This is a genomic window from Gilliamella sp. wkB7, assembly GCF_001693435.1.
Taxonomy (GTDB): domain Bacteria; phylum Pseudomonadota; class Gammaproteobacteria; order Enterobacterales; family Orbaceae; genus Gilliamella; species Gilliamella apicola_N.
Genome location: NZ_CM004509.1, coordinates 1,672,473 through 1,730,143, shown reverse-complemented (window position 1 = coordinate 1,730,143; position 57,671 = coordinate 1,672,473). Strand labels below are relative to the sequence as shown.

General features: G+C 34.9%; 49 protein-coding genes, 2 tRNA genes, 3 rRNA genes and 1 pseudogene (2 of these 55 cut by a window edge). 17 read left to right on the top strand and 38 right to left on the bottom strand.

The window, feature by feature from the left end; all coding sequences use genetic code 11:
* Window positions 1-799: the start of a molecular chaperone DnaK gene (dnaK, locus tag A9G17_RS07530; RefSeq protein ID WP_065738193.1), read on the bottom strand. The gene continues 1,121 nt to the left of window position 1, outside the view; 799 of the gene's 1,920 nt are visible here — the first part of the coding sequence; its start codon is at window positions 797-799; its stop codon lies off the left edge, out of view.
* Between the two features lie 232 nt (window positions 800-1,031).
* On the opposite strand from dnaK, the gene satP reads away from it, so the two are divergent.
* Complete coding sequence (gene satP / locus A9G17_RS07525; RefSeq protein WP_065738192.1) at window positions 1,032-1,610, top strand: acetate uptake transporter; 579 nt, start codon at window positions 1,032-1,034, stop codon at window positions 1,608-1,610.
* 98 nt (window positions 1,611-1,708) lie between these two features.
* Here satP and asnB read toward each other — a convergent pair whose 3' ends face one another.
* From asnB to polA, 6 genes are all read right to left on the bottom strand, one after another.
* Window positions 1,709-3,382 (bottom strand): asparagine synthase B, encoded by a 1,674-nt coding sequence (gene asnB / locus A9G17_RS07520; protein ID WP_065738191.1) that lies wholly within the window; start codon window positions 3,380-3,382, stop codon window positions 1,709-1,711.
* Between the two features lie 219 nt (window positions 3,383-3,601).
* A complete protein-coding gene (locus A9G17_RS07515; protein ID WP_065738190.1) occupies window positions 3,602-3,946 on the bottom strand; it encodes a YdbL family probable chaperone protein in 345 nt (114 codons plus the stop codon).
* Between the two features lie 134 nt (window positions 3,947-4,080).
* A complete protein-coding gene (locus A9G17_RS07510) occupies window positions 4,081-4,266 on the bottom strand; it encodes a YnbE family lipoprotein (protein ID WP_065738189.1) in 186 nt (61 codons plus the stop codon).
* Window positions 4,267-4,277: 11 nt separating this feature from the next.
* Window positions 4,278-5,891, bottom strand: a complete 1,614-nt coding sequence (locus A9G17_RS07505) for an intermembrane phospholipid transport protein YdbH family protein (RefSeq protein ID WP_065738188.1) — start codon at window positions 5,889-5,891, stop codon at window positions 4,278-4,280.
* A 57-nt stretch (window positions 5,892-5,948) separates the two neighbouring features.
* The gene (gene gltX / locus A9G17_RS07500; protein ID WP_065738187.1) at window positions 5,949-7,379 is read right to left on the bottom strand and encodes a glutamate--tRNA ligase; all 1,431 of its coding nucleotides are present in this window, start codon (window positions 7,377-7,379) and stop codon (window positions 5,949-5,951) included.
* Between the two features lie 257 nt (window positions 7,380-7,636).
* Complete coding sequence (gene polA / locus A9G17_RS07495) at window positions 7,637-10,414, bottom strand: DNA polymerase I (protein ID WP_065738186.1); 2,778 nt, start codon at window positions 10,412-10,414, stop codon at window positions 7,637-7,639.
* 201 nt (window positions 10,415-10,615) lie between these two features.
* Between polA and folE the strand changes: the two genes are divergently transcribed.
* The 5 genes from folE to ispH all read left to right on the top strand — a co-directional run bounded on the left by folE (window position 10,616) and on the right by ispH (window position 16,888).
* A complete protein-coding gene (gene folE / locus A9G17_RS07490) occupies window positions 10,616-11,275 on the top strand; it encodes a GTP cyclohydrolase I FolE (RefSeq protein WP_025314305.1) in 660 nt (219 codons plus the stop codon).
* 299 nt (window positions 11,276-11,574) lie between these two features.
* Window positions 11,575-12,513, top strand: a complete 939-nt coding sequence (gene ribF, locus A9G17_RS07485) for a bifunctional riboflavin kinase/FAD synthetase (protein ID WP_065738185.1) — start codon at window positions 11,575-11,577, stop codon at window positions 12,511-12,513.
* 37 nt (window positions 12,514-12,550) lie between these two features.
* Window positions 12,551-15,358, top strand: coding sequence for an isoleucine--tRNA ligase (gene ileS, locus A9G17_RS07480; RefSeq protein WP_065738184.1), 2,808 nt, complete (start codon window positions 12,551-12,553; stop codon window positions 15,356-15,358).
* Window positions 15,359-15,465: 107 nt separating this feature from the next.
* On the top strand, window positions 15,466-15,939 hold the full coding sequence (gene lspA / locus A9G17_RS07475) for a signal peptidase II (RefSeq protein WP_065738183.1): 474 nt from the start codon (window positions 15,466-15,468) through the stop codon (window positions 15,937-15,939).
* A 1-nt stretch (window position 15,940) separates the two neighbouring features.
* Window positions 15,941-16,888: a 4-hydroxy-3-methylbut-2-enyl diphosphate reductase gene (ispH, locus tag A9G17_RS07470; RefSeq protein WP_065738182.1), complete on the top strand. Its 948-nt coding sequence runs from the start codon at window positions 15,941-15,943 to the stop codon at window positions 16,886-16,888.
* 1 nt (window position 16,889) lies between these two features.
* On the opposite strand, the gene A9G17_RS07465 is transcribed toward ispH, so the two are convergent.
* From A9G17_RS07465 to kdgT, 3 genes are all read right to left on the bottom strand, one after another.
* On the bottom strand, window positions 16,890-17,144 hold the full coding sequence (locus tag A9G17_RS07465) for a YfhL family 4Fe-4S dicluster ferredoxin (protein WP_065738181.1): 255 nt from the start codon (window positions 17,142-17,144) through the stop codon (window positions 16,890-16,892).
* A 318-nt stretch (window positions 17,145-17,462) separates the two neighbouring features.
* The gene (locus A9G17_RS07460; RefSeq protein ID WP_065738180.1) at window positions 17,463-17,900 is read right to left on the bottom strand and encodes a nuclear transport factor 2 family protein; all 438 of its coding nucleotides are present in this window, start codon (window positions 17,898-17,900) and stop codon (window positions 17,463-17,465) included.
* A 37-nt stretch (window positions 17,901-17,937) separates the two neighbouring features.
* Window positions 17,938-18,942: a 2-keto-3-deoxygluconate transporter gene (gene kdgT, locus A9G17_RS07455; RefSeq protein WP_065738179.1), complete on the bottom strand. Its 1,005-nt coding sequence runs from the start codon at window positions 18,940-18,942 to the stop codon at window positions 17,938-17,940.
* Window positions 18,943-19,409: 467 nt separating this feature from the next.
* Between kdgT and A9G17_RS07450 the strand changes: the two genes are divergently transcribed.
* From A9G17_RS07450 to A9G17_RS07430, 5 genes are all read left to right on the top strand, one after another.
* Window positions 19,410-20,354, top strand: a complete 945-nt coding sequence (locus tag A9G17_RS07450) for a C-terminal binding protein (RefSeq protein ID WP_065738178.1) — start codon at window positions 19,410-19,412, stop codon at window positions 20,352-20,354.
* 22 nt (window positions 20,355-20,376) lie between these two features.
* A complete protein-coding gene (locus A9G17_RS07445; RefSeq protein WP_065738177.1) occupies window positions 20,377-21,381 on the top strand; it encodes a zinc-dependent alcohol dehydrogenase in 1,005 nt (334 codons plus the stop codon).
* A 30-nt stretch (window positions 21,382-21,411) separates the two neighbouring features.
* Window positions 21,412-22,173, top strand: coding sequence for a 2-dehydro-3-deoxy-D-gluconate 5-dehydrogenase KduD (gene kduD / locus A9G17_RS07440; protein WP_065738176.1), 762 nt, complete (start codon window positions 21,412-21,414; stop codon window positions 22,171-22,173).
* 81 nt (window positions 22,174-22,254) lie between these two features.
* Window positions 22,255-22,719, top strand: a complete 465-nt coding sequence (locus tag A9G17_RS07435; protein WP_065738175.1) for a NanQ anomerase/TabA/YiaL family protein — start codon at window positions 22,255-22,257, stop codon at window positions 22,717-22,719.
* Between the two features lie 83 nt (window positions 22,720-22,802).
* Window positions 22,803-23,741: a 2-dehydro-3-deoxygluconokinase gene (locus A9G17_RS07430; protein WP_065738174.1), complete on the top strand. Its 939-nt coding sequence runs from the start codon at window positions 22,803-22,805 to the stop codon at window positions 23,739-23,741.
* A gap of 31 nt (window positions 23,742-23,772) precedes the next feature.
* Here the strand turns inward: A9G17_RS07430 and A9G17_RS07425 are convergent, their stop codons facing one another.
* Together A9G17_RS07425 and A9G17_RS07420 are read right to left on the bottom strand one after the other, a co-directional pair.
* A complete protein-coding gene (locus A9G17_RS07425) occupies window positions 23,773-24,537 on the bottom strand; it encodes an IclR family transcriptional regulator (protein ID WP_065738173.1) in 765 nt (254 codons plus the stop codon).
* A 51-nt stretch (window positions 24,538-24,588) separates the two neighbouring features.
* Window positions 24,589-25,350 (bottom strand): IclR family transcriptional regulator, encoded by a 762-nt coding sequence (locus A9G17_RS07420; protein WP_065738172.1) that lies wholly within the window; start codon window positions 25,348-25,350, stop codon window positions 24,589-24,591.
* Window positions 25,351-25,721: 371 nt separating this feature from the next.
* Here A9G17_RS07420 and A9G17_RS07415 point away from each other — a divergent pair, with 371 nt between their 5' ends.
* Both A9G17_RS07415 and A9G17_RS07410 read left to right on the top strand, forming a co-directional pair.
* Window positions 25,722-26,912, top strand: a complete 1,191-nt coding sequence (locus A9G17_RS07415) for an efflux RND transporter periplasmic adaptor subunit (protein ID WP_253248126.1) — start codon at window positions 25,722-25,724, stop codon at window positions 26,910-26,912.
* A 2-nt stretch (window positions 26,913-26,914) separates the two neighbouring features.
* Entirely contained in the window at window positions 26,915-28,885 is a 1,971-nt protein-coding gene (locus tag A9G17_RS07410; RefSeq protein WP_065738170.1) for a MacB family efflux pump subunit, read from the top strand.
* A 125-nt stretch (window positions 28,886-29,010) separates the two neighbouring features.
* On the opposite strand, the gene A9G17_RS07405 is transcribed toward A9G17_RS07410, so the two are convergent.
* Entirely contained in the window at window positions 29,011-29,724 is a 714-nt protein-coding gene (locus A9G17_RS07405) for a DsbA family protein (protein ID WP_081301714.1), read from the bottom strand.
* Between the two features lie 14 nt (window positions 29,725-29,738).
* Window positions 29,739-30,008, bottom strand: coding sequence for a YihD family protein (locus A9G17_RS07400; protein WP_065738169.1), 270 nt, complete (start codon window positions 30,006-30,008; stop codon window positions 29,739-29,741).
* 237 nt (window positions 30,009-30,245) lie between these two features.
* On the opposite strand from A9G17_RS07400, the gene mobA reads away from it, so the two are divergent.
* A complete protein-coding gene (mobA, locus tag A9G17_RS07395; protein ID WP_065738168.1) occupies window positions 30,246-30,830 on the top strand; it encodes a molybdenum cofactor guanylyltransferase MobA in 585 nt (194 codons plus the stop codon).
* Between the two features lie 211 nt (window positions 30,831-31,041).
* On the opposite strand, the gene A9G17_RS07390 is transcribed toward mobA, so the two are convergent.
* Window positions 31,042-32,076, bottom strand: coding sequence for a threonine aldolase family protein (locus A9G17_RS07390; protein ID WP_065738167.1), 1,035 nt, complete (start codon window positions 32,074-32,076; stop codon window positions 31,042-31,044).
* Window positions 32,077-32,148: 72 nt separating this feature from the next.
* Here A9G17_RS07390 and mobB point away from each other — a divergent pair, with 72 nt between their 5' ends.
* On the top strand, window positions 32,149-32,649 hold the full coding sequence (mobB, locus tag A9G17_RS07385; RefSeq protein ID WP_065738166.1) for a molybdopterin-guanine dinucleotide biosynthesis protein B: 501 nt from the start codon (window positions 32,149-32,151) through the stop codon (window positions 32,647-32,649).
* 125 nt (window positions 32,650-32,774) lie between these two features.
* On the opposite strand, the gene A9G17_RS07380 is transcribed toward mobB, so the two are convergent.
* Window positions 32,775-34,364: a phosphoethanolamine transferase gene (locus A9G17_RS07380; protein WP_081301713.1), complete on the bottom strand. Its 1,590-nt coding sequence runs from the start codon at window positions 34,362-34,364 to the stop codon at window positions 32,775-32,777.
* A 1,313-nt stretch (window positions 34,365-35,677) separates the two neighbouring features.
* Here A9G17_RS07380 and mtgA point away from each other — a divergent pair.
* Complete coding sequence (gene mtgA / locus A9G17_RS07375; RefSeq protein ID WP_065738165.1) at window positions 35,678-36,370, top strand: monofunctional biosynthetic peptidoglycan transglycosylase; 693 nt, start codon at window positions 35,678-35,680, stop codon at window positions 36,368-36,370.
* A 9-nt stretch (window positions 36,371-36,379) separates the two neighbouring features.
* Here the strand turns inward: mtgA and cobB are convergent, their stop codons facing one another.
* Both cobB and A9G17_RS07365 read right to left on the bottom strand, forming a co-directional pair.
* Complete coding sequence (cobB, locus tag A9G17_RS07370; RefSeq protein ID WP_065738164.1) at window positions 36,380-37,066, bottom strand: Sir2 family NAD+-dependent deacetylase; 687 nt, start codon at window positions 37,064-37,066, stop codon at window positions 36,380-36,382.
* Window positions 37,067-37,115: 49 nt separating this feature from the next.
* The gene (locus A9G17_RS07365) at window positions 37,116-37,931 is read right to left on the bottom strand and encodes a hypothetical protein (protein WP_065738163.1); all 816 of its coding nucleotides are present in this window, start codon (window positions 37,929-37,931) and stop codon (window positions 37,116-37,118) included.
* A 155-nt stretch (window positions 37,932-38,086) separates the two neighbouring features.
* Between A9G17_RS07365 and A9G17_RS07360 the strand changes: the two genes are divergently transcribed.
* Window positions 38,087-38,779, top strand: a complete 693-nt coding sequence (locus A9G17_RS07360; protein WP_065738162.1) for an aspartate/glutamate racemase family protein — start codon at window positions 38,087-38,089, stop codon at window positions 38,777-38,779.
* Here the strand turns inward: A9G17_RS07360 and A9G17_RS07355 are convergent.
* The 20 genes and pseudogenes from A9G17_RS07355 to mutL form a co-directional block, all read right to left on the bottom strand.
* Window positions 38,769-38,987, bottom strand: a complete 219-nt coding sequence (locus A9G17_RS07355) for a helix-turn-helix domain-containing protein (RefSeq protein ID WP_065738161.1) — start codon at window positions 38,985-38,987, stop codon at window positions 38,769-38,771. The two genes, A9G17_RS07360 and A9G17_RS07355, sit on opposite strands and share 11 nt — an antisense overlap.
* 13 nt (window positions 38,988-39,000) lie before the next feature.
* On the bottom strand, window positions 39,001-39,600 hold the full coding sequence (locus tag A9G17_RS07350; RefSeq protein ID WP_065738160.1) for a DUF2975 domain-containing protein: 600 nt from the start codon (window positions 39,598-39,600) through the stop codon (window positions 39,001-39,003).
* Between the two features lie 213 nt (window positions 39,601-39,813).
* Entirely contained in the window at window positions 39,814-40,674 is an 861-nt protein-coding gene (rpoH, locus tag A9G17_RS07345; protein ID WP_065738159.1) for an RNA polymerase sigma factor RpoH, read from the bottom strand.
* 136 nt (window positions 40,675-40,810) lie between these two features.
* On the bottom strand, window positions 40,811-41,779 hold the full coding sequence (ftsX, locus tag A9G17_RS07340) for a permease-like cell division protein FtsX (protein ID WP_081301712.1): 969 nt from the start codon (window positions 41,777-41,779) through the stop codon (window positions 40,811-40,813).
* A 2-nt stretch (window positions 41,780-41,781) separates the two neighbouring features.
* On the bottom strand, window positions 41,782-42,441 hold the full coding sequence (gene ftsE / locus A9G17_RS07335; protein WP_065738158.1) for a cell division ATP-binding protein FtsE: 660 nt from the start codon (window positions 42,439-42,441) through the stop codon (window positions 41,782-41,784).
* Between the two features lie 6 nt (window positions 42,442-42,447).
* Window positions 42,448-43,371, bottom strand: a pseudogene (gene ftsY / locus A9G17_RS07330) (signal recognition particle-docking protein FtsY); the annotation flags it as partial.
* A gap of 180 nt (window positions 43,372-43,551) precedes the next feature.
* A complete protein-coding gene (locus A9G17_RS07325; RefSeq protein ID WP_065738157.1) occupies window positions 43,552-44,112 on the bottom strand; it encodes a pseudouridine synthase in 561 nt (186 codons plus the stop codon).
* Between the two features lie 172 nt (window positions 44,113-44,284).
* Window positions 44,285-44,400 (bottom strand): 5S ribosomal RNA (gene rrf, locus A9G17_RS07320).
* 128 nt (window positions 44,401-44,528) lie between these two features.
* A 23S ribosomal RNA gene (locus tag A9G17_RS13445) occupies window positions 44,529-47,427 on the bottom strand.
* 215 nt (window positions 47,428-47,642) lie between these two features.
* A tRNA-Ala gene (locus A9G17_RS07310) sits at window positions 47,643-47,718 on the bottom strand.
* Window positions 47,719-47,775: 57 nt separating this feature from the next.
* Window positions 47,776-47,852: transfer RNA gene (locus A9G17_RS07305), tRNA-Ile, on the bottom strand.
* Between the two features lie 56 nt (window positions 47,853-47,908).
* A 16S ribosomal RNA gene (locus A9G17_RS13440) occupies window positions 47,909-49,445 on the bottom strand.
* The 16S, 23S and 5S rRNA genes sit together here with 2 tRNA genes alongside, the layout of an rRNA operon.
* A gap of 302 nt (window positions 49,446-49,747) precedes the next feature.
* The gene (purT, locus tag A9G17_RS07295) at window positions 49,748-50,929 is read right to left on the bottom strand and encodes a formate-dependent phosphoribosylglycinamide formyltransferase (protein WP_065738156.1); all 1,182 of its coding nucleotides are present in this window, start codon (window positions 50,927-50,929) and stop codon (window positions 49,748-49,750) included.
* Between the two features lie 91 nt (window positions 50,930-51,020).
* A complete protein-coding gene (locus A9G17_RS07290) occupies window positions 51,021-52,319 on the bottom strand; it encodes an adenylosuccinate synthase (RefSeq protein ID WP_065602006.1) in 1,299 nt (432 codons plus the stop codon).
* A gap of 19 nt (window positions 52,320-52,338) precedes the next feature.
* Window positions 52,339-53,301: a protease modulator HflC gene (hflC, locus tag A9G17_RS07285; protein ID WP_065739116.1), complete on the bottom strand. Its 963-nt coding sequence runs from the start codon at window positions 53,299-53,301 to the stop codon at window positions 52,339-52,341.
* Between the two features lie 17 nt (window positions 53,302-53,318).
* Window positions 53,319-54,536 carry an FtsH protease activity modulator HflK gene (gene hflK / locus A9G17_RS07280; RefSeq protein ID WP_065738155.1) on the bottom strand — a complete coding sequence of 406 codons (1,218 nt, stop codon included), beginning with the start codon at window positions 54,534-54,536 and terminating at the stop codon, window positions 53,319-53,321.
* A 23-nt stretch (window positions 54,537-54,559) separates the two neighbouring features.
* Complete coding sequence (gene hflX / locus A9G17_RS07275) at window positions 54,560-55,855, bottom strand: ribosome rescue GTPase HflX (protein ID WP_065738154.1); 1,296 nt, start codon at window positions 55,853-55,855, stop codon at window positions 54,560-54,562.
* Between the two features lie 21 nt (window positions 55,856-55,876).
* Window positions 55,877-56,122, bottom strand: coding sequence for an RNA chaperone Hfq (hfq, locus tag A9G17_RS07270; protein WP_065738153.1), 246 nt, complete (start codon window positions 56,120-56,122; stop codon window positions 55,877-55,879).
* Between the two features lie 304 nt (window positions 56,123-56,426).
* A complete protein-coding gene (miaA, locus tag A9G17_RS07265; protein ID WP_065738152.1) occupies window positions 56,427-57,338 on the bottom strand; it encodes a tRNA (adenosine(37)-N6)-dimethylallyltransferase MiaA in 912 nt (303 codons plus the stop codon).
* Window positions 57,335-57,671, bottom strand: the final stretch of a protein-coding gene (mutL, locus tag A9G17_RS07260) for a DNA mismatch repair endonuclease MutL (protein WP_065738151.1). Its footprint extends 1,523 nt past the window's final position; only the last 337 of its 1,860 coding nucleotides appear in the window; its start codon lies off the right edge, out of view; it ends in the stop codon at window positions 57,335-57,337. Before mutL ends, miaA begins: the two co-directional genes overlap by 4 nt.

Genomic DNA, 57,671 nt, shown 5'->3' with positions numbered 1-57,671 from the left:
CAGCAGCTTCTTTTAAACGTTGCATTGCAAGTGGATCGTTTTTAAGATCGAAACCTTGTTCACGTTTAAATTCATCAACTAAATAGTTAATTAAACGAGAATCAAAGTCTTCACCACCTAAGTGAGTATCACCATTTGTAGCTAATACTTCAAATGTTTTTTCACCATCAACATCATCAATTTCGATAATTGAAATATCGAATGTACCACCACCAAGGTCATATACTGCGATAGTGCGATTACCCACATCTTTATCTAAACCATAAGCAAGCGCTGCTGCTGTTGGTTCGTTGATGATACGTTTAACATCTAAACCAGCAATACGACCAGCATCTTTTGTTGCTTGACGTTGAGCATCATTAAAATAAGCTGGAACAGTGATAACGGCTTCAGTAACTGGTTCACCAAGATAATCTTCTGCTGTTTTTTTCATTTTCTTTAATACTTCAGCAGAGATTTGTGGTGGAGCAATTTTTTGACCTTTAACATCAACCCACGCATCGCCATTATCAGCTTTTACAATTTTGTATGGCATAATACCCACATCACGTTGTACTTCAGCATCTTCAAAACGACGGCCAATTAAACGTTTAATAGCAAATAATGTATTTTGTGGATTTGTTACTGCTTGGCGTTTTGCTGGTTGACCAACTAAAATTTCACCATCTTGTGTATAAGCAATAATGGAAGGGGTTGTGCGATCACCTTCTGCATTTTCTAATACTTTTGCTTGCCCATTGTCCATCACTGCAACACATGAATTTGTTGTACCTAAATCGATACCAATAATTTTACCCATAATCTTTGTCTCCTCAAAACCTGTATTTTATTTCTTGTATATAAGTCTTAAATTTTAATTTTCAAGCTTTAAATTTATACAAAGTAATATTTTTTGTTTCCACATAGATGGGAACAATATTGTTAATATCAAGGGGCAATATAAAAATTTTTTAATATATCTTGATTGCTAGGTTCTCTGCACTTATCATTGCCGCTCTTTTTTATTGTAGAACTTAATTTATAGGATCTTTATGGAACAAACAAAACTTGCAAATCCCGGCCCTCTGGGTTTAATGGGATTTGGTATGACAACAATTTTATTAAATATTCATAATGCAGGATTCTTTCCTGTTATGACTGTAATTGTCTCAATGGGTATTTTTTATGGTGGTCTTGCACAAGTTATTGCTGGTATTTTAGAATTCCGCAAAGGCAATACGTTTGGAACAACAGCATTTACCTCTTATGGTTTCTTTTGGATCGCATTAGTTGGCATTTGGTATTTACCAACTTCACCAGCAACTGCACCATCTGATGCAACCTTTGTGGGGATCTTCCTTGCTTTATGGGGAATTTTTACTGGTTTTATGTTTATTGGTACCTTGAAAGGCAATCGAGCATTACAATTTGTTTTTGCTAGCCTAACACTGTTATTTGCTCTGTTGGCAATTGGTAATATTTCAGGTAATCATGGCATTATTCATATTGCTGGTTTTGAAGGCATTATTTGTGGTGCAAGTGCAATTTATTTGGCAATGGCAGAAGTGATTAACGAACAATTTGGTCGTACTATTTTGCCTATTGGTGCACCTAAAGGCGCAGCGCATTAATAAAATTAAGCAGTCATACAATTGACTTTTTTAAGTGAGCAATGAAAACGGGGAAATATCCCCGTTTTTTTATGTCCAATAAGAGCGATTAAAGTCGATTATTTTTTATAAGCATCATTATGCACACCAACTGCCGCTCGGCCTGATGGATCGTTTAAATTTTTAAATGATTCATCCCATTCAATTGCTTTAGCCGTTGAACATGCAACCGTTGGACCGCCTGGTACACAATGGGCAGCACTTTCAACTGGGAATAATTCATCAAAAATTTCACGATACATGTATGCTTCTTTCGATGCAGGTGTATTGTAAGGGAAGCGGAATTTTGCATTTTCTAGCTGCTGATCAGTAATCTTGCTTTCAGCAATCTCTTTTAATGTATCAATCCAGCTATAACCAACGCCGTCAGAGAATTGTTCTTTTTGACGCCAAACTACCGATGCAGGTAAATAAGATTCAAATGCTTCACGAACAATGTGTTTTTCCATTTTACCGTTGCTACCACACATTTTATCTTTTGGATTAAGGCGCATCGCCACATCTAAGAATTTTTTATCTAAGAATGGTACCCGAGCCTCAACACCCCAAGCAGCCATAGCTTTATTTGCTCGCGCACAGTCGTACATATGTAAGGCAGCTAATTTACGTACAGTTTCTTCATGGAATTCTTTTGCATTTGGCGCTTTATGGAAATACAAATAACCACCAAATACTTCATCTGCACCTTCACCAGATAGAACCATTTTTATACCCATTGCTTTGATCTTACGCGCCATTAAATACATTGGCGTTGAAGCACGAATGGTTGTTACATCATAAGTTTCGATGTAATAAATGACATCACGAATCGCATCAATACCTTCTTGAATAGTAAAGTTAATTTCGTGATGAACTGTGCCTAAATGGTCAGCAACAGCCTGTGCAGCTTTCAAATCTGGCGCACCTTTTAAACCTACTGCAAATGAGTGTAACTGCGGCCACCAAGCTTCTGATTTTTCATGATCTTCAACACGGCGAGCTGAGAATTTTTTGGTAATTGCAGAGATAACTGAAGAGTCAAGACCGCCAGATAATAACACACCGTAAGGCACATCAGACATAAGATGGCTTTTAACAGACTCTTCTAAAGCAATACGTAACGCATTAATATCGGTCTTGTTATCTTTTACATTCTCGTAGTCCATCCAGTCACGTTGGTAATAAGTTTTAATTTCACCTTCAGTACTAGATAAATAACTTCCAGGAGGGAAAGCTTCAATGGTTTTACAAACGGGTACTAATGCTTTCATTTCTGAAGCAACATAAAACGTACCATTTTCATCATATCCCATATACATAGGAATAATACCTATGTGATCACGACCAATGAAATAAGTACCTTTATTGATGTCATAAAGGATAAAAGCAAACATACCTTGTAATTCATCAAGACAATGGATACCTTTTTCTTGATAAAGAGCTAAAATTACTTCACAGTCAGAGCCTGTTTGAAATTCATAACGATCTTTGTACTGATTTCGGAGTTCTTGATGATTATAAATTTCGCCATTGACTGCTAAAACTAAAGTTTTATCTTTATTATAAAGTGGCTGAGATCCTGTATTAACATCTACAATTGATAAACGTTCATGAGCTAAAATAGCTTTATCAGAAGCAAAAATACCAGACCAATCAGGACCACGGTGACGTTGTAGACTTGATAGCTCTAATGCTTTTGTTCGTAGTTGTTCTGGATCTGATTTAATATCAAGAATACCTAAAATCGAACACATTGATTTTCTCCATTTAAAATCGCCTAGGCGATACAATTTACAAGTAAAAACTAACTATCTGTATGAAAATATTCATATCATTTTGTTGTTATTGGTAATTATGCTCTTTTCAAAATAATGAATGTGAGCAAAACTCTAAATAAACAGCATACACATTATTGATACACAATTAAAGTACAATATCGTTATACTTTTCCTATCATTGCAAAAAGATCACAATTATTTTTTCTGCCATTGACCTTGTTGCTTTATATATTGACCTGCTGGCGTTTTGTCTTGTGCTTTACTACCAGCTCGATTTTCCACTTCATTTAATGGAACTTTACTTTCAGCAGAAACTTTTTGGTACTGTGCTTTGCGAGCTTGATTAATTAAATTTGCAATCTCACTGGCATTGCCTACATTTTTTACTACACCTAAGTAGCCATCTGCTTGTTCTCCTACTAATCCTTGCGCTTTGGCTTGGCTTAGTGAATCGATGGCTTGTTCTAAAGTCAGTGCTGATACAGAAAAAGATAAAACAGCAGTAAATAAAGCTATTGTCACTTTTTTATAGATACTCATAGCACACTCCTTAATCATACTTTTTATAATTAAATTTAAAAGTAGCAAAAGATTTTTTATGCATAATAATTAGTATTATCAACCATCTTTGCCATCTTCCTACCATAAATCACTCATTAATAAAATTTTACTTTTTAATATAGTCCAGATTTATTGATAATATTGTCTAATGCCTTATCCACTTTAATATTAATCTCATGATCGATTTTTACATTTAAATTAATATTAATAGGTTCGCTTGGCGTTTGTACTTTAACCGTTGGCGAACATCCCATTAACGCACTACCTAATATCATTATTGCAATAACTCGTCGTATCATAAAATGACCTCTTATTTTGCAGATTCCTTTTTTAAATGCGCTTCAATACGTTTACGAATTGGTTCACTAATTTGATCTGATAATTGTAAACTCATGAGCAGCTTGGCGATATTTTCTTCTAATGTTACATTTAAATTGACGGCTTTGCCATCTTCAACATCCAAATTATGTCCTTGGATATGAAGCCCTAATTTAGCAACATCATCAGCATAATCAACCGTTCCATCTAGTTTAGTATAATGAAAATTTTTAATAATATCTGTGAGTATTTTCATATTAGGATTACTTTTAGCATAATTTTTTAGAGCTGAATTTTCAAACTGTAAATAGCCTTGATTGGTTGTGGTTAACTGTCCTTTTTTAATTATGGGCTCAAAAGTTACACCTTCTTTTTTATTCACAGATAATAATGTAATAGGTAATAACCCATCAATAGCACCATCACCAGCCAGTCCTTCAGCAGGATATGCGGCGAAAATATCTTTTAATTGTATCTGCTTTAATCTTAAATTAAATTGTTGGGGTAATTTAGCTAAATTCAATTTACTGGCTTCAAGAAAGATAGAGCCTGAAAAAATAGCCGCTTGTGCCTTTTTCCAAATAATCGTACCTTTGCTTGGTGTATTAAACGATGCGGTATAACTACCAGACAATTTTACCTGTTGCAAAGCGATCCCCATATTTATCTCTTGTATATTGAGTGTTGGCACTGAAACAGTAAATTGCTTATTTTTGATATCAACATTAATATTACCCGTAGCAGATTTTATTTCACTATTTTTGTAAATCCCACTGAACTTATTAAGAGTTAATTTAGCTGTAGCTAATATTCTTTTAGGCTCAACCGGAATGGGAGATTGTACTTTAAAGGTTAACGCTCCATTTAATCGGCTAAATATAGAATCGTCAGATAAATTCGCTTTCTCTATATTTACAGAAGCATTACCAGAATTAGTGAATTCAAATCGATTATTGGTAATCCAACCCGTGAATGGCAATAATATTTTGCCGTTTTCTATACCAAACTGATTTAAAGTAGTGGTTAAAACACCATTTTGGATATCAATACGCAAATCATTTTGATTGAATAATAATGTGGCCGAAAGATTGGCAACATATTGTTTATTTGCCGATACATCCAAATGAATAGCTTGTTGCTGTTTCGTTGCTTTAACTTTCACATCAAACAACTCATGATTTTGTTCATAAAATCGCAATGAGTCAATATCGATCGTCGATGGTAGCCAGTAAACAATGGTTGGTATGGATGAATAATCAAACCCCGATTGATTTTGCTTTTCAGATGCCGTTTCAATGATATTTTTGGTATTATCTGTGACGATTTTGCTATCACTTGATTGCCAATTAATATTAAGATTTTGCGCTGATAGTTTTGACAAGGAGATAAATACATCTTTAGCCGTAACCGTAAATTGCGCCTCTTTATTAACCGTTAATTGATCAAATGAAAGACCGGATAGGTTAATATGGGCACCCTGCCAGTTTATTGAGAATCCATACTCGTGTTTAAATTCTTGCCAATAACGCCAACCAAATAGACCAAGTACCGTGATAAATACTAAAATACTGAGTGAAATCCAATAGCGTTTTTTTAAACGAGCCATATTCGTTCTCGACTTAGCTAAAATTATTGCCGGAATCATCCGGCAATAATAGGATGATTATGCGGATGTTTGCTCTCGCTGGTTAATATATGCTAGTGCTTTATCGATTCTTGCTAGCGTGCGTTTTTTACCAATAGCAAATACCGTTGCATCAACAGATGGGGATTGACCAATACCTGTTACCGCAACACGAAGTGGCATACCTACTTTACCCATGCCTATTTCAAGCTCAGCAGCCGTCGCTTCAATAACTTCATGGATTTTATGAATTTCCCAATCAAAATCAGCAATAGCTTCAATTTTTGCTCGGATGTTTTCTAGTGGCTCTTTGGCAACTGGGCGTAGGTGTTTTTTTGCTGCATCAGCATCAAAATCAGAAAAATCTTGATAACAATAAGCACATGATTGAGCCATCTCTTTTAGTGTTTTGCAACGTTCACCAAATAACTTAATAATTGTAATCAGATCTGGCCCTTGTGATAAATCATAGCCATGTTGATTCATATGCCAAACTAAATGCTGAGCAACATAATCAGCATCTAAATGATTAATATAATGGTGATTTAACCAAAGTAATTTTTCAGTATTAAATGCACTTGCAGACTTACTCACTGCATCTAGTGAGAAGAAATCAATCATTTCTGGCACTGAAAATATCTCTTGATCACCATGGGACCAACCAAGACGAACTAAATAGTTCAGTAATGCCTCTGGCAAATAACCATCATCACGGTATTGCATCACGCTCACTGCACCATGACGTTTAGATAATTTTTGTCCATCATCACCTAAAATCATTGATACGTGCCCATATTCAGGCAGTGGTGCTCCCAATGCTTTTAAAATATTAATTTGGCGAGGCGTATTATTGATATGATCTTCACCACGAATAACATGGGTGATTTCCATATCCCAGTCATCAACAACAACACAAAAGTTATAAGTTGGAGAACCATCAGTACGACGAATAATTAGATCATCAAGCTCTTTATTAGCAATTTCAATTGGACCACGGATCAAATCATTAAAAACAACTACGCCATCTACTGGATTAGCAAAACGGACAACATGCGGTTCAGTATGTGAGTGCTGTTTTTGTACTTCATCACAACGACAATGACCGTCATAGCGCGCTTTTTCACCTTTCGCCATTTGCTCTTCACGTAATTTTTCAAGACGTTCTTTCGAACAGTAACAACGATAAGCGGTACCTTTAGCTAACATTTCATCAATAACTTGATTGTAGCGATCAAAACGTTTAGTTTGATAGTAAGGGCCTTCATCCCATGACAATTTTAACCAATTCATACCTTCCATAATCGCTTCAATCGCTTCTGGTGTTGAACGCTCGAGATCAGTATCTTCAATGCGCAATACAAACGCACCTTTTGCATGACGAGTATAGAGCCAAGAGTAAAGCGCTGTACGTGCACCACCTACATGTAAATAGCCTGTTGGGCTAGGTGCAAAACGGGTTTTAATTTTCATGAAATAATCCTAATAATAACAGAAATGAGCGCGATACTATAAGGTTATCATTTGCGCTCTTTTTATTTTGATAATATCAATTAATAGAATAACTTTTTGATATAAATTCATTTTAGTTGCTTATTCTAACATGCTAAAAGGTTTCGGCAATAGTCATGTTAATGTTAGAAAATTAATAACGAACTTGTAAAAAAGTTTGAGGTTAAGCATACGTTTGAGTATAAAACATTGATACTTAACCTTTGTATTTTGAATAATTAATGCGCCTCATCCCAATTATTGCCGATACCGACATCAACTTTTAAAGGTACAGATAACTGATAACAATTTTCCATAATCTTTTTAATTTCTGTACAATATTGCTCAACAAACGCATCTTTTACTTCAAATACTAATTCATCGTGTACTTGCATCACCATTTTAATATTATCTGCGGATTGATTTTTTATCCACTCACTCATTTTTATCATGGCGGTTTTGATAATATCGGCCGCGGTACCTTGCATTGGTGCATTAATTGCTGCTCGTTCTGCTCCACGCTTTTCAATACCGTTAGTTGATCTAATTTTAGGTAGATACAAACGGCGACCAGATAAGGTTTCAACATAACCTTGCTCAGCAGCAAGTTGGCGAGTTTGTTCCATATATTGCTGAACACCTGGATAGCGTTCAAAATAACGATCGATGTAAAACTGCGCTTCTTTACGAGGGATATTAATCTGTTTAGATAACCCAAAAGCACTCATACCATAAATTAAACCAAAATTAACCGCTTTAGCGCGTCTTCGTTCTTCATTGGTAACTTCCGATTCAGCTTTACCTAATATTTCACCAGCGGTTACTCGGTGAATATCTTTATCATGAGCAAAAGCATTAAGTAAACTTTTATCTTGCGACAAATGCGCCATGATACGTAACTCAATTTGTGAATAGTCAGCAGAAATGATTTTACAACCTTTCGGCGCAATAAATGCTTGTCGAATACGGCGACCTTCTTCATTACGTACCGGAATATTTTGTAAATTTGGATCGTTGGATGATAATCGACCCGTGATAGTACCGATTTGATTATAGTTAGTATGAATACGCTGATCGATTGGACTAATCATCAATGGTAATTTGTCGGTATAAGTATTTTTCAATTTAGCTAATCCACGATAGAACAAAATCATTCGCGGTAATTCGTATTCGTTAGCCAGTTCACTTAATACTTCTTCGCTGGTTGATGGATCACCTTTTGGCGTCTTTTTTAAAACAGGTAAATTATGCTTATCAAATAAAATCGCTTGAATCTGTTTTGGTGAGGCTGGATTAAATTTTTCGCCAGCGAGTGATTGCAGTTGCGCTTCAATTTCAATTAACTGTTTAGCTAATTCAATAGAATAGTCATTTAATTGTTTAGCATCAACTAATACACCGGTTCTTTCCATTTCAGCTAATACAATAGCCAGTGGCATCTCAATATCTGTAAATAGTTTTGTTAATTTTTGGTCTTTTTCAAGTTCTGGCCACAATTTTTCATGCAGTTGCAATGTAATATCGGCATCTTCAGCCGCATATTGAGTCGTTTTTTCTACTTCAATAGCATCAATGGTAACTTTCTTTTTATCTACTTTAGTTAGCTCATCATAAGTGATGGTTTTATGATTGAGATAACGATTTGCCATACTATCCATATCATGACGTTCAGTACTATTTAATACATAAGATTCAAGCATGGTATCAAAGGCAATACCACACACCTTAATGCCATAATTAGCTAATATGCTGTAATCAAATTTAGCATTTTGCGCAATTTTTTTAATCTCTGGATTTTCAAGTACAGGTTTTAATTTGGCTAATACCTCGGTTAAAGGTAATTGCTCTGGTACCCCTAAATACTGATGAGCCAGTGGAATGTAGGCCGCTTGATAAGGTTCAACACTTAGCGATATACCCACTAATTTAGCATGTACATGATCAACATTATCGGTTTCAGTATCAAAAGCAAATTGCTTGCTATTGGTTAACTTGATAACCCAGTCATCAAGCTGTTCATGCGTTAATATACACTGATAATCGGTCTCTTTCTTTTGTGCAGTAACTGAATGTTGTTGATGATCTGCCAATAACGATAAACTTTCACCTACGATGCCATTTTTTTGCTGTTTTAGGAACGTACCTGCAATTAACTCTTTTTGCCAACGATGAAAACCATAATAAGCAAACAATTCAACCAATTTATTGACATCAATATCGGTAATTAGCAGTTGCTCATTAGTAAAATCTAATTTGACATCGGTTTTGATGGTAGCAAGCAAATAAGAAAGTTCAGCTTCATTTTGATTATCAATTAATTTTTGTTTTAAGGATTTTGCACCACGGATCGATAATTTTTCAATATCATCTAAGCGTGCATAAATATCTTTAACACTGGTAAATTCAGTCAATAAGCCTTGTGCCGTTTTTTCACCCACACCAGGCACACCCGGTATATTATCGGAGGAATCGCCTCTTAACGCTAAATAATCAATAATTTTTTCGGGCGGAACACCAAATTTATCCATCACACCTTTTGGATCAAGCACAGCATTATTCATTGTATTAATTAGAGTGATTTTATCACTCACCAACTGCGCCATATCTTTATCGCCAGTACTAATTAGCACGTCCAGATTTTCGCGTTCAGCTTGTCTGGCTAAGGTACCAATAACGTCATCAGCCTCAACACCTTCAATACATAGTAATGGCAACCCCATTGCTTTCAAAATAGTATGAATCGGTTCAATTTGGGGGCGAAGATTTTCAGGCATCGCTTCACGCGTAGCTTTATATTCGCTATAGATCTCATTACGAAATGAGCCCCCTTTCGCATCAAAGACCACCGCAATATGAGTAGGGTTATATTGATTAATCAAACTGCGAATCATATTAATCACACCAAAAATAGCACCAGTTGGCTCACCTTTGGCGTTAGTTAATGGAGGGCATGCAAAAAAAGCACGGTAAAGATATGAAGATCCATCAATTAAAATAATTGGTGTGTTATTTGGCATTTCTATTACCCAAATGTTATTCAAGTCAATGGCTGATAGTATAACCTAATTAACCTTAATATTCTTATTCATGACCATAATATAATGTAAAAAAGTTTCAGGTTAAGTATACGTTTCAGTATAAAAAACCAGTAAACAACTGTATATTGTTTAATAAGTGTTATATAATACTGCTTTTGTTTTCGCCTGAGTATGTAATAGATGACAGAATTAAGTCTTGCTGCGCAAAAAGTCAAAGAAGCTCTCGCCGCTAAAAATCTTGAAACCCCATCAAGTCGTTTAGATATGGATAGTAGTGAACGGAAAGCTAAAATTGAAGCACACTTTCGAGAAATTATGAAGCTTATGGAACTTGATTTGAGTGACGATAGCCTCGCTGAAACTCCGCACCGCGTTGCAAAGATGTATGTTGACGAAATCTTTTCTGGACTTAACTATCATAACTTCCCAAAAATCACCCTAATTGAAAATAAAATGCAGGTTGATGAAATGATAACCGTTCGGGATATTACTTTAACGAGTGTGTGTGAACACCATTTTGTCACTATCGATGGCAAAGCTACAGTTTCTTATATCCCAAAAGATAAAGTGATCGGTCTATCAAAAATTAATAGGATTGTTGAGTTTTTTTCACAACGTCCACAAGTACAAGAAAGATTAACCCAACAAATTTTGGTTGCACTGCAAACTCTGTTAGGAACGGTTAATGTTGCTGTTTCAATTGATGCCACACACTATTGCGTAAAAGCTCGCGGAATTAAAGATTCGAACAGTCTAACGACAACAACCGCCTTAGGTGGAGGATTTAAAACCAATCCAAGCACTCGGCAAGAATTTTTAAGGGCATTAAAACACTATTAATAAAATTATAGATATATACCAATACGATGTGTTATTTATCAGTAAAGTAATAAAAGTATACATAACAAGCTAATGAGCTATTTTGTTGTGAAATTTTATCTAATAATCAATATTAATTTACGCAAACCTAAAATATGCGTTAAGACTTGATATCACAATCAAGTCTTATTTATTCAATAAGCATAATATTCCATATATAACCATAAAAAGCACAGTTGTTATTGCGTGCATCTTCAAGAAAGATTGGTATAATTGGCAACTATTTTAGTTAAAACATAACAATTAATTAACACGCTTTAATGAAGATAATCCGCGGTATTGGCAATTTAAACAATGAATTTACTCAATGTGTACTAACATTGGGCAATTTTGATGGTGTGCATTTAGGACACCAACAATTAATTAACCATTTAATAGAACAAGGTAAAAAATTAAATTTACCCACAGTGGTTATGTTATTTGAACCTCAACCATTAGAGTTTTTTTGCAAGCAACAAGCCCCAGCAAGATTAACTTCATTTAAAGAAAAAGTGATGTTAATTGAAAAGCTCGGTATCGACTATATTATTGCGGTTCCATTCACCCAAACCTTTGCCAATATGTCAGCCAATACTTTTATTCAAGATTGGTTAATTAACAAATTAAAAGCTAAATATATTGCTATTGGTGATGATTTTCGATTTGGTCATGAGCGTAAAGGCGATATTCATCTTTTACAAAATTATGCTCACAACCATCACTTTGTCGTTCAAAGTATGCCAACATTGGTTTGGAATAACTTAAGAATCAGTAGCACTGCGGTGCGAGAAGCGTTATTAAATAGCGACTTTAAATTAGCACATTCCCTTTTAGGACGTGATTATACTATTGAAGGGCGTGTAATACATGGCAATGCTTTAGCTAGACAATTAGGGTTTCCCACAGCCAATATTCATCTACATCGCAAAAAACCAGCGCTACAAGGTGTTTATCTGGTTAAAGTCAAAAACTGCTGTAGTAATCAAGATTATCAGGGTATTGCCAACATAGGGATAAGACCCACAATTCAAGGCAAAAAAGCAATATTAGAGGTGAATCTGTTTGACTTTTCAGGTGATATTTATGGACAATATTTAGACGTTACCTTTGTTTATAAATTACGTGATGAGAAAAAATTTGATTCATTGTCAGACTTAAAAGAACAAATAACACAAGATATTTGCACTGCGAAAGAGATCAGTGCAAAATTAACCAATTAAAAAGTAGTATCAACAAAATTAACTGGAATAAATCAGCATGACAGATTATAAAAATACATTGAATTTACCGGAAACTGGGTTTCCAATGCGAGGCGATCTTGCTAAACGTGAACCTGCGATGTTGCAAAATTGGTATGATAAAGAGCTTTATCGTAAAATCCGCCAAGTAAAAAAAGGTAAAAAAGCCTTTATTTTGCATGATGGCCCTCCTTATGCAAACGGTAAACTTCATATTGGTCATGCTGTCAATAAAATTATTAAAGACATTATCATCAAATCAAAAGGGTTAAGTGGTTATGACTCCCCGTATATTCCAGGATGGGATTGTCATGGTTTACCCATTGAGCAAAAGGTTGAAGAACAAGTCGGGAAACCAGGCGTAAAAGTAACGCCAGCTGAATTTCGTCAAATTTGTCGTGATTATGCCGCTTCGCAAGTTGAACTACAAAAAGCCGACTTTATCCGAATGGGCGTATTAGGTGACTGGCAAAACCCTTATCGCACAATGAATTACGATACTGAAGCAAATATTATTCGTGCATTAGGTAAAGTAATAAAAAATGGGCATTTAGTAAAGGGTGCTAAACCTGTTTATTGGTGTACTGACTGTATGTCTGCATTAGCGGAAGCGGAAGTAGAATATTACGATAAATCATCACCTGCAATTGATGTAAAATTCAAAGCAACTGATAATCAAACGGTGGCGAATAAATTTGGTATTAATACTGATTTAACGATTAATGCCGTTATCTGGACAACAACACCTTGGACTCTTCCTGCTAGCCGAGGAATCGCACTTAATGAAACGGTAGAATATCAACTAGTACAGATCAACGATAAAGAATGCTTAATTTTGGCAGCAGAATTAGTTGAATCAGTAATGAAACGTGCCGATATCACTGATTGGGCAATCTTAGGTTCTTGCCATGGTAAGGATCTTGAATTACTACGTTTCAAACACCCTTTCCTTGATTTTGATGAACCAATTGTTCTTGGTGAACATGTTACGGTTGATGCAGGTACAGGCGCTGTACATACCGCACCTGGACACGGTGCTGAAGACTTTATTGTCGGTCAAAAATATGGTCTTGAAGTGGCCAATCCTGTTGGAGGAAATGGTTGTTACTTGCCGGGAACTGGCGCTGGTTTAGATGGTTTATTTGTTTTTAAAGCCAATAAAGTAGTAGTTGAACTATTAAAAGAACGCAATGCGTTACTACACTTTGAAAATATTGAACATAGCTACCCATGCTGTTGGCGACATAAAACCCCTGTTATCTACCGTGCAACACCACAATGGTTTATCAGCATGGATAAACAAGGTTTACGTGCTCAATCATTAAAAGAGATTAAACAAGTCCGTTGGATCCCAGATTGGGGACAAGCACGTATTGAAACCATGGTAGCAAATCGCCCTGACTGGTGTATTTCTCGCCAACGTACATGGGGCGTACCGATGACGCTATTCGTACATAAAGAAACGGAAGAACTGCATCCAGATACTTTAGAACTTGTTGAAAAAGTAGCTAAATTAGTTGAACAAAATGGGATTCAAGCTTGGTGGGATGCCGATATTAAAGATCTACTTGGCCCTGATGCCGATGATTACCGTAAAGTACCCGACACATTAGATGTATGGTTTGATTCAGGATCAACTTTCTATTCAGTGGTTGGTGTTCGTCCTGAATTTGCAGGACACGAAGCCGATATGTATTTAGAGGGATCCGATCAGCATCGTGGTTGGTTTATGTCATCATTAATGTTATCAACAGCTATTGATAATAAAGCACCTTACAAACAAGTTTTAACTCACGGTTTTGTGGTTGATGGACAAGGTCGTAAGATGTCTAAATCACTCGGTAACATTGTGACTCCTCAAGAAGTTATGAATAAATTAGGTGCCGATATTTTACGTTTATGGATCGCCTCTACCGATTATTCAGGCGAAATGAGCTATTCAGATGAAATCATCAAGCGCGCTGCGGACAGCTATCGTCGTATCCGTAATACTGCACGTTTCTTACTGGCAAACTTAAATGGTTTCGATCCAGTCAAAGATATGATAAAACCTGAAGATATGGTTGTACTTGATCGTTGGGCAGTGAGTATGGCTAAAGAAGCCCAAGAGCAAATCATTCAGGCTTATGAAAACTATGATTTCCACAAAGTGGTACAACGTATTATGCAATTTTGCTCAATCGAAATGGGCTCTTTCTATTTAGATATCATCAAAGATCGTCAATATACGGCTAAAAGTGATAGTGTTGCTCGTCATAGTTGTCAAACTGCGCTATATCATATTGCACAAGCGATGGTACGTTGGATTGCCCCAATTTTATCTTTCACTGCAGATGAAATTTGGCAATATATACCAGCAGCAGAAAAACAGGAATTTGTTTTTGAAGATGAGTGGTATACAAAACTATTTACATTATCAGAAAGTGAAACATTAAATAGTGAATATTGGGCACAAATTTTAGCGATTCGTAGTGAAGTAAATAAAGTGCTTGAGCAAGGTCGTAATGATAAAGTGATAGGTGGGGCTCTTGAAGCTGCGGTAACCCTTTATGCTAATGAAGATATCATGGCAACTTTAGCTAAACTAGAAAACGAATTACGCTTTGTATTACTCACCTCACAAGCGAGTGTTAAGCCATTACAAGCGGCACCAGCAGATGCAGTACAAAGTGATATTGATGGATTAAAAATTGAACTAGCTAAAGCACAAGGCGATAAATGTCCTCGTTGCTGGCACTATACTATCGATAACGAACCAACCACGCATTTATGTAAACGCTGTGAAGAAAATATTAATGGTAAGGGTGAAGTTAGACATTTCGCCTAGTCATTAATAATTCGACATTTAAAAAACGCTATAGAATAAAATCTATAGCAATTCAATATTTTTACCGCCGACACCTGTCGGCGGAAATATAATAATGAGCATACTATATGAAAAAAGATAATGGACTTTACTGGTTACTCGTTACAATTGTGATTTTTGTAATTGATATCGCAAGTAAGTTTTTTATTATTGATAAATTTTCTCTGTTTGAATCAGTAAATCTTTTACCGTTCTTCTCTATTACTTATGTACGTAATATCGGCGCAGCGTTTAGTTTTTTCGAGGGACAACGTGAAATGCTAGTTGCTATTGCCTTGATTATCAGCGTTGTCATTATGTATATGCTTTATCGTAATTCACGCCAAAAAAAATTAGAGAATTTCTCATTATCACTAATTTTAGGTGGAGCATTAGGTAATTTATTCGATCGCCTTTACCATGGTTTTGTGGTTGATTTTTTAGATGTTAATTTTGGTAGTTGGCACTATCCAACTTTTAATGTTGCAGATTGCGCTATCTGTATAGGCATTGGATTATTTATTTTTTGTAACTATAAAAAACCTAAACAGACTGCTGAGTAATATGCAAATAATTTTAGCTAATCCTCGTGGATTTTGTGCTGGTGTTGATCGCGCAATTACCATTGTTGAGCGAGCCATTGAACTTTTTGGTGCTCCTGTTTATGTCCGCCATGAAGTGGTGCATAATCGTTATGTAGTTAATCGTCTTAAGCAGTTAGGTGCAATATTCATTGAAGATATCAGTGAAGTACCTGATAATACCATCCTTATTTTCTCAGCACATGGCGTATCTAAAGCAGTTCGAGAAGAAGCCAAACAACGTAAATTGCGCATCTTTGATGCAACTTGTCCATTAGTGACCAAAGTGCATATGGAAGTAGCTCGATCAAGTTATCGAGGTGAAGAGGTTATTTTAATCGGTCATGCAGGTCATATTGAAGTCGATGGTACTATGGGCCAATACAATAATCCTCAAGGTGGCATCTATTTAATTGAATCGACTGAAGATGTAAATAAGTTAAAAATTAAAGATGAAAATCATCTCTGCTTTACCACTCAGACAACCTTATCTGTTGATGATACAGCCGAAATTATTGCCGCGTTAAAACAACGTTTTCCAAATATTCGTAGTCCTCGTAAAAATGATATTTGCTACGCCACAACCAATCGCCAACAAGCGGTTAAACAATTGTCATCTCGTGCTGATATTGTTTTAGTTGTTGGATCTAAAAACTCATCGAATTCAAATCGTTTAGCAGAGCTCGCACGACGAAACAGCAAAAATGCTTATTTAATCGATTATGCGTCGGATATTCAACAAGAGTGGTTAGTTAACGCACGAACAATTGGCGTAACCGCGGGCGCATCAGCACCAGATATTTTAGTGCAGCAAGTTATCGAGCACTTAAAAGGTTTAGGTTGCACATCACTTATTGAAACCGATGGGATTTTAGAAAACATCACTTTTGAAATTCCTAAAGAACTACGAATAGAAGTTAAAGCTGTTTGATTTAAGATGAGTGCTTAATTCGTTCAAATTTTGCTAATAGTTCTTCTTGTGTTTCAACATGCTCGGGATCTGCAATAATAGCATTTTGAATTGGGCAAACACGCTGGCATGTGGAGTGATCATAATAGCCAACGCATTCTGTACATTTATTAGGATCAATTTCATAAGTATCAAAGCCCATTGAGATTGCCTCATTAGGGCACTCAGGCTCACACATATCACAATTAATACATTTGTTGGTTATTTTTAACGCCATGCTCTTTGCTATCTTTATTAACTGAAAAAAATTGGCGTCATTATAGCGCAATCACCAATAATTCCGAATAAAGATCACATTATCACTGATTAACAAGGTCAATTTTTGTCAAAAAGTTTCAGGTTAACTATATGTTTGAGTATATGTTTGAGTATAAAAACTTAACCAAATCAGCGAGAATAACGTTATAAATGGAATATAACTATTTGTTTTATTGTCTAATTGAAAATATTAAGCGCTGTTGATCCACTTAAATACTGATCAGCAACGCTTCTATTATTTCTTATCGAAATCAAACCATTTTAATATTTTGAATAATTATTGTGGAAGTTTATAGGCTTGGCGAGCTAATAATTTCCAATCTTCACCAGCTTTTTTAAACACTAGCATAACGCCAATTTTAACTTTACCTTTTTGGCCACTATTATTTGTATCAGCAGAAAACACATGACGAACAATTGCAGTATCACCTTCGGTAACAATGGATTGATCTTGAAATTCAAGCGTAATAAATCCAGAACGGCCACTGACAATAGCATCCACAAACTCAGCCTTATTTTCGATAACCGCACTTGAATGACCATAAGTTAAAGATGGTAATGCCACATTTTCTAACTGAGTTTTATCGGCACTAAGCATCGCTAAACGCATAGTTTCTACCGCTTGTTCTACAGTAGATTGATTATTTGATGTTACTGCATAACTGCTACCAATAGATAGCATCATTAATAATACTAGACTTAATAGTTTATTCATTTTATTTCTCCTTTGTTGATCAATTAATTCAATCGTTTTATTCGCCTTTTGTTGCAGCTAAAATTTCAGATTGCGTATCATTTTTAATAAAATTAGGGCTGAATTTTTTTGCCCACATTGATGTAATAATTGGCACAATAATTGATGTGACAATCACACTGGTTGCAACCATTGCTGTAGCTGCTGAGGCAACAGGTGCGAATTCGGGTACCATTTCAGCGATTAATAAAGGTGTTGCAACTGCTGCGCCAGCCGAACTTGATGCTGCAACACCTGCCGTACCGTTACCTTTACCTAAGAATTTGTCAGCCAAAATAAGTGGAATACCAGTAATTACGATCACCAGTAAACCCAGTAAAATACCGGCTAATCCTGTTTCAAAAATGACTTGTAGTTTTATGCTGTTACCAAGTGCAAAGGCAAAGAATGGAATTAATGTTTGTACGGCACTACCGAATAGTTTACGCAGATCAGAATCTAAGTTTCCTAACATAAAACCAATTAAAAATGGTAATACTGCGCCGATAAATAGTCTTGGTTCAAACGAAGCAACCCCAGAAGTACCAAGAATAACCATTGTCATAAGAGGTCCAGATTCTAAAGACATTAAAACAAACGCACCGGCCTCTTCTTTTGAGCCATATTGGTTCATTAAGGCTGCATATAATCCTCCATTAGTCATATCCATTGAAGCAACGAGTGCAATAATAGAAAATCCAGCAAATATGCCTCCTTCAACCATGTAACCTTTACTCCAAAAAGTGCCGGCAATAAGTGCAACAACCCAAGCTGTAGCAATTTTGGTCACAACCAATACACCTGATTTTCTTAACATCATGCCTGTTGCTTTTAATTCTATAGATGCTCCCATACAAAAAAACCAAACAGCCAAAATAGGTACTGTGCCAGAAATCAAACCATTTGAAAAAGAACCTAAATATTTGCCTCCTCCAGGAAAAAATGTATTACACAATGCTCCCAAGAAAAGAGGGATTAACATTAGTCCTCCAGGTATTTGATCAATAAATTTTTTTATTTTCATTATCTATCCCTTAAAAATAACAACATGATTTAAATTAATTAATTTAGACTATCCAATTAACACCAAGCACAATATAAAATATTCGGAATAACATTCCTTTTTTGAATATATAAAATAATAAAATAAAATCAAATTTGCTTAATAGTTTTGTGATAGACATCACCAAATAAAAAATAATTAATTGAAAATTAATATTATTTTAATTTATTTTTTTAATAAAAATAAATAAACAAAAAGCAACTAAATAATTTTTATATAGCAAAGAAGATAAAAAAACTTACAGTAAAGAACGACGGAAATAAAATATAACTAATTAAAATAATTTAATTTATCTGTATATTGATATTTTTTAATATTAAAGTTTTATGTGATTACGATCACAATAACAATAAAATGGAATATTATTCTTTTAAATTCTTAATTAATATTATTTAGGAATGTTATTCCGGTTTAATTAAGGAGAATGGATGAAGATTTATATTACAGATTGTGACCATGAATCCATGGAAATAGAAAAACAAACTTTTACACAAAATGGTGTCGATTTTGCCATACTAAACATTACGCAACCAGATGATATTATTAAATATTGTCATGATGCTGATGCTTTAGTTTTACAATATGCAACCATATCGGATGATGTTTTAAATAATCTTAAAAATTTAAAGGGTGTTGTACGCTACGGCGTTGGTGTCAATACCATTGATATTGAGTCTGCAACAAAAAATAATGTCGCAGTTTGCAATGTGCCTGATTATGGTACCAATGAAGTGGCAGATCATGCCTTATCACTCATCATGGCGCTAACAAGAAAATTGCCATTATTTGTTAATGATACAAAAAAGGGAATTTGGGCTTATGAGAAAGCAATTCCAATCTATCGTTTACAAGAACAAACAGCAGGTATTATCGGATTAGGTAGAATTGGCCTTTCATTAGCTAAAAAACTACATGGCATTGGACTTAAAGTCATTGGTTTTGATCCCCTAGCGAAGCAAGAAGATCTTCCCGATTTTATCGAGTGCGTTAACTTTGAAAAATTATTAACTGAGTCAGACATTATTTCACTTAATCTGCCGCTAATTAAACAAACACAAAATTTAATTAGTTATGAGCAATTTTCAGTAATGAAAAAAAATTGCTATTTAGTTAATACCGCAAGAGGAGGCATTATAAATGAAGAGGCACTTTATCAGGCCTTATTAAATAAGACAATTGCAGGCGCAGCGCTTGATGTATTTATGCATGAACCCCCTACAGATAGAAAGTTATTCGAGTTGGATAATTTTATTGCAACCCCGCATGCAGCTTGGTATTCCGAACAATCCCAAAAAGATTTAAAACGTAAAGCTGCACAAGAAGCTATCCGATTAGCTAAAGGTGAAAAACCTTTATATTGCCTAAACAATTAAAAATAAATCAAGGAAATAAATAATGAAAGCAATAATTTATAAAGGACCGAATAATGTAGTTTGTGAACAAACATCCAAGCCATTAGTTAATGAAAACGAAGTACTAATTAAAGTAAGTCATGCTGGAATTTGTGGTTCTGATCTCAATATTTATCTTGGTGTACATCCAAGAGCAAAAGCGCCTTTAGTATTAGGTCATGAATTTTCAGGGTATGTCGTCAATGGTGATGAACAATTACCAACAGGAACGAAAGTATGTGTTCGTCCGCTTATTTCCTGCGGTCAATGTTCAGCGTGTCAATCTGGTAATAGCCATGTTTGTAAAACGCTTAAACTGTATGGTATTGATACTGCAGGTGGTATGGCTGAATATGTAAAAGTAGATAAAAGCAAAATACATATACTACCTGATGATTTTCCAATGGATCTAGGTGCCTTTGTTGAACCATTAGCGGTAGGAATTCATGCTGTATCAAGAACGCCATTTAAGGTTGGTGATTCAGTGGTCGTTTTTGGTGCAGGTACCATTGGATTATGTGTTGCCAGTGTATTAAAGCTTGCTGGCGCGAAACAAGTTATTGTTATCGAAACCAATGATTTCCGTATTAATTTAGCCAAAGAACTTGGTTTTATCGTCATTAATCCTAAACAGGAAGATGTTTTAACTGCTGTTTTAAAATTAACCAATCATATAGGCGCTGATATTGTTTATGATTGTGCTGCACATCCATCCGTTGCTTTGCAATTAACTGATTTAGTTAAAGTTCAAGGAACAATCGAAATTGTAGGCTCATATAAAAAACCAACAGAATTTAAATTACTCGACATTGAATTTAAAGAACTCACGATTATTGGTACTCGAGTATATGAAGCCAGAGATTTTGAAACTGCAATCAAATTTATACAACAAGATTTTCCATACAAGAAATTACTCACCATATTAACTCCAGAAGAGGCAAAACAAGGGTTTGCTAATGCATTAACGGGTGAGAATGTGATTAAAACTTTGTTTAAATTTTCAGATTAATAAAAATATAAAAAATTAAGGTATATCATCATGAAAAATAAAAATCCATTTGATTTAATAGGTAAAAATGCAATTGTTACAGGTGCATCACGGGGAATCGGTAAGTCTTTAGCAATCAGTTTAGCCAATGCCGGAGCTAATATCATCATTATTGATGTCACACGAGATGAACAAACCGAACAAGAAATAAAAAAATATAATGTAACTTGTGAAACCATCACTTTTGATCTATCTCATTTTGAGCAGTATGCCGACCTCATTTCCAGTATTATTAAAAAATACCAGCACATTGATATTTTAATCAATAACGCTGGTATACAACGGCGCTATCCCTCTGTGGATTTTCCTAAGCATGATTGGGATCTTGTTATTAATATTAACATGAATGCTGTATTTTTTATGTGTCAACAAGTAGGTAAACATATGCTTGAAAGAGGATACGGGAAAATTGTTAATATTGCTTCATTACTTGCTTTTCAAGGTGGATATACCATTCCCGCTTATACAGCAGCAAAATCAGCGGTGGCAGGGTTTTCAAAATCTTTATCCAATGAATGGGCATCAAAAGGTATCACAATCAACTGTATCGCTCCAGGTTATATTGCAACAGAAATGAATACTGCTTTAATGAATGATGAAATTCGTAATCGCCAGATCCTAGAACGGATCCCAGCCGGGCGTTGGGGTAACCCTGAAGACTTAGGAGGGGCAGCTGTATTTTTATCTTCCTCAGCATCCGATTATATTAATGGATTTACCATTGCGGTAGATGGCGGCTGGTTAGGCAGATAATTCAATATAAATTTACATGTATTTTGGCTTAATTATTGGCTAGCTGTTACAGCCAATAATTAACTTTTCAAGGAGATTACAATGATTATTGGCAATATTGAACATTTGGATTTAACCCCTTATTTACCTCAAAAATTAAAACATGCAATAGAATTAGTAAAACAACAGATAAATGACAATACCGAAAATGGTCGGTATTCAATTGATGGTGATAAAGTTTTTTACATGGTTTCAGAAACGTTATCCCGAACTCAAGAAGAAGGTAAATATGAATATCATGCTAAATACATTGATATTCAAATTGTATTATCCGGTCAAGAAGGCATGGCGGTATCAACTTTACCCCCTCATAGCGAAATAATTGAAGATAAGCTAATCAATGGGGATATTGCCTTTGTGAAAGCGCCAATAGAAGAAACCATGTTTGTATTACAACCAAAAGATTTTGTAATTTTTTACCCATATGAAGTACATAAACCTCTTTGTATTGTCGGTGGGAAAACTGAAAAAATTCGTAAAGTGGTCGTTAAAGTCAGCCTAGATTAGTTGACCATTTATGGTGGAAATAATGCCAAATGGGATCTAATTACTTAATTTCAATTACAAATAATATCTGATAAGGACAAGTAATGACCATAAATATAGCAGTAATTGGTGAGTGCATGATTGAACTCTCAATTAAAGATAAGATAACGACAAGAGGCTTTGGTGGAGATACATTAAATACTTCAGTTTATTTGTCTCGGTTATTTACTGACAATCAAGCAGCAATTTACTATGTAACGGGTCTTGGCGTTGATCCATTTAGCCAAGAAATGTTGAATCAATGGCAAAAGGAAAACATTAAAACCAATCTTATTCAACAAATGGATAATAAAATGCCTGGATTATATGCCATTGTTACCGATAGCCATGGTGAACGATCTTTCTATTATTGGCGAAACGATGCTGCAGCAAAATTTTGGTTACAGACTGAACAAACACAGCAAATATGTGAAACAATAACTAAATTTGATTACATTTATTTAAGTGGTATTAGTGTTGCTATTTTAGATGAATACAGTATAGATAAGCTCATTGAATTGTTAGAAACATTCAAAGCTAACGGTGGTAAAGTTATTTTTGATAATAATTATCGCCCACGATTATGGCGTAGTCAGGAGTACGCTCAAAACGTCTATTCTAAAATTCTATCCTATACCGATATCGCATTTTTAACCCAAGAAGATGAATATCTGCTATGGGGAAATGATAATTATGAAGATAGTATTGTTCGTAGTCGTAAATTGGGCGTAAATGAGATCATTATTAAAAGAGGAAGTGAAAGTTGTATTGTAGCGACAACAAATGATCGTGTAGAAGTTCCAGCAAATATTATTGCTAAGCAAAAAATTGTTGATACAACGGCTGCCGGAGACTCATTTAGTGCAGGGTATTTATCAATTAGGTTACTCGGTGGTTCAATTAAGGCGGCAATTAAGCAAGGACATGATTTAGCAGCAACAGTTATTCAATATCGTGGTGCAATCATACCTTGTGAAGCAATGAGTAATTTAATATCTATTTAATCAGAAATTAAAAATTATTTTAATCCAAATGTTATGTCGAAATATACCCTAGTCGTTTAGAAATCAAATTTGTCGTCTCTTTTAATAAAGAGGCGCATTTTTCAATTTGATTATGCATTCGATGGCTAGGACCAGCAATACTTAAAGCTGCTACAACCTCGTTACTATAATTAAATATGCCAGAAGCAACACAAACAAGACCTTCTTCAACTTCTTCCCAATCATAAGCGATATTTTCACGACGAACTTTAGCTAAAAGTTCATTGAGTTGCTGTGAATCGGTTATGGTTTTTTGTGTATATTGTGGTAATGATGATTGTAAAATGCGTTCAATCTCATCTTGTGATTGATGAGCAAGTAATATTCTACCTAACCCTGTGCAATATGCCGGTCGCAAATGACCTAAATTGGAACTAGTATGAATAGCATTGTTACCTTCACTCTTATATAGATAGACTACATTACCACTATTATAAACCCCTAAAAAACAGGTTTCATTGATTGTATTTGAAAGCGATTTAACATGCGGAATCGCTATATCGACAATATTAACATTGACAAGACTGGATATTCCAAGCTCTAACGATTTAAAACCTAGAGTATATTTACCTGATTTTTCATCTAAAAAAACATATTCACGATCAAGCAATGTGTTTAGAATCTTCTTTATTATAATTTTATTAAGTTTAGTGGCTTCAACTATTTCAGTAATTGTTACGCCTGCTGCACAATTACTAATTACATCTAAAACAGCAATGGCTTTATCTATTGCTGAAGTTGTCTCTTTTTGGATCATGGTTTTAAACCTTTAAAAAATAGATAAAATGAATTCAACATTTAGATAAAGTTAATTCTTCTTTTTTAGTTCAACCGATATAGATGATGAGATACTTTTTAATTCACTAATGATAAGTTCTTTTTTCTGAACAATTCTAAAAGAAGATCCAGCAACACTTATTGCTCCTACTACTTTATTTTGCTTAATAAAGATTGGTACAGCAATACACGTTAAGCCTTCTTCAACTTCTTCATCATCCATAGAATAACCATCAATACACACCTTTGCTAAACTATTATGGATGGCTTCTCGGTCAACAATGGTTTTACTGGTGAATTGAACTAGTGGACGACTTAAAACTTTATTAATTTCAACTAACGGTTGATAAGCTAATAATGATTTACCCAATCCAGTACAATATACTGGCATTCGGCTACCAATATGTGAGTTGGTTTTAACAGCGAGTTCACCTTCGGCTTTATACAAATAGATAACACTACCATCATGATAGACCGCTAAAAAGCAGGTTTCATTAAGCTTTGCAGCAAGTTTTTTTAAAAAAGGAATTGATATACCCACTAAAGATATATTCATCAATCCTTTGACGCCTAACTCAAAAGCTTTTACATCTAAAAAATATTTTTCAGTGGAGGCATCATAGCAGAGATATTGTCTTTTTTTTAATATGTCTAAAATTCTAAATACTGTTGTTTTTGCCATCCGACTTAGTTTAACGATTTCTGCCAAAGATATTCCAGAAGAATAATGGCTAATTATTTCAAGCAAAGTTAAGGCATTATCTAACGTGGATTGTTGTTTTTGAAAAGACATTTATTGAGCTCCACACAAGGATACTTTTTAAATAGATTGCTATTAATTTATTAATAAAAAACAGTACAATAGAAAATAAAATACGCATTTTCAAAAAGACTTATGTATACTGTTTTTATCTAATTACATGTATAAATTAGGGTTAGTGGCTACATATTACTAGAATAATCTGTTTTTTTCTATAAATTCAATAACATCTTTCTATTATTAATTTTTTAAGAAAAAGATAAACTAGATTACTTTTTATTTCATAGCGTTTTATTTATTTTCATATTCATTACAGTTTATTAGGAATAATTATTAATATCGTTTAAATTATTGCGATAAAATATGTAATACTACAATAATAACAAATTTAAAGGATGAAAAGATTGTTAAAGTTCATTAAAATTAAATATATAGTAATAGCAATCATTATTTTCGTAATTTTCTTTATTGCGAAATTAATTATATTTCCAACAGAAACAACTGTTAATTATATTACTTCTCCCGTTACCAAAGGTAACATTGAAAAATCAGTTCTAGCAGACGGTACAATTAGCGCTTTTAAACAAGTAAGCGTTGGGGCTCAGGTTTCAGGACAAATCAAAAAGCTTTATGTTGAATTAGGCGACGAAGTTAAACAAGGTGATATGATTGCCGAGATTGACGATCTAAAACAAAATAATGATCTAAAGCAATCCGAAGCATCTCTTAATAGTTTTGAAGCGCAACGCAAATCTAAAAAAGCAAAATTGGTAAACTACCAGTTAACCTATGAGCGCCAATTAAAATTGGTTAATAAAGGCGTTGGTATTCAATCAGATTTAGATGCAGCAAAAGCTGATCTTGATGCAATTAAAGCCGATATTGCAGCCCTTGATGCAGATATTGTAAATGCTCAAGTCGCTGTAGATACCGCCAAAGTTAATTTAGGTTATACCAAAATTCGTTCGCCGATTGATGGTGTGATTGTGGCAATTCCCGTTGATCAAGGTCAAACCGTTAACTCAGTACAAAGTGCACCTACCATCGTAAAAGTTGCTCAACTTGATAAAATGACAATTGAAGCTCAAATTTCGGAAGCCGATGTCATTAATGTTAAAAAAGGTATGCCAGTCTATTTTACAATTTTAGGTCTACCCAATAAGCGTTTTGATGGTTTAACATTACGCGCAATTGAACCAGCTCCAGATTCAATTAATACCGAAACGACAACAAGTTCAAGTTCATCAACAACGAAAAGTGCTATCTACTATAATGGGTTATTTGATGTTGATAATCCAGATCGTATTTTACGTATATCCATGACAGCACAAGTCTATATTGTATTATCTTCAGCAAAAGATGTATTGACTATTCCATCTCAAGCTCTCCAAAAAAATCTAGGAGACAATAAAGCCATTGTTTATCTATTAAATAAAAGTAACGAGATTGAGGAACGAGAAGTTACTGTAGGCATTAATAATAATATAAATGTCGAAATAAAATCAGGTATTAAAGAAGGGGATACCGTTATAGTTAGTAGCACTAATGGTGCATCACTAAGTAGTAATGCAAAAGGGCCAAGGATGCGATTCTAATTATGGCAAACAAAAACACACCTCTAATTAAGCTTGAAAATATTGTTCGTGAATTCCCTGCAGGGGATTCAACCATACAAGTTCTTAAAAGTATAAATTTAACAATTAACGCTGGGGAAATGGTGGCAATTATTGGTGCATCGGGTTCCGGTAAATCTACCTTAATGAATATTTTAGGATGCTTAGACAAACCGACTACAGGTACTTATTCTATAAGTGGTCGAATTACCAGTAAATTGTCGCCTGATGAATTGGCTGAACTACGTCGTGAACATTTTGGTTTTATTTTTCAACGCTATCATCTGTTAAATGCATTAACTGCTCAAGGGAATGTTGAAATTCCAGCAATCTATGCTGGTGTCAATGATGAAGAGAGGCAAAAACGTGCTACCGAAATTTTAACTCGTTTAGGGCTAGCGGATAAAATTCACAATAAACCTAATCAGTTATCAGGTGGACAACAGCAACGTGTTAGTATTGGTCGTGCTCTAATTAATGGAGGACAAATCATCTTAGCCGATGAGCCAACTGGTGCACTTGATCGTAAAAGTGGCCTAGAAGTTATGGCGATATTACGCGAACTGCACAGTCAAGGTCATACAGTTATTATTGTCACTCATGATGCAAATATTGCCCAAAGTGCACAGCGAATCATTGAAATTAGTGATGGCAATATTATTTCAGACTCAATCAATCCTAATTATCAATCGGAAACTAACGACAATCGCCAAGTTAAACAAATTGAGCAAGCTAAAACTCAAGATAATTTTCGAGCAAAATATTATCGTTTTCGTGATGCTTTCAAAATGGCAATTTTATCAATGTTTTCGCAGCGATTACGTACCTTTTTAACGATGTTAGGTATTATTATCGGTATCGCTTCTGTAGTTTCAATGGTGGCATTAGGACAAGGAACAAAACAAAAAATCTTATCAAATATTAATTCTATGGGGACAAGTACATTAGAAATTTATGCTGGTAATGGTTTTGGTGATCGTAATGCAGATAAAATTACAACTTTACGCTCATCGGATGCTGATTTTTTAGCTCAGCAAAGTTTTGTCCATAGTACTACTCCTAACCTATCAACCAGTGTTTATTTCAGAATTAATAATCTAGCTGTAACGGGAACTGTCAATGGTGTCGGTGAACAATTCTTTGCTGTTCGTGGTTATGATATTACACAAGGTACCTCTTTTGACCAAAGCAGCATTAACAATTCGGCACAAGATGCCGTAATCGATGAAAATACAGTTAAACGATTATTTGCAAATGAAGATCCAATTGGAAAAATTTTAATGGTTGGTCAGCTACCAGTTAAAATAATTGGTGTTGCAACAAAGCAACAGCAAGGATTTGGTAGTAATGAAAGTCTAAATGTCTGGTTACCTTATACGACTGTTATCAATCGTATGGTTGGACAAACTTCATTAAGAAGCATTACTGTTCGTATTAATGATAATATTGATTTGTCGATTGCAGAACAAGCTGTTAATCGAATTATGTTACAAAGGCATGGCACTAAAGATTTTTTCATTTTTAATTCAGACAATGTTCGTGAAACAATAAATTCTTCAGCTTGGGTCTTGACGCTATTAGTGTCAACCATTGCATTAATTTCTCTTATTGTTGGCGGTATTGGTGTAATGAATATCATGCTCGTTTCGGTCACTGAAAGAACACGAGAAATTGGCGTTCGTATGGCAGTTGGAGCACGCTCAAGTGACATTTTGCAACAGTTCTTAATTGAAGCAGTATTAGTATGTTTAACCGGTGGAATAATAGGCATTTTACTGTCATTTGTTGTAGGATTTATTTTTAATGCGTTAGTTACATCTTTTGCTATGAGTTTTTCATCCATAGCCATTGTTGCAGCATTTAGTTGCTCAAGTATTATTGGTATTATTTTTGGTTACTTTCCTGCCAAACGTGCTGCAAAGCTCGATCCAATTTATGCTTTAGAACGAGAGTAACCTTAATAGTTACAAAAAAAGCCTTTACTGAATTTCTTCACGTAAAGGCTTTAAATACTTACTAAAACTTGAGTCTTTTAATAATCTTTTATTCTATATCGGCTATTAACACTCATATCCTTTAATTATTTTTTATTTTTTGCGTTAGTTTTAACATTAGGATCTAAACTAGCTAAAAAAGTTGCAACTCTAACATAATCAGCTATATAAGCATCATCGTTTGATGTATCTAAACCAGAAGAATTAATATAAAATTTACGATTAACAATAATAGAAGGAATAGATGACGGTTGCATTTCTTTAATAGCGTCAGCTTGTTGAGCCATAAATGCTTTTACTAAGAAACTATTTTTAGTTTTTTCATAAGTTTCCTCATCAACGCCTAATTTAGCAAATACTGTCTTAATATCATCAGCCGTTTTTATTGTTCTATCTTTTTGTACTGCATCATAAAGTGCTTCCGATGCTTTATCTTCTATGCCAAGAACGTTAGCTATTGCCCATGCTTCAGATAATTCCATAGCCAGCGCTCCAAAGTCCAATAAGTGATAACGTTTAACTTTCATCTCTTCTGGTAAAGCTTTAGCTATAAGGTTCGTACCATGATATTTTGTTTCGAATCGAAAACAACTAGGACAATTAAACGAGAAGAATTCAATGACTTCTTTTTCAGGTGATGGATAAGTTGGTAATACAATATATTGTTTACCCTCTTCAATTTGTGCTTGTGTTGTCGCAGGAGTTTGGGATGTCTTTGATATAGCATTTGTCGAAGAATCATCGGCAAAACAATTTACCGAAAATAACAATACACCCATAGCAATAAGCGTTTTTTTCATTTAATTTATTCTCCTTATTCTTTAATAATTCCGCGGGCTTTTAACAATGCGGTTTTAAAATCATCTTCATAATCTTTTTTTAACCCAGGTATTGCTTCATTTTTATCTGAGTCACGCATTTTTAAATGATAAATTAACACTTCATCACTCAAATCTTTTAGGTCACCGTCAAAACCAGCTTCTTTACCCAATTTATCTAAAAGTTGCAATAAATTCAGATCTGAATCTGCTTCCCATGCTGGTTGTAATAACTCTATTAACTCATCTATACGATGACATTTCATAATAACTACCTTTTTAAATATTCAACTAAGTTGAAAGTGATAATATAAACCTTTATGTTAATCTTTACTTTACTATCTATATATTAAAAGGCCTCTATTATATACTCGACTTTAAATTTAAATAGTGCATTTAGAAAGATTCATAAACTGCTGATATAGGTTATTTGCGACTAAAAAATAACTTTGCTATATAGTAATGCTATTTTGTTTTTTGGCAATGTAAAAGAGAAATAATTTATGCAAAAACTGTCAATTACTGCGATTATTTTAGCCGGTGGGCAAAGTAGCCGTATGAATGGTAAGGATAAAGGTTTAATGTTGTTAGCAGGAAAACCACTTTATCAACATGTCATTGATCGTATTAAACCTCAAGTCAGTTTTGTTATGATTAATTGTAATCGACATACTGAACTATATAGTTCATTAGGCTATTTTGTTTTTTCTGATGATTTAAAAGGATTTTTAGGACCTTTATCAGGGATTTATAGTGGCTTGTTAAGAAGTACAACAGATTGGAATTTATTTGTGAGCTGCGATACCCCTTTTTTACCGGAGGACCTTATTGCTCGTTTAATAAAATTCACAACAACGCACCAAGCAATTTATCCTTCCGATGGAAAAAATGATCACCCTACTATTTTATTGATCCATAAAAATATCGTCCCTCAACTAAAAAAATATTTAGACAACGGAGATCGTAAACTTATGCTGTTTCTTAAGCAAATTAATGCTATCGCTGTTGATTTCAGTGAAAATCCTTCTGGTTTTACCAATATTAATACTCTGGAAATGCTGGAAAAAGCTAATATTTCAATCAAATAATTACTATTAAACCGTAAGTTAGTCGTTTTATACAGTACAGAATTAAAACATAACATGTTATAAATAATTGGGTAACAAAATGATTAATAATATCTTTTAAAAAAATAGGGGTGAATTTGAACATTATACTTTCCCCCTTTCTTTCTCATATCGTTTGGCGATATTTTCAATTTATGTTATGTAACCGTGAAAATACATTTATAACAATATGTTATTGTTTTTTAAGCAGTACCTTTAACTGTTTAGCAAAATTCTCTATTTCAACTTCTTGTGTTGCCCATGAGGTACAAAAACGTAAGCAAATATGACTTGGATCGGTTTGTCCTAAATTATCTACGGCATACTGTGAAATAATTTTTTTAGCAAGTTGATTAGGAAAATTAACAAACAGTTGATTGGACTGTGGTTTAGCTACAAATGTTAATCTTTCAGTCTCAAACAAATTTTTAAGTTTTTCAGCCATATCATTGCTATGTTTACCAAGCGAAATATAAAGATTATTTTCCATTAACGCTTTAAACTGTACAGCTATAATCCAACTTTTTGCTAGTATTGCACCTTTCTGTTTCATATTGAAACGGAAATCATGATTAATTGAAAGATTATTAAATATCAACGCCTCACCTACAAAAGCGCCAACTTTAGTACCGCCAATATAAAATGCGTCAGTGTATTTAGCCAAATCAGGAAAAGTAATATCGTTATCTTTTGCTGCCAAGGCCATTGCTAAACGAGCACCATCTAAATAAAGGTAAAGATGATGTTTTTGACAAAATTGATACAGCTTTTTTAACTCTTGCTTCGTATACAGAGTACCTAATTCGGTAGTATTTGAAATGTAGACAAGTTTAGGTTGCACCATATGTTCATCACAATGATAATCTAAAACAGGTTTAATTAATTCTGGCGTTAATTTTCCATCTTCAGTTTTAACTGTTACAACTTTGTGCCCTGTTGCTTCAATCGCACCTGTTTCATGAACATTGATATGACCAGTTTCAGCAGCAATAACTGCCTGATAAGGTTTTAAAATATGTGAAATCGTGGTCAAATTGGTAATGGTTCCACCTGCCATAAAATGTACATCGGCATTTGGTGATTTTAATATTTTCTTAATGCTATTTATTGCATCATTACAACATTCATCTAATCCATAACCGCTCAACTTTTTATTATTAATATCAACAAATTCTTTTAATAAACTTGGATGCACGGTTTGATTATAATCATTTAAAAAATCGTACATATCATTACCTTTAATCTTGTATAAAATGATGTAATATTTACCTTTAATATAACATGTTAGAGTTAATAGTCTATGAACGATAGAAAAATTATTGGAATCACAGGGTATAGCGGTAGTGGTAAAACAACTTTGTTAACAAAAGTTATTACACTGCTTGTTGAGCAAGGATTTAAAGTGGCCACGTTGAAACATGCCCATCACGATATTGAATTTGATATACCTGGGAAAGATAGTTATAAATTGCGTAAAGCTGGATCATTACAAACTATCGTGGCATGTAATAATCGTTATGCCTTAATTCATGAAACACCTGATAAATCCATTGATTTAAAGACATTGATTAATCATTTTTCAGATGTTGATATTATATTAATTGAGGGATTTAAAGATGAAACCATTCCTAAAATTATGTGCCACCGAAGCGCAAATCAAAAACCTCTTTTTATAGATAATTTTACTGTCGCTATTGCCTGTGATAAACCAATAGAGACTAATTTACCAAAACTTAATATCAATGAACCGAGCCAGATAACCGAATTTATAAAAAGTTATTTTGAATTAAAATCAAATTAAAAAGCCAAGACACAGAGGTGTCACCAATTTTATGCATAATTTACGCGGACTAATTGCTTATACTTATTTAAACAATAAACCCAAATGTACTATTTATTATCTATAACATTTGGGTTTTTACAAAACTATGGTTGTTTATTTAATTTTAAATAATCTGAAAAAATTACATTTTGATGATTCGGTAATAGAATACGATCATTATTTTTTTCTTTATCAAGAATTGATTGATCTATTTGATAACCTAATAGATTAGATAAAATATATTTATTCATTAAGCCACTTAAATAACCATTTGATCCACGATACGATTCTATAAATTGGCAATCAAATTGGTTATTCTTTGAGATAAACATAAACGGAATTAAAAATTGATCAATCCCCTTACTCATCCCATGGCCAAGGTTAACAATTTCTCCATGATCAGAAGTATAAATGATACTATAATTACGACTATATTTATTGATAACATCATATATTGCCTTTACCGTACGATCAGTATGATGAATAGTTAAATCATAATCTTCAGCATCAGGCAAAGCTTGTTTATCAATCTCATCATACCCATCACTATAAGGTTGATGACTTCCTCGTAAATGAATAAAGATAAATTTTTTAGGTGCATTATCTTTTTTAAGATATCGTTCTAATAATTCACTTAAATTAACATCATGATCTTTATCTGTAAAATCAAGGATATCACTTTTACGGGCAATGAAACCAAATTTAGCATTACTTGCTCCTTTAATATTTTGACGATACGAAGCTAACCAATAGGTTTTATAATTATTATATTTAGCCATTTCAATAATTGACTTGTTGTTAAATAAGTTATCATTACTTTCAGGAATACTGAAAGATAAAGTCATTGGTATGGAATCCCTAGTAAAGGATGCAGAGGAATGACTATTATTAATAATGCATCCACCATTTTTTTGATTAAAAACTTCTGCCATGAGCGGAGTCGTTAGCTTATGATATCCATAGGCACTATATCGAGAAACTAAAGAAGATTCTCCCATAATTAACACAACAAGTTCATCATTTAAATTCTGAGGAGGTAAAATAATAGCATCATTAAAAACCTCTATTTCGCTCGTATCGGCGTAAATGTCAGTAGAAAAAGAGGTCACTCCAAGATAAACTATATTACCGAGTACTGCAGGATAAAACTCCCGTAATATTAATAATTTTAGTCTATAATCTTTATGGGTATCATTTTGTACATTAGTATTTACAGATATAAAAATACTTCCAATAACTATATATAATGTTAAGGGTAGTATAGGTCTAAATTTAACCGTAATAAATTTCTTGTAAATAAATAAAATACCAACAGTCACTATTAATGCTGGCACAGTTATAAACAGAACAGGCTTGAGCATTGAAAATGCTTCATAAGAATTCGTTTCTGTAATAGAATCCAGTACGCCTTCAGAGATAACCTCACCAAAATAAATCAAATAATTAATTTCAGATAAGAATAAAAATAAAAATAGCGTACCTATAACAACAAAAAAGTGACGTCGACTTTTTATTAATGTATGAATAATTAAAAATAAACAAGACGTAGTTGATAAGATAAGTAAAAAATGGATAACTATAAAAGAATCATTCTTATTCGCATGAATATAAGCTAAAATTGAACTGAGAAAGATATAAACTAAAAGTAATATTAAAGCGTTACTTCGACGCTGGATAAATTGAGGTAATTTCATTTTATTATTTACAAATTATTTATTTATTTATTACATTTTATTTATGATAAATTTTAAACAATTACTTTTTGTAAAGCAATTGGTTTTAACTTGTTAAACTTAATTATTAATAATTTTTTGATATTATAAAAATCACTATCCATAAATTTTACTAATAAATCCCAAACAATATTTTAATTTAAGTTGTTATTTAAACTAAAGTAGTTATAGATTATTAGATAATGTCAGCCTTAAGATTAATGTTATCACTTAGACAACCAATCAAAAGTTCACATTAGTTTATAGTAGAATAAATACTTTACTTTATTAGATTGATACATTCTTTTAGGTGTAATATGTCTAACATTTCGAGTAAGAGGAATAATAAAATTATTGAACCAATAACAATAATGCCAGTATTACTATTTTTGTTTCTTAATCTACAAAATCTGATGTGGGTTGACACGCAAACAATACATAGACCGATAAAAATAAAATATAACTCTTCCAAAATAGCTCACTATTCCTAATTATTATTGATACTATTTAAATCTATTTTCTTACTAACGCAATAAATCATAAGTATTAATGATTTTTTTGATGACCTAATAGGTTAGATAACATATATTATTAATTAAGCTACTTAAATAACCATTTGATTCACGAAACAATTCGATATATTTTCAATCAAACTGTTTATGCGCGGATAACTTGATTAATCCTACTTGCTCAACCATGACTAAAGTTAACAATTTCTCTATAAAAAATTTTATTCAAAATAATTTTAAATTTCTGAGATTACTAGCCTTTAGAGCGATGCTATCGCTTAGTTCGTGGGAGTACATTAAATAGTTCATCAAATAAGAGGAAAGATAAAACGATATAAAGAAAAATAATAAAGCCTGGAACTTTAGGACGTTTGTCTCCAAATCCTCCTCTACGGAATGAAGACACATAAACCAAGCCTATACAGAGAAAAATTAAATATAAATCATCCAAAATAGCTCACCATTCTTAGTTATTATTTATACTATTTTAGTGGATTTTTTTTACAATGCAATAAATTATAAATTTTAATAGATATTTTTGATAATTCAAAAATTTTAATAAGTTAAAAAAAGTTAACCATCTTTTTTAGGATCCAAATCCAAGTAAATTAAATCAGGAAAATTTTAATATTCCACACCATAAAATGCTATACCATAATTATCTCAGCACTATCTTTTTATTCATTTTGCTATTTTCATTAAATAGCCGAGTTTAGAAAAATTTATTTATTTAAATAAGAATATATCGTATCTTATTTACTAATTTTTTATTTTACCTGAATCAAAATGAAGCTTTTATTAAAAAGAGTTTTGAACATTACAAAAAAAATGATAATCGGGTTTATACTGTTATCTTTTTTAATTGTTGTTTTATTAAGGTGGATTACTCCGTTTGGTTCAATGTTAATGGTAGAAAGAAAGCTCACTCACTGGAATATTACTCAACAACGTACATGGAAAGATTGGAATCAAATATCAGATCATATAAAAATAGCGGTTATCGCTGCTGAAGATCAAAAGTTTGCTAATCATTGGGGATTTGATTTTAAAGCAATTAATCATGCTCTACAACATAATCGGAATAATAAAAAAATTCGTGGCGCCAGTACTATTAGTCAACAAGTAGCAAAAAATATTTTTTTATGGCCTTCGCGTAGTTGGATTCGTAAAGGTTTTGAATCCTTGTTTACTCTTGAAATTGAGTTACTCTGGTCTAAACGACGAACGCTTGAAATTTATCTAAACAGTGTTGAGTGGGGAGAGGGAATCTTTGGTATAGAAGCAGCTTCGCAATACTATTTTCAAGTAAGTGCTAACAAGTTAACGCCTTATCAAGCAAGTCTACTCGCTGCTACATTACCTAACCCTAGAAAATGGAATCCAGCTAACCCTAATAATCATATACAAAAAAAAGCGCAATGGATTCGTAATCAAATGAATAACCTTGGTGGTAAAAATTATTTAAAACAGCTAAACTAATTTAATAGTTTATATAAATTTTTTAACAAACTCTGGTACAATTTTACTCGCTGGACCATAAATTTTAGTTTCAAATAAATTTTCACCTAAACTTGGTTCTAAGTTAAGTTCAACAGTTTTGGCTCCCGCTTGATTAGCTATTTGAACAAATCCTGCAGCTGGATAAACATTACCTGATGTACCAATCGAAATAAAATAGTCCGTTTGCGAAAGTGCGTTATAAATTTCTTCCATTTGTAGTGGAATCTCACCAAACCAAACAATATGTGGTCGAATTAATTTATTTTCATGATAATTCACATCGTAATAGCAATCGATTATCTGTCCTGTTTTTTCATTACGCACTTTTAATAATTCACCATGCATATGGATAATATTTTTAGAACCAGCTTGTTCATGCAAGTTATCCACATTTTGGGTAACAATTAATACATTATCCGAACCTAACTTTTGTTCTAATTGCGCTAAAGCAAAATGAGCCATATTAGGTTTTACTTCAGGATTTTGTAGTTTTCTACGCAACATATTATAAAAATCATGAACAGCGACTGGATTACGCATATATCCTTCGTAGGTCGCGACATCATTAACATAATAACCTTCCCATAAACCATTTTGGGCACGAAATGTCGATAACCCTGATTCAGCAGAAATACCTGCACCGGTTAAGATGACGATTTTTGGTGTTTTCAACATATCTATTCGCCTTTTTTATTAATAAATTAAATAAATTACTGAAAAAATATTATTGGCTATATTCTGTGGTAAATATGTGTAAGGCTGGTTTGCTTAACTTTTGATATTGGCTGTAAGCACTTGCTACTTTAAACCTTATTTCATCTTTCGATTCACCATTTAACCAGCTGTTAATCATTGCATGAACACTATAAGCTTCTGGCGCCATTCGATGCAAGGTTAAAATTAATGGTGTAATACCTAAACGGGATAATGGTGGAGTAAAATATTTCTGGCTTTTACAAGCAAATACCGCAGCGTAACGTAATTTTTGTTTTTCTTGCTCTGTTTTTGACAATGTATTCCAACGCCAACTATCAGGTAAATAATCACGCCATGATGATTCCATTAAATAATCATGACCAATATATATAACCAGATCGGCATTTCCTCCTGCCATTACTGTTTTATCATTAAGTCTAATTTGCTGTGTTTTTTTACCAGCCGAATAATCTAAAAAATCATTAACAGTACTATCAATATATTTTCCATTATATGCTTGAGCAATGAGATACACATCCTTATTTCGATGTTTATAAATTATCTCTTCTAATATTTTTCCAGATGTGGGTTTATTAATGTTAATTACTTGCCACTCTTTTTGTTTAGCGAAATAGGTTTTAAAACCATAAGCAGCCCCCCAATAAAGATTATTTTTGGGATCTTGACCATTACCAATTGCCTGTGGAACGGGTACTATTTTTTGATATTTGTTATCACATAAGGCGACTAATACATGAATAGTTTTTGTTTCTGCAAAAGCCTGAAAAGAAAAGATTGAAAAAACTATTGGCATAATATAGAGATAATTAATGATTTTCTTCATTAGCTTTATATTCCTAATCTATATAATAATTCACGAAAAATAATTTTAATAATAAACTATAAAATATATTAAATAATTTAAATTGAATAAAATCATTATAATGTACGATAATGATTTTAGTGGCAAGTAATCATAAAAAATAAGGTATGAGTAATATGAAAACAATTGGATTAATTGGTGGGATGAGTTGGGAAAGCACAATAACTTATTATCAAGTCATCAATCAATTTATTAGCAAATCACTTGGTGGTTTACATTCAGCAAAAACACTTTTATACAGTGTTGATTTTCAAGAAATAGAAAGTTGCCAAGCAAATAATGAATGGGATAAAAGCGCGATTATTTTAACTGATGCGGCTAAAAGATTAGAACTAGCTGGCGCTAATTTTATTATTATCTGTACTAATACGATGCATAAGGTTGCTGATCAAATTCAAAAAAATATTACTATTCCGATCATTCATATCGCCGATGTGACCGCCAAATATTTAATCAAAGATAAAATAAAGTCTGTTGCGTTACTTGGTACCAAGTACACCATGGAGCAAAACTTTTATAAATCAAAATTAATCGAAAAAGGTTTAAATGTTTTAATTCCTGATGAACAAGATAGAATAATCATCAATAATATTATTTATGATGAACTTTGCCTTGGGAAAATTAAACCTGAATCTAAGCAAGCTTACCTCAATATTATTGATAAACTCGTTAAGCAAGGTGCTGAAGGGGTGATTTTAGGCTGTACTGAGATCGGTTTATTAATAAATCAACAAGATCACGCCATCCCTTTCTTTGATACAGCCCTATTACATGCTCAAGAAGCAGCATGGTTAGCGACTAATTCGTAACGTCTTCTTTTATATATTCCAATATATCACCAGGTTGGCAATCTAAATAGTTACAGATTGCCTCTAGTGTTGCTAGCCTAAATCCTTTTACTTTACCTTGTTTAAGTAAAGATAAATTTTGTTCAGTAATACCAATGGCAGCCGCTAAATCTTTAGATTTAACTTTACGTTTAGCCAGCATTACATCTAAATTTATTATAATTGGCACTTTTGGCTCCTTGCTAAATAAACTGCTTATTTTCTTCGGCTATTTGACATGCTTTTTTCAATATTTGACCAACTATCATAATACTTATTGACGGAAATAATAACATTAAATCTTCACTGGTGAATGATAGAGAAATGTAACGTTCCGGAAGATCATTATTAAAAGATAAGATTAATGATGATAACGGCTCAGTGATTAATTGTATAACTTCCCAAATAACTAATGTTGTACCAAATTTATAACAATAATTAGCCGAACTTACTGAAAAATAGTCCGATTTACTATAACTTAAAAAAAGTAATCTAAGCTGAAAGAAAGCATAAACTAAAATTGCAATAATAATGGTATCAATCAAGGTAACTAAGACGGCTTGCCATGTAGAAAGTTTAGTTGGATCAATATCAGAGCTATCTGCACTATGAGCAATAAAAAAGGAATATCCACCCGATTCTAAACCAATATTGTGTATATCAAAAAAATAAAATAATAAAGGAGATACCATTCCAATTAATATCGTTATTATAGGAATAAAAGTTAACAATGCCATTAATTTACAGTATTTATTTAGACGTGACTGAGATTGAGATTGAGATTGAGAGATATTGGTATTCATTTTTATTTCCTTATGTATAAAAATTAAACACAGCTTATCACTTCCAAAGATATAAAACAACAATAAATTAAAATAAAACGATAATTTTTTATTATTATAAAATAATAAAAACTATTATTATCCTTTTTATTAAACAGATAAATTAAATTTAGATTACAAAAAAAGCCCTACTTTTAACCAAAGTAGGGCTTATTTATTATTAATAAAAATCAATTATGCTTCTATAGCAATTCTTAGTTTTTTCATCGCATTTTTTTCGAGTTGGCGAATACGTTCGGCAGAAACGCTGTATTTGTCAGCCAATACTTGCAGTGTTGATTTACTATCATCAGCATCTAACCAACGGGCTTTAATAATATCTTGGCTACGTTCGTCTAATTGAGACAAGGCATCATGTAGCTTATCGGTTGCATCATTCTCCCAATTATCATTTTCAATTGATTTTGAAAAATCAGAATTACTATCTTCTAAATACAGTGCTGGTGCAACAATTGAATTGTCGTCATCATCATTATCAATATCAAATGACATGTCTTGTGCTGACATGCGCGATTCCATCTCTAGAACATCTTTACGACTTACACCAAGTTCATCAGCAACCATATCCACTTCAGCACTATTAAACCAACCTAAACGTTGTTTATTTTTTCTTAGATTGAAGAATAACTTTCTTTGTGCTTTTGTAGTTGCAACTTTAACAATACGCCAATTTTTTAAGACATATTCATGTATTTCAGCTTTTATCCAATGCACAGCAAATGAAACTAGGCGAACCCCCATTTCAGGGTTAAAGCGACGAACCGCTTTCATTAAACCAATATTACCTTCTTGAATTAAATCTGCTTGAGGTAAACCATAACCAGCATAACCACGAGCAATGTGCGCAACAAAACGTAAATGTGATAAAATTAATTGTTTTGCAGCATCAACATCATCATGATAATAAAGTTTTTCGCCTAATGATTTTTCTTCCTCTGCAGTTAACATTGGATAAGTATTAATCATACGAAGATATGATTCAATATTTCCTTGTGGGATTAAAGCACCTACTTGCATTTTTAAATCAGTACTCATTTAACTCCCTCCTTAATTTAAACTAGTTTTGTCGCTTATTCATAATGGCAACAATATAACTGTAATATTAGACCACTAAAATGTGATTTAGTTCACATTTATTATTAATTTAATAATAAAAACTATACTTAAATAATTAAGCAATGTGCATCGTTTTTAAATATTTCTTAGTCGATACCAGTGCAGAAAACCAACCAAGAATCATAGAGAACAATACAATTAGTATACTTTCGTCCCATGAAAGTCCTTTAAGTATAAATTTTGTACCAAAAATAGCAGAAACACGTAATATAATTGAATCTATTTGAAAAATAAATACTTCTGATAAAATCAACGCAAAAATTGCACTAATAAATCCAATCAATATACCATTATACAAAAATGGACGTAATATAAAACCTTCAGTTGCCCCAATCAATTGCATCACTACAATAACTTGTCTACGAGCAAAAATGTTTAATCGAATACTATTTCCTATGACAAGCGAAACAGCACCAATCATAAATATCGAAATTATCCACACGATGGATTTTACCATATCGGTCAATGCAGTTAATCGAGTAAACCAACTATCGTCAAGTTGAACATCATCAATCCCTTTAATCTCTAGTAATTTGGACTGAAAAGCATGCAATGTAGCGGTTTGTTTTGCTTCTTCTTTTGGAATAATAATTGTTACTGCTGGTAACGGATTTTCATCCAGAAGATCGAGCGCGTTGCCAAATCCAGACCACGTTTTAAATTCTTCTTTTGTTTGCTCTCGGGAAAGATATTCAATTTTTTCAACTTCAGGATAAGATTTAAGCTTAGAAATCAATTCTGTGGTTTGTGTTGAAGTTAATTCCTTATTTATGTAAACAGTTAAATTTGGCGTTGGGTACCACTGATTCGAAGCGTGATTAGCATTTTTCCAAAGTAGATAGCTAATCGTTGGTAATGTTATTGAAATCGCAATAACAAAAACTGTCAGTAATGAAGCAAAAATATGTTGAGTGAAATTATTAAAGGTATTACGCCAAGCATAACCAATTTGCCTTCTCCAATGACAAAAAAAAATATTGCTATCTTTTCCATTGGATTTATTCGGTTTAATATTAGCGCTCATTATTAATTTTTAACCTCTAAATGCCCTTGATTTAAATGCAATATACGATGTTGTTTATGGCGAATAAGCGTCATATTGTGGGTCGCCATCAAGACAGTTACCCCAGTTTGATTAAACTCCTCAAATAGTTTTAAAATGTCTTTTGAAAGTTTATCATCCAAATTTCCTGTGGGTTCATCAGCAAGTAGGACATTAGGATGATTTACAATTGCTCGAGCAATCCCGACACGTTGTTGCTCACCACCAGATAATTGTATTGGATAAAATTTCATTTTATTTAACAATCCAACTTTATCCAATGAGGCAGAAACTCGTCGACGAATTTCTTCAGGTGATTTTCCTAAAATAATTAATGGAATAGCAACGTTATCATAAACGGTATGATCCATTAGTAGTTGATGATCTTGAAAAATCATACCAATGGTACGACGTAAAAATGGCATTTCTTGTCGTTTTAAACTTGAAACATCAATACCATTTAATAAAACTTTGCCATCATTCGCTTTTTCTAATCCACAAATTAGTCGCATTAAGGTGCTTTTACCTGCACCAGAATGACCGGTTAAAAATGCCATTTCTCCGGGTAATAAAGTAAAGGTTATATTTTGTAATGCTGGTTTCCCGCCAGAATAAACTTTACTTACACGTTGAAATTGGATCATTATTTTTTACTCTTCTGTTTGATCAAACAGAGCATTAATAAAATCATCGGCAACAAAAGGTCTTAAATCTTCAATTTTTTCACCGACCCCAATATAACGAATAGGTATATTGAACTGATCGGCAATACTAAAAATAATACCACCTTTTGCTGTTCCATCTAATTTAGTTAATGCCATTCCTGTAACACCAACCGCCTCATTAAATAATTTTGTTTGGCTGATAGCATTTTGTCCTGTACCTGCATCAATCGTTAACATAATTTCATGTGGTGCCGTTTCATCTTGCTTTTTAATTACACGCACTATTTTTTTTAATTCATCCATTAAATGAGATTTATTTTGTAAACGACCTGCTGTATCCGCAATTAATACATCTATTTTTTTGGCTTTTGCTGCTTGTATAGCATCAAAAATGACTGATGCTGAATCCGCATTAGTATGTTGAGCAATAACAGGAATATTATTACGTTCACCCCACACTTGTAATTGTTCTACAGCTGCAGCACGAAAAGTATCGCCAGCAGCCAGCATAACTGATTTGCCTTGTTGTTGAAACTGACGAGCTAATTTACCAATAGTTGTTGTTTTACCAACACCATTAACACCAACCATTAAAATAACAAATGGTTTATGATTATCTATATTAAGTGGTTTATCGACTCCGTCTAAAATAGATTTCATTTCTTGTTTTAAAAGCTCGTGTAATGCATCTGCATCTTTTAGCTCTTTTCTTGAAGCATGTTGAGTTAATGTACTAATAATCTTTTGTGTTGTATCAAAACCTACATCAGCGATAAGCAATTGTTCTTCTAATTCTTCAAATAGTGCATCATCAATCTTTTTTCCTCTAAATAAATTAAGGAATCCAGATCCTATATTCTGTTTTGTTTTAAAAAGTCCTTTTTTCAAACGAGAAAAAAATCCTTCTTTTTTTTGTTCAACCATAAATTGTTTATCCCATGACAATCATAAGTGATCATTTTATATTATTTTAAAATAAAGCCCAATGTATTCAAATAAAAGGAATAACATTATTAATCTATTTTGCTCATTTTATTAAATTATAAAATGAATGATACGTTATCTATAAAGAATAATTAAAAATAATTATCAATAAAGATCCGAAGTTTTAATATGACACCATTCACCTAATGGTAATTGGTGAGTAAATAAATTATATTTGCCAATTTGAACTCTAATTAGTCGTAAACAAGGAAAACCCACTGCTGCACACATTCGCCTAACTTGGCGATTCTTTCCTTCAGTGATAGTAATACTTATCCATGATGTGGGTATTGTTTTACGTTCGCGAATAGGAGGAACTCTTTTCCATAGGAGCAATGGCTCATCTAGAAAATCTACTATAGCTGGCGCTGTATAAAATTCCTTTAACTGAATACCTTTTCTTAGTTGATCTATCGCTTGTTGGTTAATTGAACCTTCAACTTGTACCCAGTAGGTTTTTGGCAATTTAAATTTTGGTGAGCTGATTTTAGCTTGTAATTTACCATCATTTGTTAATAATAACAATCCTTCGCTATCAGTATCTAAACGTCCAGCCGGATAAAATTTTGGTAATTTTATAAAATCTTTTAATGTCTGATACTTTTCATGAGGTGAAAACTGAGTTGTGACATTAAAGGGTTTATTAAAGGCTATTAATGAGTGCATCTCATCCTGCTTTAACTTTAGTTTCAATATCATGCTAAACTTATTATATACTAAATGAATTATTATTTAGCCATATACTAAACATAGCATCTTATATAAATTTCAGTCAGTTTTTTAATCTCTATATGCAAAAAAGCCCAGCATTCCTGCTGGGCTCTCTCTATATTTAAAAGTCTGGCGGCTCCCTACTCTCACATGGGTAATACCCACACTACCATCGGCACTTCGGCGTTTCACTTCTGAGTTCGGCATGGGGTCAGGTGGGACCACCGCGCTATTACCGCCAGACATATTCTGTCTTCTCTTTCTCTCAATCAGTGCATTATCTCATATCTGCACTCATCTCTCAATCCGGAACAAACTGTTCGATTATCTCATAATCAACTACTCGCGTATCCAAAACAACTCCGAGTTGTAAGGTTAAGACTCTCGGTTCATTAGTATCAGTTAGCTCAATGTATCACTACACTTACACACCTGACCTATCTACGTCTTAGTCTCAAACGGACCTTACTGACTCTCATCAGGGAAAACTCATCTCGAGGCTAGTTTCGTACTTAGATGCTTTCAGCACTTATCTATTCCGCACGTAGCTACCGGGCAATGCAATTGGCATCACAACCCGAACACCAGCGGTGCGTTCACTTCGGTCCTCTCGTACTAGAAGCAAACCCTCTCAATTTTCCTACGCCCATGGCAGATAGGGACCGAACTGTCTCACGACGTTCTAAACCCAGCTCGCGTACCACTTTAAACGGCGAACAGCCGTACCCTTGGGACCTACTTCAGCCCCAGGATGTGATGAGCCGACATCGAGGTGCCAAACACCGCCGTCGATATGAACTCTTGGGCGGTATCAGCCTGTTATCCCCGGAGTACCTTTTATCCGTTGAGCGATGGCCCTTCCATTCAGAACCACCGGATCACTATGACCTACTTTCGTACCTGCTCGAGCCGTCACTCTCGCAGTCAAGCTAGCTTTTGCCATTGCACTAACCTCCTGATGTCCGACCAGGATTAGCTAACCTTCGTGCTCCTCCGTTACTCTTTGGGAGGAGACCGCCCCAGTCAAACTACCCACCAGACAGTGTCCCTTACCTCGATTCAGAAGTATAGGTTAGAACATCAAACATTAAAGGGTGGTATTTCAAGGTCGACTCCATGCATACTGGCGTACACACTTCTTAGTCTCCCACCTATCCTACACATTAAGGCTCAATGTTCACTGTCAAGCTATAGTAAAGGTTCACGGGGTCTTTCCGTCTTGCCACGGGTACACCGCATCTTCACGGCAATTTCAATTTCACTGAGTCTCGGGTGGAGACAGCCTGGCCATCATTACGCCATTCGTGCAGGTCGGAACTTACCCGACAAGGAATTTCGCTACCTTAGGACCGTTATAGTTACGGCCGCCGTTTACTGGGGCTTCGATCAAGAGCTTCTGCTTACGCATAACCCCATCAATTAACCTTCCAGCACCGGGCAGGCGTCACACCGTATACGTCCACTTTCGTGTTTGCACAGTGCTGTGTTTTTATTAAACAGTTGCAGCCAGCTGGTATCTTCGACTGAGTTCACCTCCGTCCGCGTGGGACTTCAATTACAATCAGCGTGCCTTCTCCCGAAGTTACGGCACCATTTTGCCTAGTTCCTTCACCCGAGTTCTCTCAAGCGCCTTAGTATTCTCTACCTGACCACCTGTGTCGGTTTCGGGTACGATTAACTATAACCTGAAGCTTAGAGGATTTTCCTGGAAGCAGGGCATCAATTACTTCACTACCTTAGTAGCTCGTCATCACGCCTCAGGGTCTCAGTGACCGGATTTGCCTAATCACACCCCTACACGCTTAACCCACCATCCAATAGGTGGTAAACCTAGCCTTCTTCGTCCCCCCATCGCAGTTATAGCCAGTACGGGAATATTAACCCGTTTCCCATCAGATACGCCCTTCGGCCTCTCCTTAGGGGTCGACTCACCCTGCCCCGATTAACGTTGGACAGGAACCCTTGGTCTTCCGGCGAGCGGGCTTTTCACCCGCTTTATCGTTACTTATGTCAGCATTCGCACTTCTGATACCTCCAGCATACCTCACAATACACCTTCAACGGCTTACAGAACGCTCCCCTACCCAACACACTTTCGTGCGCTGCCGCAGCTTCGGTGCATAGTTTTAGCCCCGTTACATCTTCCGCGCAGGCCGACTCGACTAGTGAGCTATTACGCTTTCTTTAAATGATGGCTGCTTCTAAGCCAACATCCTAGCTGTCTAAGCCTTCCCACTTCGTTTCCCACTTAACTATGACTTTGGGACCTTAGCTGGCGGTCTGGGTTGTTTCCCTCTTCACGACGAACGTTAGCACCCGCCGTGTGTCTCCCATGATTAAACTTGTCAGTATTCGTAGTTTGCATCGGGTTGGTAAGCCGGGATGGCCCCCTAGCCGAAACAGTGCTCTACCCCCAACAGTTACTCATGAGGCGCTACCTAAATAGCTTTCGGGGAGAACCAGCTATCTCCCGGTTTGATTGGCCTTTCACCCCCAGCCACAGGTCATCCGCTAATTTTTCAACATTAGTCGGTTCGGTCCTCCAGTTAGTGTTAACCAACCTTCAACCTGCCCATGGCTAGATCACCGGGTTTCGGGTCTATACCCTGCAACTTAACGCACAGTTAATACTCGGTTTCCCTTCGGCTCCCCTATTCGGTTAACCTCGCTACAGAATATAAGTCGCTGACCCATTATACAAAAGGTACGCAGTCACTATTACCCAACGGTAACAGCTCCCACTGATTGTACGTACACGGTTTCAGGGTCTATTTCACTCCCCTCCCGGGGTTCTTTTCGCCTTTCCCTCACGGTACTGGTTCACTATCGGTCAATCAGGAGTATTTAGCCTTGGAGGATGGTCCCCCCTTCTTCAGACAGGATATCACGTGTCCCGCCCTACTCTATAAGCTTCCACATCATGCATTTTCATGTACGGGACTTTCACCCTCTATCGTGCGACTTTCCAGACGCTTCCATTAATACATCATGCTACCCGCTTGGGCTTCTCCCCTTTCGCTCGCCGCTACTCAGGGAATCTCGGTTGATTTCTTTTCCTCGGGGTACTTAGATGTTTCAGTTCTCCCGGTTCGCCTCATCTGACTATGAATTCATCAGATGATAGTGCAGTCACCTGCACTGGGTTTCCCCATTCGGACATCAACGGTTATAGCGCCTTTTATCGACTTACCGTTGCTTTTCGCAGATTAACACGTCCTTCTTCGCCTCTGATTGCCTAGGCATCCACCGTGTACGCTTAATTTCTTAACCTTACAACTCACAGTTGTCTTGGTTTTCATTACGCTTTTTTCTCTTTCTTATACCAAACCAACATATCTTCATACATCAGCTCAACATAAAAACGAGAACTCGTTTCTTTCAGCTTGTTCCTAATTGTTAAAGAGCTTTATACTTCTATTCACTTTACCATCTCGCGACTTCAAGTAAATACAAACATAATTTAATTTAAAAAGAGACTTCTTTAATGGTGGAGCTAAGCGGGATCGAACCGCTGGCCTCCTGCGTGCAAGGCAGGCGCTCTCCCAGCTGAGCTATAGCCCCATTTTATTTCACTTCTTCAACCCGTTAAAGCCAAAATCAGCAAAAATTAAGTTGAATTGGTGGGTCTGAGTGGACTTGAACCACCGACCTCACCCTTATCAGGGGTGCGCTCTAACCACCTGAGCTACAGACCCAATAAAGTGACTCTTTTCTTAACAAACAATCTGTGTGAACACTTACGAGCTCTTCGTAAGGAGGTGATCCAACCGCAGGTTCCCCTACGGTTACCTTGTTACGACTTCACCCCAGTCATGGACCACACCGTGGTAAACGCCCCCCGAAGGTTAAGCTATCTACTTCTGGTGCAACCCACTCCCATGGTGTGACGGGCGGTGTGTACAAGGCCCGGGAACGTATTCACCGTGACATTCTGATTCACGATTACTAGCGATTCCGACTTCATGGAGTCGAGTTGCAGACTCCAATCCGGACTTAGACGTACTTTATGAGGTCCGCTTGCTCTCGCGAGGTCGCCTCCCTTTGTATACGCCATTGTAGCACGTGTGTAGCCCTGGTCGTAAGGGCCATGATGACTTGACGTCGTCCCCACCTTCCTCCGCTTTATCAACGGCAGTCTCCTTTGAGTTCCCGGCCGAACCGATGGCAACAAAGGATAAGGGTTGCGCTCGTTGCGGGACTTAACCCAACATTTCACAACACGAGCTGACGACAGCCATGCAGCACCTGTCTCACAGTTCCCGAAGGCACTCTCGCATCTCTGCAAGATTCTGTGGATGTCAAGACCAGGTAAGGTTCTTCGCGTTGCATCGAATTAAACCACATGCTCCACCGCTTGTGCGGGCCCCCGTCAATTCATTTGAGTTTTAACCTTGCGGCCGTACTCCCCAGGCGGTCGATTTATCGCGTTAGCTTCGGAGCCCATCACTCTAGGCAACAAACTCCAAATCGACATCGTTTACAGCGTGGACTACCAGGGTATCTAATCCTGTTTGCTCCCCACGCTTTCGCATCTCAGCGTCAGTATCTGTCCAGAAGGCCGCCTTCGCCACCGGTATTCCTCCACATCTCTACGCATTTCACCGCTACACGTGGAATTCTACCTTCCTCTACAATACTCTAGTTAACCAGTTTTAAGTGCAATTCCTAGGTTGAGCCCAGGGCTTTCACACCTAACTTAATTATCCGCCTACATGCCCTTTACGCCCAGTCATTCCGATTAACGCTCGCACCCTCCGTATTACCGCGGCTGCTGGCACGGAGTTAGCCGGTGCTTCTTCTGTAATTAACGTCAATTGATGCACCTATTAGATACACCACCTTCCTCATTACCGAAAGTACTTTACAACCCGAAGGCCTTCTTCATACACGCGGCATGGCTGCATCAGGGTTCCCCCCATTGTGCAATATTCCCCACTGCTGCCTCCCGTAGGAGTCTGGACCGTGTCTCAGTTCCAGTGTGGCTGGTCATCCTCTCAGACCAGCTAGAGATCGTCGCCTTGGTAAGCCATTACCCTACCAACCAGCTAATCCCATATGGGTTCATCAAATGGCGCATGGCCCGAAGGTCCCATGCTTTGGTCTCTCAACTTTATGCGGTATTAGCAGTCGTTTCCAACTGTTGTCCCCCTCCATTCGGCAGATCCCCATACTTTACTCACCCGTCCGCCACTCGTCATCAAGTGCAAGCACTCATGTTACCGTTCGACTTGCATGTGTTAAGCCTGCCGCCAGCGTTCAATCTGAGCCATGATCAAACTCTTCAATTTAAAGTTTGATGCTCAATAACTGTCTCTGACATAATTCAAATGAATCTTCAGTGTCACTTATCAAGACTTAATTTTTTTAGTCCGTAGACTTTAATCTTTCGTCTCGCAAGTGCCCACACAGATTGTCTGTTTCTTCTTTTTAAAGAGCTGACAGCTTTTTTAAGTTAACTAAATGTTTTGTTATTTAGTTTGCTGTCTCAAGGGTTGCGTATGTTACTCACTTCACTTGCACTCGTCAACCCCTATTTTAGAAATTTTGCTATTTTTGGATTGATTGGTTGCTTTTTATTCAAAATAGTGCGTTATAGCGTTATTTTGAGTTGTTTAACTGCATTTACTGCTTTATTTACCGCTTCGGAATTCGTTTCGGCTTTCGCCAATACGACTCCCATTCGTCTTACACCCTCTACTTCAGGTTTACCAAATAAACGTATATCAGTATGTGGTTCTTGTAATGCTTTTTCTAAATTAGCAAATGTAACTTGTTTTGAAGAACCATTTACTAAAATCACTGCTGAAGCTGCAGCGCCGTATTGTTCAATATTAGGAATAGGTAATCCCAATATAGCTCTGGCGTGCAATGCAAATTCGGACAAGTTTTGAGATATTAATGTCACCAAACCTGTGTCATGTGGGCGAGGAGAAACCTCACTAAACCAAACTTGATCACCTTTTACAAACAATTCCACACCAAATAAACCTCGTCCTCCTAGCGCTTCAGTTATTTTCGTTGCAATTTCTTTTGCTAGATTTAAGGCTTGATTAGACATTTGTTGTGGTTGCCAAGATTCTCGATAATCCCCTTTTTCTTGACGATGACCGATAGGTTCACAGAATGAAATACCATTGATATGTTTGACAGTAAGTAAGGTAATTTCGTAATCAAAATCCACAAAGCCTTCTATTATTACTTTTCCCTCACCAGCTCGACCGCCTTCTTGAGCATAGGTCCATGAGGAATCAATATCCACTTCACTTCGTAATAATGATTGACCTTTACCAGAAGAACTCATAATTGGTTTGACAAAACAAGGAAAACCGATCTCTGTTATAGCTTGTTTAAATTCTGTTTTATTTGCAGCGAAACGATAAGGTGAAGTCGGTAACTTTAATTTTTCAGTCGCAAGGCGACGTATGCCTTCACGATTCATTGTTAATTGAGTGGCTTTGGCCGTTGGGATTACAGTAAAACCTTTTTTTTCCATCTCAACTAAGGTATCAGTAGCAATTGCTTCTATTTCAGGAACAATATAATCAGGTTTTTCAGTTTCAATGACGTTTCTTAGTTCATCACCATCTAACATATTGATTATATGATAACGATGTGCAACTTGCATCGCAGGAGCATTAGCATAACGATCAACAGCAATAACTTCACAACCTAATCGTTGTAATTCAATCACAACTTCTTTTGCTAGTTCTCCAGCACCACAAAGTAAAACTTTTGTTGCACTAGGTGATAATGGTGTCCCTATTTTTGTCATAATATCCTCTTATAGGTTTAATCATTATACTTTGTTAATTAGCTTAAAATAAAAAATCGGGATAATTATCCCGATTTTTCTTAATTTAAAATTATACTGAATATGGATCTCGTAAAATCATGGTTTCACTACGATCCGGACCTGTTGAAATAATATCAACTGGTGTTTCCGTTAATTCTTCAATTCGTTTTATATAGGCTTTTGCAGCTTGTGGTAGTGCATCATAGTTCTTGATTCCAAATGTTGATTCACTCCAACCAGGCATTGATTCATAAACTGGTTTTACTAAACTCCAATCTTCAGCTGCTGCTGGTGCATTTTTTATTACATCACCATTTGGTAATTGATAGCCTACACAAATTTTAACTTCTTTAAGACCATCGAGTACATCCAGTTTTGTTAGACAAAATCCAGAAACAGAATTAAGTTGTACCGCTTTTCGAACAGCAACAGCATCTAACCATCCAGTACGACGACGACGACCTGTTGTTGCACCAAATTCATTCCCTTGTTTACAAAGGTATTCACCCGTTTCATCGAATAATTCAGTAGGGAAAGGTCCTGCCCCAACTCGTGTAGAGTAGGCTTTAACAATCCCTAATACATAACCAACATAACGAGGACCAAAACCAGAACCAGTTGCTACTCCACCCGCGGTTGTATTAGAAGAAGTCACGTAAGGATAAGTACCATGATCAATATCAAGTAATGTACCTTGCGCTCCTTCGAACATAATTTTTTCGCCTTTTTTTCGTGCATCTTCTAAAAGAGCAGGAATATCGGCAATCATAGACACTAAAGTATCGGCAATCGCTAATGTGTCATCAAGAACTTTCTGATAATCAACTGCATCGGCTTTATAGTAATTAACTAATTGAAAGTTGTGGTATTCCATCACTTCTTTTAATTTTTCAGCAAATACCGCTCTATCAAGTAAATCCCCGACACGAAGCCCACGACGCGCAACCTTATCTTCATAAGCAGGTCCAATGCCGCGACCGGTAGTACCAATAGCTTTATTACCACGAGCTTTTTCTCGAGCTTGATCTAATGCAATATGATAAGGCAAAATTAATGGGCACGATTCAGAGATGAGTAGTCTTTCTTTAACGGGGATACCTCTAGTTTCAAGTTCTTTCATCTCTTTCATTAAAGCATCAGGGCAAAGCACTACGCCATTAGCAATAATACTAATAACATTATTATGCAGAATTCCTGATGGAATTAAGTGTAGTACAGTTTTTTCACCATTAATAACTAATGTGTGACCTGCATTATGTCCGCCTTGATAACGAACAACATATTTTGCTTTTTCAGTAAGTAAATCGACAACTTTACCTTTGCCTTCATCACCCCATTGTGTACCTAACACAACAACATTATTACTCATAGACTGTTTACTCATTCTGTTATTTATTTGATTTCAATTTCATATACTGGAAAAACTCACTATCAGGACTAATGACCATCACATCATTGCCTTTAAAGCTTTGTTCATACGCTTTTAAACTACGAATAAAACTAAAAAACGCCATATCTTTGCCAAAGGCATCAGCGTATAGTTTTGCCGCATTAGCATCACCTTCACCGCGGATAATACGAGATTGACGCTCTGCTTCTGATAATATTTTAGTTGCTTCAAGTGTAGCTGTTGCTCTTGTTTCCTCAGCTTTTCTAACACCTTCAAAACGTTTATCACGAGCAATAACTTCACGTTCTGCTCGCATTCTTGCATAAATGGAACCAGAAACCTCAGCAGGGAAGTTAATCTGTTTAATTCGCACATCAATAACTTCAACACCAAATGCTCTTAAGCTGGTTTTATTGCTTTCAGGATCTTTTTGGGTGTCAGCAACCAATTTGTCAATTGGTGCAGAATCAACTGAGTCTTGATGATTGCCATTTAAAGCATCCTTAACTCGAATCATCAAAGAATTTCGTGATTTAGTATCAGCGTTAGAATCATTAATAATGTCTTTATTGCTTAATTTACCGATTTCAGCTCTTAAGCGACCATTTAAACGCGCTAAAAGTAAATCTTCAACATTATTACCACCAGCAACTGTTTCATAATAACGATTAAAATCAATAATTTTCCACTGTACAAAGTAATCAACAATCAATTCTTTCTTTTGTACATTAAAAAATCGTTGTTCTTTGCTGTTATTAGAACTATTAGTTGTTTGAATTTTCGCATCAATAAGTTTGATACTATCCATACCAGGAACTTTGAAATGTAATCCTGGATTAGATAACCCAATAATTTTATTAAATCTTAAAACAACACCACGTGTCCCTTCTTCTACCACATAAGCGCTGGAAAAGAACATACCAATTAAAATTAAAACAATAGGAATCAATAATTTACGCATACTCATCTTTCTCCTTATTATTGTCCCATAGTTCGCATAGTTCTTGCTGTGTTACCAGTAGAACTACTGTTACTTGTTGTAGCACTTTTTTGTGATTCACTTGCTGTTTGAGGTATACTTTTTATCGCTTCAGAAGAACTTGGCATATTAAAATTATAGTCACTATTTTGATTTACAGTTGGTGTAGATACTTTTTCGCTTTTATTTTTTAATAATTGTTCTAATGGTAACACCATTAAATTACCGCTTTTATCACTAACAATGACTTTATTAGTTTTCTCTAATATTTTTTCCATCGTTTCAATATATAAACGCTCTTTAGTTATTTCAGGAGCTGCTTTATATTGCGGTAAAATTTGTTCAAAACGTGCAACATCACCTGCCGCTTCAAGTTCTACTCGGACTTTATAGGCATTAGCATCAGCTAAAATTCTTGCTGATTTACCTTCTGCTTGCTGAACTAATTGGACTTTATCTGCTTCTGCTTGCTTGATTTCACGTTCACTATCGCCTTGAGCTCGAATTGCATCATCATAAGCATCTTGAACCTCATCCGGTGGACGAGCTACTTGGAAGTTTAAATCAACAATATTAATTCCCATATCATAATGGGTTATTACATTAACGAGTTCATCTCTGGTGCTACTTTCAAGAATTGAACGACCATCGGAAATGATAGCATCAATATTAGAGCTACCCACAGCGGTTCGAAGAGCACTATCTGCAGCTTGGCGTAGGCTATCTTCAACATTAGTAACATTGAATAAATATTTTAATGGGTTGCTGATACGATACTGTACATTCATCTCAACAAAGACAAGGTTTTCACCTGTAGTAACAATAAAGCCTTGAACATTGAAATTTCGAGTACCTTGGGTGTCAACAATATAGACTTTATCGATTAAGGTAGGTTTCCAATTTAATCCAGGTTGAACAATTTCGGGTTGAACTTGACCGAAGCGGGTAATCACGCCTCTCTGACTTTGATTAATGGTATAAAACCCACTTAGACCCCAGATAAAAATTATAGCAATAAATGCTATAGCAAAAATTTTTGACGGACTCATCGGTAATTTAGTTTTTGATGAACCACCATTGTTATTGCCTAAATTACCTTTCTTTAGAAAATCTTTAATTTTATCCAATATATCATTTGTTGAATTGGAAGGTTTTTTGTTGTTACTTCCCCATGGATCGTTATCTTGTCCGTTATTTCCGGGCTGATTCCACGCCATATTTTATATGCTCCATTTAACGATTAGTTGTTATTTTGCGTATTAATTAAGTATAACAGATCTGGCTCCTGTTTACAGAGACGATTCCATTCAATAGAAGGCATTCTCACATTTAGTCGAAAACTACCATCATCATTAATAAATTCACGTTCTACTGCATTTAACTGATAAAAACGACTTCTGAGTTTTGCCAAATGAGCTGGTAAATTCAACTGGCAAACTTGAATTTGTTTAGCAAGCCTTTCTTTTAATGCTATAAATAATAGATCTAATCCTAAACCATTTTGAGCAGAAATCCAAACACGAATTGGGACTCCTTCTTCATCACGATCAATACTTGGCTCTCTACCTTCAATTAAATCAATTTTATTCATTACTAACAGTGTTGGAATATCATGCGCATTAATTTCAAATAGCACTTCTTCTACTGCATGTATATTATCCAACATATTAGGATCCGCCGCATCTATAACATGTAGCAATAAAGCGGCTTCTTGCGTTTCTAACAATGTTGCTTTAAAAGCTGCAATCAGATCATGAGGTAAGTGACGAATAAAACCCACGGTATCAGCCAAAACAACTTCGCCTACATCATCGACTATAATCCTTCTTAAGGTAGGATCAAGTGTAGCAAATAACTGATCAGCCGCATAAACATCGGCATTCGTTAGAACATTAAATAGTGTTGATTTACCTGCATTGGTATATCCAACTAAAGATGCTGTAGATAAATCTGCTTTATTTCTTGATTGACGATTTTGGTTACGTTGTTTTTCTACTTTAGCCAATCTTGATAAAATTAATTGAATTCTATGACGAATCAACCGTCTATCGGTTTCTAACTGTGTTTCACCTGGTCCTCGTAAACCAATACCACCTTTTTGTCGTTCTAAATGTGTCCATCCGCGAACTAAACGAGTGGATAAATATTGTAATTGTGCTAATTCAACTTGTAATTTACCTTCATGCGTTCTTGCTCGTTGAGCAAAAATATCTAAAATCAAACCAGTTCGATCAACAACGCGACATTCACATAGTTTTTCTAGATTCCGTTCTTGAGTAGGTGTCAATGTATGATTAACTAAAATGACTGAAGCTTGTAGTTCTTTAACTTTTTCAGCAATTTCTAGAGCTTTACCCTCACCAATAAAATATTTGGCTTGAGGTTTTTTTCTTGATGTTGTCACAATATCGAGAATCTCTATTTGAGCAGAAGTAACCAATACTTCAAACTCTTTTAGATCCTCGATATCGCTTTCTTGAGGAAGGAAAACATGGACTAATAAGGCAGATTCTCCGCCCTTATATCGTTCAAACAATCAGTTTCTCCGCTGATTTAATCAGTTTCCATTTTCCTCTTCTGGCTGAGATACTAATCCAGAAATTGATCTTGATGGTACAACTGTTGAGATAGCATGTTTATAAACCATTTGGCTTACAGTATTTTTTAGTAATATAACAAATTGATCGAATGATTCGATTTGACCTTGTAATTTAATACCATTAACCAAATAAATTGATACAGGAATATGCTCGCGACGAAGCAAATTCAAATAAGGATCTTGTAATGACTGCCCTTTTGACATGAGATTATCCTTTAAAATGAAATAATATGAAGATTGAAATTATATTTTCAAAAATAAATATCTACTGTAATTGCAATTATAGAATATTTACGTAAGTAAATATCAAAATAACATAAAAAACACGGTACTTGAACCGATCAATTGCAATTTATGCACAAATAACTAAAATTTTAATAACTTTACATTAACTAGACAAAAAAATATACGAAACCGCCTCATTAACGTAAAATATTTTAACAAAACTAAATAAACTATCAATAAATAAAAAGACCAAGGAATAAGCAACAAAAATATCTATTTGAAATTAAAAGAGATGATTGAAAATATTTTCCATATTATTTCTATTTAACCACGTTATAGGTTGCTTCCAACCACGGAGCCAGGTAATTTGCCGTTTTGCTAATTGACGAGTAGCACAAATTCCTTTGAATACCATTTCATCATAACTGGTATCTCCATTTAAGTATTCCCACATTTGGCGATAACCAACACAGCGTATAGAGGGTAAGTTTAAATGTAAATCAGATCGCTGCATAAGCGTCTTGACCTCATTTTCAAAACCTTGATCTAACATCTGTAAAAAACGCTGCTCAATACGCTGATGAAGTTCAGCCCTATCATCTGGCATTATAGCAAATTGCATAATATCATATGGCAAAGCTTCGCCACTTTCTTGAGTTAGCTCTGTTAAACTTTTACCTGTAATAAGATAAACTTCTAAAGCACGATTTAGACGCTGTGGATCATTAGGATGGATACGCTCAGCCGAGACTGGATCGACTTTTTGCAATTCTTCATGAATCGCTTGCCACCCCATTTTATTGGCTTTTTCTTCTATTTGTTTACGTATTTCCGTGTTAGCAACAGGAAGCGGTGACAGCCCCTCAATTAACGCTTTAAAATATAACATGGTGCCACCGACTAACAATGGAATACGTCCTTTGCTTAGAGTCTTTTCGATTTCGACAATTGCATCATGCCGAAAATTAGCTGCCGAATAGCTTTGTGCAGGATCGCAAATATCAATCAATTTATGTGGATATTTCTTTAGCTCTGCTTTTGTTGGTTTTGCTGTTCCAATATCCATGCCACGATAAATGAGCGCTGAATCAACACTTATAATATCAATAGGATAACGCTCATAAAGAGCCATAGCAAATGCCGTTTTACCAGATGCTGTCGGCCCCATTAAAGAAATAATTTTTGGTTTGTTCATGATAAAATCGATTGAGTAAATAATTGTATATTAACTGGATATAAAAATGTTTGTTGCTGTAACAGATTAATATCTATCTGTTCTAACTGAGCTAATAACTGAATCACTTTCGCTACACTCCAACATACTGCATGGCCGTCATCATATTGATTGGCTAACCAATTAGCTATCTGTGTTGGATCTAATACTAACTGTTCTGATTCTGATAAAAAACTAATTAATGCTGGCAAGATTTGTTGCCAATTCATAGTCCGCAACATTTTGGGCACACTTTGTAAATGTAATTTTGCTTTATCTACGTAAAAATCAAAACCTAAAAAATTTAATTGTTTT

Excerpts from the sequence above, each read along its gene's own strand:
- ftsE (WP_065738158.1), bottom strand. The coding sequence starts at position 42,441 with ATGATCCAATTTCAACGTGTAAGTAAAGTTTATTCTGGCGGGAAACCA.
- mtgA (WP_065738165.1), top strand. The coding sequence starts at position 35,678 with ATGAAGCTTTTATTAAAAAGAGTTTTGAACATTACAAAAAAAATGATA.
- asnB (WP_065738191.1), bottom strand. The coding sequence starts at position 3,382 with ATGTGTTCGATTTTAGGTATTCTTGATATTAAATCAGATCCAGAACAA.
- A9G17_RS07405 (WP_081301714.1), bottom strand. The coding sequence starts at position 29,724 with ATGAAAAAAACGCTTATTGCTATGGGTGTATTGTTATTTTCGGTAAAT.
- purT (WP_065738156.1), bottom strand. The coding sequence starts at position 50,929 with ATGACAAAAATAGGGACACCATTATCACCTAGTGCAACAAAAGTTTTA.
- A9G17_RS07515 (WP_065738190.1), bottom strand. The coding sequence starts at position 3,946 with ATGAGTATCTATAAAAAAGTGACAATAGCTTTATTTACTGCTGTTTTA.
- ftsX (WP_081301712.1), bottom strand. The coding sequence starts at position 41,779 with ATGAGCGCTAATATTAAACCGAATAAATCCAATGGAAAAGATAGCAAT.
- rpoH (WP_065738159.1), bottom strand. The coding sequence starts at position 40,674 with ATGAGTACTGATTTAAAAATGCAAGTAGGTGCTTTAATCCCACAAGGA.
- A9G17_RS07350 (WP_065738160.1), bottom strand. The coding sequence starts at position 39,600 with ATGAATACCAATATCTCTCAATCTCAATCTCAATCTCAGTCACGTCTA.
- A9G17_RS07290 (WP_065602006.1), bottom strand. The coding sequence starts at position 52,319 with ATGAGTAATAATGTTGTTGTGTTAGGTACACAATGGGGTGATGAAGGC.
- A9G17_RS07510 (WP_065738189.1), bottom strand. The coding sequence starts at position 4,266 with ATGATACGACGAGTTATTGCAATAATGATATTAGGTAGTGCGTTAATG.
- ribF (WP_065738185.1), top strand. The coding sequence starts at position 11,575 with ATGAAGATAATCCGCGGTATTGGCAATTTAAACAATGAATTTACTCAA.
- A9G17_RS07425 (WP_065738173.1), bottom strand. The coding sequence starts at position 24,537 with ATGATCCAAAAAGAGACAACTTCAGCAATAGATAAAGCCATTGCTGTT.
- kduD (WP_065738176.1), top strand. The coding sequence starts at position 21,412 with ATGAAAAATAAAAATCCATTTGATTTAATAGGTAAAAATGCAATTGTT.
- A9G17_RS07325 (WP_065738157.1), bottom strand. The coding sequence starts at position 44,112 with ATGCACTCATTAATAGCCTTTAATAAACCCTTTAATGTCACAACTCAG.
- A9G17_RS07365 (WP_065738163.1), bottom strand. The coding sequence starts at position 37,931 with ATGAAGAAAATCATTAATTATCTCTATATTATGCCAATAGTTTTTTCA.
- A9G17_RS07465 (WP_065738181.1), bottom strand. The coding sequence starts at position 17,144 with ATGGCGTTAAAAATAACCAACAAATGTATTAATTGTGATATGTGTGAG.
- ileS (WP_065738184.1), top strand. The coding sequence starts at position 12,551 with ATGACAGATTATAAAAATACATTGAATTTACCGGAAACTGGGTTTCCA.
- miaA (WP_065738152.1), bottom strand. The coding sequence starts at position 57,338 with ATGAACAAACCAAAAATTATTTCTTTAATGGGGCCGACAGCATCTGGT.
- A9G17_RS07420 (WP_065738172.1), bottom strand. The coding sequence starts at position 25,350 with ATGTCTTTTCAAAAACAACAATCCACGTTAGATAATGCCTTAACTTTG.
- hfq (WP_065738153.1), bottom strand. The coding sequence starts at position 56,122 with ATGTCAAAAGGGCAGTCATTACAAGATCCTTATTTGAATTTGCTTCGT.
- A9G17_RS07430 (WP_065738174.1), top strand. The coding sequence starts at position 22,803 with ATGACCATAAATATAGCAGTAATTGGTGAGTGCATGATTGAACTCTCA.
- kdgT (WP_065738179.1), bottom strand. The coding sequence starts at position 18,942 with ATGAAAATAAAAAAATTTATTGATCAAATACCTGGAGGACTAATGTTA.
- A9G17_RS07380 (WP_081301713.1), bottom strand. The coding sequence starts at position 34,364 with ATGAAATTACCTCAATTTATCCAGCGTCGAAGTAACGCTTTAATATTA.
- A9G17_RS07360 (WP_065738162.1), top strand. The coding sequence starts at position 38,087 with ATGAAAACAATTGGATTAATTGGTGGGATGAGTTGGGAAAGCACAATA.
- A9G17_RS07390 (WP_065738167.1), bottom strand. The coding sequence starts at position 32,076 with ATGTACGATTTTTTAAATGATTATAATCAAACCGTGCATCCAAGTTTA.
- polA (WP_065738186.1), bottom strand. The coding sequence starts at position 10,414 with ATGCCAAATAACACACCAATTATTTTAATTGATGGATCTTCATATCTT.
- A9G17_RS07410 (WP_065738170.1), top strand. The coding sequence starts at position 26,915 with ATGGCAAACAAAAACACACCTCTAATTAAGCTTGAAAATATTGTTCGT.
- satP (WP_065738192.1), top strand. The coding sequence starts at position 1,032 with ATGGAACAAACAAAACTTGCAAATCCCGGCCCTCTGGGTTTAATGGGA.
- cobB (WP_065738164.1), bottom strand. The coding sequence starts at position 37,066 with ATGTTGAAAACACCAAAAATCGTCATCTTAACCGGTGCAGGTATTTCT.
- lspA (WP_065738183.1), top strand. The coding sequence starts at position 15,466 with ATGAAAAAAGATAATGGACTTTACTGGTTACTCGTTACAATTGTGATT.
- A9G17_RS07460 (WP_065738180.1), bottom strand. The coding sequence starts at position 17,900 with ATGAATAAACTATTAAGTCTAGTATTATTAATGATGCTATCTATTGGT.
- hflC (WP_065739116.1), bottom strand. The coding sequence starts at position 53,301 with ATGCGTAAATTATTGATTCCTATTGTTTTAATTTTAATTGGTATGTTC.
- gltX (WP_065738187.1), bottom strand. The coding sequence starts at position 7,379 with ATGAAAATTAAAACCCGTTTTGCACCTAGCCCAACAGGCTATTTACAT.
- mobA (WP_065738168.1), top strand. The coding sequence starts at position 30,246 with ATGCAAAAACTGTCAATTACTGCGATTATTTTAGCCGGTGGGCAAAGT.
- mobB (WP_065738166.1), top strand. The coding sequence starts at position 32,149 with ATGAACGATAGAAAAATTATTGGAATCACAGGGTATAGCGGTAGTGGT.
- A9G17_RS07445 (WP_065738177.1), top strand. The coding sequence starts at position 20,377 with ATGAAAGCAATAATTTATAAAGGACCGAATAATGTAGTTTGTGAACAA.
- hflK (WP_065738155.1), bottom strand. The coding sequence starts at position 54,536 with ATGGCGTGGAATCAGCCCGGAAATAACGGACAAGATAACGATCCATGG.
- ispH (WP_065738182.1), top strand. The coding sequence starts at position 15,941 with ATGCAAATAATTTTAGCTAATCCTCGTGGATTTTGTGCTGGTGTTGAT.
- A9G17_RS07450 (WP_065738178.1), top strand. The coding sequence starts at position 19,410 with ATGAAGATTTATATTACAGATTGTGACCATGAATCCATGGAAATAGAA.
- A9G17_RS07400 (WP_065738169.1), bottom strand. The coding sequence starts at position 30,008 with ATGAAATGTCATCGTATAGATGAGTTAATAGAGTTATTACAACCAGCA.
- A9G17_RS07435 (WP_065738175.1), top strand. The coding sequence starts at position 22,255 with ATGATTATTGGCAATATTGAACATTTGGATTTAACCCCTTATTTACCT.
- folE (WP_025314305.1), top strand. The coding sequence starts at position 10,616 with ATGACAGAATTAAGTCTTGCTGCGCAAAAAGTCAAAGAAGCTCTCGCC.
- A9G17_RS07505 (WP_065738188.1), bottom strand. The coding sequence starts at position 5,891 with ATGGCTCGTTTAAAAAAACGCTATTGGATTTCACTCAGTATTTTAGTA.